The sequence below is a fragment of the Paraoerskovia marina DSM 21750 genome (genome assembly GCF_000701465.1).
In the GTDB taxonomy this organism is placed as follows: Bacteria; Actinomycetota; Actinomycetes; order Actinomycetales; family Cellulomonadaceae; genus Paraoerskovia; species Paraoerskovia marina.
This window is the reverse complement of record NZ_JNIY01000003.1, coordinates 920420-977372: the sequence shown is the minus strand read 5'-3', so window position 1 is coordinate 977372 and position 56953 is coordinate 920420. Positions and strand designations below refer to the sequence as shown.

Sequence of the window (56953 nt, the reverse complement as noted above, 5' to 3'; positions counted from 1 at the left end):
AGCGCGAGGCGCTCGGTGGTGTGCCCCATCGACCGGACGAGGGTCGTCTGCGACCGGTCGTCGAGGTCCTCGCGGCGGACGAGGTCGGCCATCTCGGAGATCGCGACGACGTCCTCGTCGGTGTAGCTCTGCTCAGCAGGGTCGGTGACCGGCAGGCCGAGCCAGCGCCAGTACGCCTCGACGTCCTCGGGCGTCGCGCCCGCCGCCTCGGCGAGCTCGTCCAGCGAGAGCGTGCGCGCTCCGCCGAGAAGGGCCTCGTCGAGCCGGGCGGCGGTGGTCCGCTCGGCCGGGCTGGTCGGGCTGGGGGGTGGGGTCAGGTCGTCGGTCGGCACGGGCCAAGTCTAGTGACCGTGCTCACGTTCACTGTCACGCAGGTGGTGCACGTCGCCCGCGTGGAACTCCTGCTCCCCGTCGACGGTCGAGACGACGAGGGACCCGGTCGCCCCAAGACGCTCGGCGACACCCTCGACGGCCGTACCGTCGGGCAGCTCGACGCGAACTCGGCGACCCAGCGTCACGCACAGCTCGGCGCACTCGGCCGCGAGCCCCGAGCCCTGGACGTCGCCCCCGTCGGCCACCCAGCGCCCGAGCACCTCGGAGAACCCCTCGATGAGGGCGGTCAGCACGATCGCCCGGTCCGTCGTGGCCGCGCCGGCGAGCAGGAGCGACGTCGCCGTCTCGACGGGCAGCTCGTCGCTCGACTGCGTGACGTTGACGCCGAAGCCGACGACGACGGACCCGTCGGTCAGCACGTCCGCCAGCAGGCCCGCGACCTTCCGGAGGACGACGGCGCCGTCGTCGGACTCGACCGGGACCAGGACGTCGTTGGGCCACTTCACGACGGCGTGCACGCCGGCCGTCGCCCGGAGCCCTCGCGCCACCGAGAGCCCGGCGAGCAGCGGCAGCCATGTGAGCGCCTCGCGCTCGAGCGGCGGGCGAAGAAGCAGCGAGGCGGTGATCGCCGCCCGCTCGGGCACGACCCACTCGCGCCCCTGCCGACCGCGGCCCGCCTGCTGATGGTCGGCCACGACCAGGGCCGGGTGCGGCCACGCCGAGGGATCTACCAGCGCCTCGCGCGCCAGCCACCCGCTCGTGGAGTCCACGGTCTCGAGGACCTCCAGACGGCGGACGGGTTGGCCGGGGCCCACGAGGAGCGAGTGCAGCAGGTCCGGCGCGAGCGCCGGGCGGTCGGGCTTCTCCATACCTCCATCATGCTCTACCGCCCTCGTTTGTGGAGACCCACCAACGGGGAGCCGGTCGACGCTGGTGCGCCCGCCATCGAGTTGGCGCGTTCCACCAACTACTCTCGATCAGGTGAACCACGCCACCGATGCCTCAGGCGAAGCACTCGCCGGGACTGCCGCCGCCCTGGCAGACCTCGACCGCCGTCGCGCCGCCGCGACGACGGCACCCGAGGAGAACGCCCAGTCGAAGCAGCACCCGCGCGGCAAGCAGACGGCTCGCGAGCGCGTCGCCGCGCTGCTCGACGAGGGCAGCTTCGTCGAGCTCGACCCCTTCGTGACGCACCGGTCCCGCAACTTCGGCTTGGACGCCAGGCGCCTGCCCGGCGACGGCGTCGTCACCGGGCACGGGACCATCGACGGCCGCCAGGTCTGCATCTACTCCCAGGACTTCTCCGTCTTCGGCGGCAGCCTGGGCGAGGTGCACGGCGAGAAGATCACCAAGGTCCAGGACCTCGCGCTGCGCACCGGTGTCCCGCTGATCGGGATCTCGGACGGCGGCGGGGCCCGGATCCAGGAGGGTGTCGCCGCGCTCACCCAGTTCGCCGAGATCTTCCGGCGCAACGTCGCCGCCTCGGGCGTGGTCCCGCAGATCTCGCTGATCCTCGGCCCGAGCGCCGGCGGCGCCGTGTACTCCCCCGCCCTGACCGACTTCATCGTGATGGCCGACCAGACCTCGAACATGTTCATCACCGGACCCGACGTCATCCGGTCCGTGACCGGTGAGGACGTCGGCTTCGAGGAGCTCGGCGGCGCGCGGACCCACAACGAGCGTTCCGGCGTCGCGCACTACATGGGTGCGGACGAGGACGACGCGATCGACTACGTGCGTCACCTGGTCGGGTACCTGCCGCAGAACAACCTCTCCGACCCGCCCCAGTTCGTGCCCGAGGACGTCGACCTGGAGGTCAACGACCTCGACCTGGAGCTCGACACCCTGGTTCCCGACTCCGACAACCAGCCGTACGACATGCGCACCGTGGTCGACCACGTGCTCGACGACGGCGAGTTCCTCGAGGTCCAGCCGCTGTTCGCCAAGAACGTGCTCGTCGGGTTCGGGCACGTCGAGGGCCAGTCGGTCGGGATCGTCGCCAACCAGCCGTTGGCGATGGCCGGGACGCTCGACATCGACGCCGCAGAGAAGGCGGCCCGGTTCGTCCGGACGTGCGACGCGTTCAACATCCCCGTCCTGACGTTCGTCGACGTCCCCGGGTTCCTGCCCGGCGTCGGCCAGGAGCACGAGGGCATCATCCGTCGCGGTGCGAAGCTCATCTACGCGTACGCCGAGGCGACGGTCCCGCTGGTCACGGTCATCACCCGCAAGGCCTATGGCGGGGCGTACATCGTGATGGGCTCGAAGCAGCTCGGGGCCGACGTCAACCTGGCGTGGCCGACGGCGCAGATCGCGGTGATGGGGGCGGCCGGCGCGGTCAACATCCTCCAGCGCGGCACGCTCAAGGCGGTCGCGGACGCGGGCGGAGACGTCGAGGCTGAGCGCGCGCGGCTGACGGCCGAGTACGAGGACGCGATCGTCAACCCGTGGGGCGCGGCCGAGCGGGGCTACGTCGACGACGTGATCCGCCCCTCCGAGACCCGGGTGCGGGTCGTCAAGGCGCTGCGCGCGCTGCGCACCAAGCGTGCGAGCCTGCCGCCCAAGAAGCACGGCAACATCCCCCTATGATCGTCGCGACCCAGCACGGGAGGCATCGATGACCCACGAGGACGGCCCCCACGGGCCGGCACCGCTGGACGCCGTCGACCCGGCGCCGCTGCACCACGCCGTCGACGAGCTCGCCGCGACCCTGCACTCGTACATCGAGACGGCCGCCGGGGTCCGCGGCGAGTTCGGCGCGTCGGAGTCGGACGACGACCCACGCGTCCTGGCCCTCGAGACGCGGGTCGGCGCGCTCAACGCGACGCTGTACGACCGGATTCACCAGACGCTCGGCATGCACCCCGATCTCACCGCCGCCGTGTGGGAGCCCGACGGCGAGGAGGGTGACCCAGACGAGAACGAGCTCAGCGCGGACGTCTTCTACCTCGGCTACGTCGTCGGCACCGCGCACGAGAACGCCGGAGGCTCGCTCGACGGCGTGATGGAGGTCGTCGACGCTGCGGGCTCGGACCTCGCGAACCGGCTCACCGACGCGGGCTATCGCGTGGGCGAGTGGGCGGTCTCCCGCGGCGAGGCACCGGACTTCTTCGACGAGGAGGACCCCTCATGACGGACCCGCTCCCCCACCTGCGCGTCGTCCGCGGCGCGCCGGACGAGATCGAGGTCGCCGCGCTCGTCGCCGGGCTCACCGCGGTCACGGGAGGCACGGAGCCCGACGACGTCGCACCCGTCGCCGAGTGGACCAACCACGTCCGAGTCCTGCGCGGCACCGGCGGGGGCGCGAGCGCACGCTCCTTCGGCGGACGCTCCGGACGGCACAACGCCGACGCGTGGCGCTGGAGCTACCGCTCGTAGGGCGACGCCGGTCGCCCGGACTGGGTAGCCTCACGGGGTGACGGATCAGGAACGGACACCCACACCGGTCGACACGATCGCCGAGCGCCACGTGCGTCGCGTCGCGGAGCTCGACCCGATCGCCGCGACCGCCATGGGCCTTCCGGGCCACGACGACCGGCTCACCGACCTCTCGCCCGACGGGCTGGCGCAGCGGGCGCAGGCGACCCGCACGACCCTGCGCGAGCTCGACGCGGTGGCCCCCGTGGACGACACCGACCGGGTGACCCTGGCGGCGATGCGGGAGCGCCTCGGCCTGGAGCTCGAGCTGCACGAGGCCGGCGAGGACCTGCGCGAGCTCAACAACATCGAGTCGCCGCTCCAGCGGGTCCGCGACATCTTCGACCTCCAGCCGACCGCCTCCGTCGAGGACTGGGAGGCGGTTCGTTCACGTCTCGAGGCGGTCCCCGAGGCCCTCGGCGGGTACGCCCGGTCGCTGCGCGAGGCCGCGGCGCGCGGGGACGTCGCGGCGCACCGTCAGGTGGTGGTCGCCGCCGGGCAGGCGCGCGAGCTGGCCGGCCCGGACTCGTTCTTCCGCTCCTTCGTCGCCGGGTCCGAGCGCGTTCTCGACGACTCGGGTGCGTGCCAGCTGCTGCGCGGGAACCTGGACCACGCGGCCCGGACCGCGGCGGAGGCGTACGGCGAGCTCGCCGAGGTCCTGGAGACCGAGCTCGCCCCGCAGTCACCGCTGCCCGACGCCGTCGGCCGCGAGCGCTACTCGCTCTGGTCCCGGTGGTTCCTGGGCGCCCGCGTCGACCTGGACGAGACGTACGCGTGGGGCGTGGCCGAGCTCGACCGGGTGATCACCGAGCAGGAGGCCACGGCCCGCGAGGTCGCAGGTCCGCAGGCCAGCATCGCCGACGCCGTCGCGCTGCTCGACGCCGATCCTGATCGACGTCTGGTGGGCACCGAGGCGCTGCGCCGGTGGATGCAGGAGACGTCGGACGCGGCGATCGACGCCCTCGACGGCGTCCACTTCGACATCCCCGAGGCCGTGCGCACGCTCGAGTGCCGCATCGCGCCGACGCAAACGGGCGGGATCTACTACACCCCGCCGAGCGACGACTTCTCGCGGCCTGGTCAGATGTGGTGGTCGGTGCCGCCGGACGTCACGGAGCACAGCACCTGGATGGAGCGCACGACCGTGTACCACGAGGGTGTGCCGGGGCACCACCTCCAGTGCGGCCAGGCCGTCCACGACCGCGGGTCGCTGAACTCGTGGCGTCGCCTCGCCTGCTGGGTCTCGGGTCACGGCGAGGGCTGGGCGCTGTACGCCGAGCGGCTGATGGCCGACCTCGGTCACCTCGACGACCCGGGCGACCGCCTCGGCATGCTCGACGCGCAGCGGCTGCGGGCGGCGCGCGTCGTCGTCGACCTCGGGGTGCATCTGGGTCTCGAGGTCCCGCGTCGGTGGGGCTCGGGCCGCTGGGACGCCGACACGGCCTGGACGTTCCTGCGCGAGAACGTCGCACTGCCCGAGGCGTCCCTGCGCTTCGAGCTGGACCGCTACCTCGGCTGGCCCGGCCAGGCGCCGTCGTACAAGATCGGGCAGCGCCTCTGGGAGCGCACCCGGGACGAGGCATGGGCCGCCGCGGCCGACCGCGGCGAGGACTTCAGCCTGAAGCGGTTCCACGCACGGGCCCTCGGCCTCGGATCGGTCGGTCTGGACGTGCTGCGGACGGAGCTCGGCCGATGAGGCTCGTGCTGGGCTCCCGCTCCCCCGCGCGGCTCGCGACGCTGCGTGCCGCCGGGATCGAACCCGTCGTCCTCGTCTCGTCGGTCGACGAGGACCGGGTTCTCCGCGAGGCCGGCGACGTGACGCCGACCGAGGCGGTGACGCTGCTCGCGGAGGCGAAGGCCGCCGTCGTGGCGCGTGCGCACCCGGCCATGGCGGGCGACGTCGTGATCGGCTGCGACTCGATGCTCGAGCTGGACGGGCGGGTGCTCGGCAAGCCGGCCGACGCCGACGAGGCCCGGGCCCGCTGGCGGGCCATGCGCGGACGGACGGGCCACCTGCACTCCGGCCACTGCGTGATCCTCGCGGACGGGACGACGTCGTCCGCGGTGTCGACGACGGCGGTGCACTTCGCGGACGTGAGCGACGAGGAGATCGACGCCTACGTCGCCACCGGCGAGCCGCTGCACGTGGCCGGCGCGTTCACGATCGACGGGCTCGGCGGCGCGTTCGTCCGTGGCATCGACGGCGACCATCACGGGGTGGTGGGCATCAGTCTGCCGCTCGTGCGCGAGATGCTGGTGGGCCTCGGGGTGCGCTGGACGGACCTCTGGACCGCGACCTGATTGTCGCCGAGGAACAATCCCGCGCCCCTATCGGGCGCGGGGACGCGGTTCGCCTGTGCGATACCTACAAATCACGCCGGAGCGCGTTGGGAAGATTCCCAATCTTGCGCCGCGACCCGGACGGAACGTGTCGAGCGGGCACCGTCCGCGTTACGGTGAGCCGTGCCTGCCAGAAGAAAGCTCACCTCGGTGCTCGTCGCCAACCGAGGCGAAATCGCCGTCCGGATCGTTCGCGCCTGTGCTGACGCAGGACTTCGATCGGTCGCCGTCTACGCCGACCCCGACCGCGAGGCGCAGCACGTGCGCCTCGCCGACGAGGCCTTTGCGCTCGGCGGCTCGCGCGCCGCCGAGACGTACCTCGACGCCGCCAAGATCATCGACATCGCCCGCCGCAGCGGCGCCGACGCCGTGCACCCGGGCTACGGGTTCCTCGCCGAGAACGCGGAGTTCGCGAGCGCCGTGATCGACGCCGGTCTGATCTGGGTCGGACCGTCGCCGGCGGCGATCGACGCGCTTGGCGACAAGGTCAGCGCGCGCCACATCGCCCACCGCGCCGGAGCACCGCTGGTGCCGGGGACGGCCGACCCGGTCGCGGACGCGGGCGAGGTGCGCGCGTTCGCCGCCGAGCACGGCCTGCCCATCGCCATCAAGGCGGCGTTCGGCGGCGGCGGTCGCGGGCTCAAGGTGGCCCGCCGCGAGGACGAGATCGACGAGCTCTTCGACTCCGCGGTCCGGGAGGCGACCGCAGCCTTCGGACGCGGCGAGTGCTTCGTCGAGCGCTACCTGGACAAGCCTCGCCACGTCGAGACCCAGTGCCTGGCGGACGAGCACGGCACCGTCGTCGTGGTCTCGACCCGCGACTGCTCCCTCCAGCGCCGGCACCAGAAGCTCGTCGAGGAGGCTCCCGCCCCGTTCCTCTCCTCCGAGCAGGTCGACGAGCTGACGCGAGCGTCGATCGCGATCCTGCGCGAGGCCGGGTACGTGGGTGCCGGGACCTGCGAGTTCCTCGTCGGCCTCGACGGGACCATCTCGTTCCTCGAGGTCAACACCCGTCTGCAGGTCGAGCACCCCGTCACCGAGGAGGTCACCGGGATCGACCTGGTCCGCGAGCAGTTCCGGATCGCCGCCGGAGAAGAGCTGGGCTACACCACGACGACGCCCCGCGGCCACTCGCTCGAGTTCCGTCTGAACGGCGAGGACCCGGCGGCCGGGTTCCTGCCCTCCCCCGGCACGATCTCCCGTCTCCGGTTCCCGAGCGGCCCCGGGGTCCGGGTCGACTCCGGCGTGGTCGAGGGGGACACGATCACCGGCGCGTTCGACTCGATGATCGCCAAGCTCGTCGTCACGGGCGCCACGCGCCGCCAGGCCGTCGAGCGCGCACGCCGTGCGCTGGCCGAGCTCGAGATCGAGGGCATCCCGACGGTCGTACCGTTCCACCGGGCCGTGCTCGACGCACCCGCCTTCGTGCCCGAGAGCGACGACGAGCCCTTCTCGATCCACACCCGGTGGATCGAGACCGAGTTCGCCGACACGGTGGCAGGCCTCTCGCCGGCACCGGCGGCTCCCGCTGCCGAGGAGGACTCCGCGCCCGCGACGGAGCGCGTGGTCGTCGAGGTCGGCGGCAAGCGCCTGGAGGTCGTCATCCCGGCCGGGCTGGGCGGGGTCGCGAACCGTGCGCGCACCGCGAACGCCGCACGCCGCCCCCGTCGTGCGGCGGCTCGTGCCGGCACCACGTCCTCGGCGACCACGCTCGCGTCGCCCATGCAGGGAACCATCGTCAAGGTCGCGGTCGGAGACGGCGACGCCGTCGCCGAGGGCGACCTGATCGTCGTGCTCGAGGCCATGAAGATGGAGCAGCCGATCCTCGCCCACCGGGCCGGGACGGTCGGCTCCCTCGCGGCGGCCGTCGGCGCCTCGGTGACCTCGGGGACCGCGCTCTGCGAGATCGTCGGCTGACGGCCGCCGGGTCCCCGTGACCGCCGGCGCGGATGGCAGAGTAGGACCGTGAGCAGACCCCCGGTCCCCGCACGAGCACCCCAGCCGGGCGACGGCTGGATCCAGTGCTCGTGCGGCCGCCGGCACTGGGGCCTTCACGGGGCCGCCGGAATTCTCGTGGCCCGCCGCGACGCGACGGGCGTGCCCCGCGACGTCGTCCTCCAGCACCGCGCGCTCTGGAGCGACCAGGGTGGCACGTGGGGAATCCCCGGCGGCGCCGTCGGGCCGGACGAGACCGCGGTCGAGGGTGCGCTGCGCGAGGCCGGCGAAGAGGCAGGGCTGTCGCCCGCCGACCTCCGTGTCCTGTCGACGTCGGTCCTCGACCACGGCGACTGGTCCTACACGACGGTGCTGTGCGACGTCCGGGCCGGGGCGGCCGTCGAGCCGCGCCCGACCGACGCCGAGAGCATCGCGGTCCGGTGGGTGCCGCTCGACTCTGTCGACACCTTCCCGCTGCACCCTGCATTCGCCGCCGCGTGGCCGTCGCTGCGCGCCGTTTTGACCACATAGGAGCGGTCTGCACCACGATCCGCACGGCCGATGCTCGCAAAGTCGTCGACTGGATGTACATTTCGTGAGTTAGGAAAGGCGAACCTTGGTTCAAGGCCCGGGAGTCGCCTCCCCCACGACCGTCAGGTGTGCTGACGACGGAGGCCCACGGTGCTAGCGAACTTCCTCATCGGACTGCGTGAGGGCCTCGAGGCCAGTCTCGTCGTCGGCATCCTCGTGGCGTTCCTCGTCAAGAGCGACCGCCGCGACCTGCTGCCCCAGCTCTGGGCGGGCATCGCCATCGCCGCGACCGTCTCCCTCGGTTTCGGCGCCGCACTGACGTTCGGCCCCCAGAACCTCACCTTCGAGGCACAGGAAGCCATCGGCGGGACCCTCTCGATCCTCGCCGTCGGGCTCATCACGTGGATGATCTTCTGGATGGGGCGGACTGCCCGGTACCTCAGGTCGAGCCTGGAGTCGAAGCTCGGGAGCGCCGTCGAGGCCGGCCGGTGGGCCGTCCTCGTGATGGCAATCCTCGCCGTCGGACGCGAGGGGCTCGAGACTGCGCTCTTCCTCTGGGCGGGCGCGCGGGCGACCGGCGCCAGCGCCGAACCGTTGCTGGGCGCGCTCCTCGGTCTCGCCGTCGCGGTCGCGCTCGGGTACGCCGTGTACCGGGGCGCCGTGCGGCTCAACCTGCGCGTCTTCTTCGCGTGGACGGGGCTCGCGCTGATCGTCATCGCGGCCGGCGTTCTCGCCTACGGGGTCCACGACCTCCAGGAGGCAGGCATCCTGCCCGGCCTGAACAACCTCGCCTTCGACGTCAGCGCCCAGGTGCCGCCGAGCAGCTGGTACGGAACGGTCCTCAAGGGCGTCTTCAACTTCTCCCCGGCCACCACGTGGCTCGAGCTCACAGCATGGCTCGTTTACCTGATCCCAACCCTCATCGTCTACGTCCGCACCGTCTGGTTCTCTGCGCCGCGTCCCGCGACCACGACCGTCGGTGCCACGACCGGAACCGGAGCAACCCGATGACCTCTCGTCCCCGCCTCGCAGCGCTGCCCGCCGTCGCCGCACTCACCCTCGGCGTCGCCGCCTGCACGCCGAACGAGCCCGCCGACGGGTCGACCGACGCCCAGAGCATCACCGTGAGCTCGACCGCGGAGACGTGCGACGTCTCCGCCGCCGAGGCACCATCCGGCCACCTCGTCTTCAACGTCACGAACGACGGCGACGAGGTCACGGAGTTCTACCTCCTCGCCGAGGACGGGCTCCGGATCATCTCCGAGGTCGAGAACGTCGGACCGGGCATCACGCGCGACCTCGTCCTGACGGCTGCGCCCGGCGAGTACATCACCGCCTGCAAGCCAGGGATGGTCGGCGAGGGCATCCGGGCGGGCTTCACCGTGACCGACTCCGGTGCGGACGTCGCACCGACCGGCGAGCTCGCCGACCAGGTCGACGCCGCCACCGTCAACTACGTCGCGTACGTCAAGGACCAGACCGAGCAGCTCCTGACCGGCACCGAGGAGTTCGTCGACGCCGTCTCGACCGGCGACGACGAGGCCGCGCGTGAGCTGTACGCGCCGGTACGCGTCCACTGGGAACGGATCGAGCCGGTCGCCGAGTCGTTCGGCGACCTCGACCCCCGCATGGACCTGCGCGAGGCCGACCTCGAGGAGGGGCAGGAGTGGACCGGCTGGCACCTGCTGGAGAAGGACCTGTGGGCTCCTGACGCCGGGGACAACGGCGGGGTCGAGTACGAGCCGCTGACGGACGCTGAGCGCACCGCGTACGCCGACCAGCTCCTGGCCGACACCCAGGACCTCTACGACCGCACCCACGACGCCGCCTTCGCCGAGCAGATCGACGCCGCGGCGATCGGCAACGGCGCCAAGAGTCTGCTCGACGAGGTCGCGACCGGGAAGATCACCGGCGAGGAGGAGATCTGGTCCCACACGGACCTCTGGGACTTCCAGGCGAACGTCGACGGCGCTCAGGTCGCGTACGACGGGCTCCGCGACGTCGTCGTCGGCAAGGACCCGGACCTCGCCGAGGACCTCGACACCCGGTTCGACACCCTGCAGGACCTTCTCGACGCACAGCGCGAGGGCGACGGCTTCGTCCTCTACACCGACCTGACCGAGGACGAGGTCCGCGAGCTCGCCGCCGCCGTGGACGCACTCGGCGAGCCCCTCTCGCACCTCACGGCGTCCGTCGTCCTCTGATGGCCGCCGATCCGGAGACCGACGCGCCGCCCGAGCAGCCCCGCGGACTCTCTCGTCGAGCCCTGCTCGGCGGGTTCGCCGGTGCGCTCGGTGTCGGTGCGGTCGGGTTCGCCGGGGGCCGGCTGACCGCAGACACGTCCGTGGCCGCCGCGTCCGCGACGTCGGACGCCTATGCCTTCACGGGCGTGCACCAGGCGGGCATCGTGACACCTGCGCAGGACCGTCTGCACTTCGCGACGTTCGACGTCACGACGGACTCGCGCGAGGACCTCGTCACGCTGCTCCGCGAGTGGACGCACGCAGCGGCCCGGATGACGCAGGGGCTCGACGCGGGCGAGCTCGGGGCGACGTCCGGACCGTACGACGCCCCGCCCGACGACACGGGTGAGGCGATCGGCCTGCCGGCCTCGGGCCTGACGATCACGTTCGGGTTCGGACCCTCGCTGTTCCACGACGCCGACGGCGTCGACCGGTTCGGGCTCGGCGACCACCGCCCGACGCTCCTGGAGGAGCTGCCGCACTTCCCGGCCGACATGCTCGAGGACGCGCGGTGCGGCGGCGACATCGCGATCCAGGCGTGCGCGAACGACCCTCAGGTCGCGGTCCACGCGATCCGCAACCTCTCGCGGATCGCCTTCGGCACCGCGAGCGTGCGGTGGAGCCAGCTCGGGTACGGGCGCACGTCCACCACGTCGACGAGCCAGGCGACCCCGCGCAACCTCTTCGGCTTCAAGGACGGCACCGCGAACGTCAAGGCCGAGGAGACCGACGCCGTCGACGAGTTCATCTGGGTGGACGACGACGGGTCGACGCCGGCATGGCTCGCGGGCGGGTCGTACATGATCGCGCGACGGATCCGCATGACGATCGAGACCTGGGACCGGGCCCCGCTCCGCGAGCAGGAGGCCATCGTGGGCCGGACCAAGGCCGAAGGTGCACCGTTGTCCGGCGGAGACGAGTTCACCGAGCCGGACTTCACCGCGACCGGACGAGACGACGTCCCCCTGATCGACCCGTCGTCGCACGTGGCGCTCGCGCACCCCGACGCCAACGACGGTGCCCGGATGCTGCGCCGGGGATACAACTACACCGACGGATCGGACGGTCTCGGCCGCCTGGACGCCGGACTCTTCTTCCTGGCCTACGTCAAGGATCCGTCGACGCAGTACGTCCCGATGCAGAACCGGCTCTCCCGGAACGACACGATGATGGAGTACCTCCGGCACACCGGGTCGGGCCTCTGGGCCGTCCCGCCCGGGGTCCCCGACGGCTCCGCCACCGGCGGCACGGAGGGCGCGTTCATCGGTCAGGGGTTGTTCGAGGCGTAGGTCCGACAGACGGAAGAAACGGACGAACCATCACGGGACACCGGTAAACTGGGTGCCATGGAACTCCGTCTGACCGTCAATGATCTCGCGACTCTCGGCCGCCAGGCCAAGATCCTTCCCCCCATCGTCAAGAACGTCCGCGGCACCGCGCCGACGGTCGAGGCCGACGTCGCCATCGCCGAGATCCAGAACCCGCCGACCGCGATCCGGTTCGCGGCCAAGGTCGCGCCCGTCGTCGCGGTCTCCGCGACCCTGCGCGGGTTCGACGCGGGGATCGCGCGGATCGGCATCGCCGTCAGCGCCCGCCGCCTGCCCCTGGAGAAGCTGGTCGGGATGGCGATGCCGATCCTCGAGCGCAAGCTCAGTGCGCGGGGCCTGCCCGCCGGAACGGTCCGTCGCGGCGACTCCTCCGACGAGTTCCTCGTCGACCTCGCCTCGGTCGTCCGGACCAAGGGCGTCGAGCTCCACGACCTGCGCACCGAGGACGGTCGCTTCGTCGTCGACTTCAGCTAGCCGGACGGCCCCGGGTCAGGGGTGGCGCGGATGGAGCATGCGCGCCACCTCGGCGATCGACCCGCTCAACGACGGGTAGATCGTGAAGGAGTCCGCGACGTCGTCGACCGTCAGACGGTGCGAGACGGCCAGGGTGATCGGGAAGATCAGCTCGCTCGCCCGAGGCGCGACGATGACGCCGCCGAGGACGATGCCGGCGTCCGGGTGGGCGAAGAGCTTGACGAAGCCGTCGTGCATCTCCTGCATCTTGGCACGCGGGTTCCGAGCGAGCGGGAGGGTCGCCGTGACGTACTTCGCGCCGTCCTCCTGGAGCTGCTTCTCGCTGTACCCGACCGTCGCGATCTCCGGCGCCGTGAAGATGTTCGCGGCGACGTTGCGCGTCTTGATGGGGCTGACGGCGTCACCCAGGGCATGGGACATCGCGACGCGGCCCTGCATCGCGGCGACCGAGGCGAGCGGGAGGACCCCCGTGCAGTCTCCGGCCGCGTAGACCCCGCGGGCGGTGGTCCGCGAGACACGGTCGACCCGGACGTGGCCGCTCTCGGTGAGCTCGACACCGGCCTCGGCGAGGCCGATCCCGTCGGTCGACGGGATCGAGCCGACCGCGAAGAGCACGTGAGAACCCTCGATCACGCGGCCGTCGGAGAGCGTGACCGCCACGCCGTCGGCCGTCCGCTCGGCCGCCTCCGCGCGCATGCGGGACTCGACCCGCATCCCGCGCGAGCGGAAGACCCCCTCGATGAGCTCGGCCGCGTCGGCGTCCTCCCCGGGCAGGACGCGGTCACGGCTCGAGACCAGCGTCACGTCGGCACCGAGCGCGTGGTACGCCCCGGCGAACTCGGCGCCCGTGACGCCCGAGCCGACGACGATCAGGTGCTTCGGGATCTCCTCGAGGTTGTACAGCTGCGTCCAGGTGAGGATGCGCTCGCCGTCCGGGAGCGCGGTCGACAGCACCCGCGGCGTCGTGCCGAGCGCGAGCAGGACGACGTGAGCGTCCAGCCGCTCGGTCCCGTCCTCGCCGTCGACGACCACGGTGCTCGGCCCGTCGAGGCGCCCCTCGCCGATCACGACCCGTACGCCCTCACGCTCGAGCCGGGACCGGATGTCGGCGGACTGCGCCGTCGCGAGGCTGCGGACCCGCGCGTTGACGACGGAGAGGTCGACGAAGTGCTCGCTCGCGACGTCGGCCGGCCGCGACTCGCCGCGCCGCACACCGAGCTCGGCGCCCTGCTCGGCGTTCGTCATCCACTCGGCCGTGGCGATCAGCGTCTTGGAGGGAACGACGTCGGTCAGCACCGCGGCACCACCCAGCCCGTTGCGCTCGACGACGGTCACGTCCGCTCCGAGACGGTGGGCGACGAGCGCCGCCTCGTATCCTCCGGGGCCACCGCCGAGGATGACGACGCGGCTCGACTTCTGGGGTGGGGTCTCGATACTCACGGCGCCTATTGTGTCAGCATCCGGACGGGCGATCCGCGCAGGAGCGACTAGCCTCTAACCATGACCACATCGCACGCACACGACACCCTGGACGACCCCGCGGTGAACCCTTTTGACGTCGCACAGGAAGCAGCGCGTTACATCGCCGAGGCTTCCGGCGTCGACCGCCACGACGTGGCCCTCGTCCTCGGCTCCGGCTGGGGCGCGGCGGCCGACCTCGTCGGCGAGACCGTGGCAGAGATCCCGAGCCACGAGATCCCCGGGTTCAGCAAGCCCGCGGTCGCCGGGCACGGCGCGACGACCCGCTCGATCCGGATCGAGCGGGCGGACGGCCAGGTCCGGTACGCCCTCGTCCTCGGGTCGCGGACGCACCTGTACGAGGGTCGCGGTGTCCGACGGGTCGTGCACGGCGTACGGACCGCCGCGGCCACGGGCGTCGAGTCGATCGTCCTGACCAACGGGTGCGGCGGGCTCCACCCGTCGTGGAAGCCGGGGTCCCCGGTCCTCCTGCGGGACCACCTCAACCTGACGGCCACCTCGCCGCTCGAGGGCGCGACGTTCGTCGACCTGAGCGAGGTGTACAGCGCCCGCCTGCGCGAGATCGCCCGCTCCGTCGACCCGGAACTGCCCGAGGGCGTCTACGCCCAGTTCCCCGGGCCCCACTACGAGACCCCGGCCGAGGTCCGCATGGCCGGTGTCCTCGGCGCCGACCTCGTCGGCATGTCGACGACGCTCGAGGCCATCGCCGCCCGGCACTGCGGCCTGGACGTGCTCGGGATCTCGCTCGTCACGAACCTCGCCGCGGGGATCAGTGCGACGCACCTCTCGCACGAGGAGGTCATCGAGGCAGGTCGCGAGGCCGGCCCCCGGATCAGCGCGCTGCTCGCAGCCATCGCGAAGCAGGTCTGACATGGAACCGACCACAGCCCTGCTCGAGCGGGTCCGTGCCTGGATCGCCGCCGACCCCGACCCGGACGACCGTGCGGAGCTCGAGGACCTGCTCGCGCGCGTCGAGTCCACGGACCCCCGCAACGACGAGGCACGCGCCGAGATCCTCGCCGACCTCGCCGACCGCTTCAGCGGCACCCTGCAGTTCGGCACCGCCGGCCTGCGCGGTCGGATGGGCGCCGGACCTCTCCGGATGAACCGCGCCGTCGTGATCCGCGCCGCAGCCGGGCTGGGCGCGTACCTGTCGAGCGTCGTGGACCGACCGAAGGTCGTCGTCGGATACGACGCCCGCCACCGGTCCCAACAGCTCGCCCTTGACACCGCTGCCGTCCTCACGGCCGCCGGCGCACACGTCGACCTCTACCCGCGCGCGCTGCCGACCCCTCTCCTGGCCTTCGGCGTGCGCCATCTCGACGCCGACGCCGGAGTCATGGTCACGGCGAGCCACAACCCCCCGGCCGACAACGGGTACAAGGTGTATCTCGGTGGTCGGGCCGTCGGCGGCTCGGGCGAGGGCGCCCAGATCGTCCCGCCCTACGACGCCGAGATCGCCGCCCGGATCGCGGCGGCACCCGACGCCGTGGACGTGCCCCGGGCCGAGACCGGGTGGTCGCTGATCGACGACAAGGTCGTCCGCGCCTACCTCGACCGGGTCGGCACGCTCACCGCCGACGAGGACCGGCGCCTCAAGATCGTCACGACCGCGCTCCACGGCGTCGGCGGACCGCTGCTCGCCACCGCGCTGGCCGAGGCGGGGTTCACGGAAGTCGTGCCCGTCCCCGAGCAGGAGAGCCCGGACCCCGACTTCCCGACGGTCGCGTTCCCGAACCCGGAGGAGCCCGGGGCGATCGACCTCGCGCTCGGTCTCGCCCAGGACACGAACGCCGACCTGGTGATCGCGAACGACCCCGACGCGGACCGCTGCGCGGTCGCGGTGCTCGACCCCCGAGCCGGAACGCACCGTGGGACCGAGACGGCAGCGAGCAGCGGCTGGCGGATGCTCCACGGCGACGAGGTCGGGATGCTGCTCGGCAGCGAGATCGCCGCGCGGTTCGACGGGACTCCGGGTGCCACGCTCGCCAGTTCCGTGGTGTCGTCGCGCATCCTCGGTCCGATCGCCCGGGCGCACGGACTCACGCACACGACGACGCTCACGGGCTTCAAGTGGATCTCCCGCGCCGACGGTCTGGTGTTCGGCTACGAGGAGGCTCTCGGCTACTGCGTCGACCCCGAGTCGGTCCGGGACAAGGACGGCATCAGTGCCGCCGTCGTCATCGCCCAGCTCGCCGACCGTCTCGCCCGCGAGGGACGGACGATCGTCGACGCGCTCGACGACCTGGCGCGTGCCCACGGGCTCCACGTCACCGACCAGGTCTCGGCCCGGTTCTCCGACCTCTCCCTCATTCCTGCCACCATGCAGCGGCTGCGCGACGAGCCTCCCGCCACGCTCGCCGGCTCCAGGGTCACGGAGATCGTCGATCTCTCGGCCGGGCACGGCGACCTGCCGCCCACGGACGGGATCGTCCTGCACTGCGAGGACGGGACACGGGTGATCGTGCGGCCGTCGGGGACCGAGCCGAAGGTCAAGTGCTATCTCGAGGTCGTCCGTCCCGTCGCGGCGGAGGCCGACCACGAGGTCATGTCCGCCGCCCGCCGCGAGGCGCGCGACCAGCTCGACCAGGTCGGCGCCGACATCCGGGCGAGCCTGGGACTCTAGGGAAACGAACGAGCGGGGCCGGGAACCTCACGGTTCCCGGCCCCGCTCGTTCGTCGACGGTCAGTAGCCGCCGGTCTCCTCGCTCACCGGTGCCGAGCCCGGCTCCTCGTCGAACCCGGCGAGCACCTTCGCCGTCCCGGAGAGCCCGAGCCGCGTGGCGCCGTGCTCGATCATCGCGAGCGCGTCGGCGAGCGTCCGGACCCCGCCCGACGCCTTCACGCCGAGCCGGCCACCGACGGTCTCTGCCATCAGCGAGACGGCGTGGGTCGACGCACCACCGGAGGGGTGGAAGCCCGTCGACGTCTTCACGAAGTCGGCCCCGGCAGCCTCCGCCGCACGGCAGGCGGCGACGATCTCGTCGTCGGTCAGCGCGGCCGACTCGATGATGACCTTGAGGATCCGGCCGCCGGTCACCGCGGCTCGCACCGCGGCGATGTCAGACCGCACGGCGTCGAACTCTCCGGCCTTCGCGGCGCCGACGTCGATCACCATGTCGACCTCGTCCGCCCCGTGCTTGACGGAGAGCTCTGCCTCGGCCGCCTTGATCGAGCTGTGGTGCTTGCCCGACGGGAAGCCGCAGACCGTCGCGACGGCGAGCCCGCGCTCTCGCGTGGTGGCGGGGTCGAACGGCAGCATCGTCGGCGAGACGCACACGGAGAAGACGCCGAGCTCGACCCCCTCCTCCACGAGTGCGGCCGCGTCGGCGTGGGTGGCCTGGGGGGTCAGGAGGGTGTGGTCGACGAACTTCGCCAGCGACGCCCGGTCCAGAGGGGTGGTGGTCACAGCTGTGCTCCTTCGATCTTCTGGAAACCGGGCAGGACGACGTCGTCGACGAGTGCCCGTCGCTCGTCGTGGTGGATGAACGCGCTCCACGCGGCGGTCAGCGTGACGTCCGCGAGGTCGTCGATGGTCCACCCGCACTCCTGCACGAGCAGCGTCATCTCCTGCGTCATCGAGGTCCGCGACATCAGCCGGTTGTCGGTACTGAGCGCCACCGCGAAGTCGAGCTCCTTGAGCCGGTTGATCGGGTGGTCCGCGATCGAGGTCGCGGCACCGGTCTGGACGTTCGAGGAAGGGCAGACCTCGAGGGTGATCTGGTGGTCACGGACCCAGTTCGCGAGCGGGCCGAGGGTCGCGGTCCGGGTGCTCTCGTCGAACGCGACGTCCTCGAGGATCCGGACGCCGTGCCCGATGCGGGTCGCCTGGCCGAGGTGCACGGCCTCCGCCACGGAGCCGACGCCGTCGGCCTCCCCCGCGTGGATCGTGACGGGGAAGTTCTGGTCGGCGAGGTAGCGCCAGGTCTCCGGGAAGCGTGAGGGAGGGAATCCGAGCTCGGCGCCGGCGATGTCGAAGCCGACGACGCCGTTCTCCCGGTTGGCGACGGCGAGCTCCGCGATCTCCGTCCAGCGGTCGGCATGGCGCATCGCCGTCACGAGCTGGCCGACCTGGATGCCCCTGCCCGCCTCGGCGGCGACGGCGATGCCCTCCTCGATGCCCACCTGGACGGCGTCGACGGTCTCCTGCAGGCTCAGACCGCGCTGCAGGTGCTGCTCGGGCGCCCAGCGCAGCTCGGCGTACACGACCCCGTCCGTCGCGAGGTCGACGACAGCCTCGCGGGCGACGCGACGCAGCGCGTCGGCGGTCTGCATGACCGCGATGGTGTGGTCGAACGTCTCGAGGTAGCGCGGGAGGGATCCCGAGTCGGCGGAGTTGGCGAACCACGTCGCCAGGGCCTCGGCGCCGTCCGCGGGCAGGTCGTGCCCGACGTCGGCGGCGAGCTCGATGACGGTCTGGGGCCGGAGCCCGCCGTCGAGGTGGTCGTGGAGCACGACCTTGGGCAAGGCTGCGATCTGCGCCTCAAGCTCGGTTGGTGTCATGGCCATTACGCTACCCGCCGCAGGGGCCCGTGCGCGTCCTGTCGTGGGTGTTCTGCGCCATCTCCGGCACGAGCATCCACGCGATCCGCCACCATCCTCCCCAGGCCCGCCGCCGCGCGGCGAGAGCCTCTCGCCCCGGCCCGAGGACGTGCTCCTCGCGAACCGAGGTCATCGCCCCGGACGAGGGCTCGTACAGGTGCCAGGTCGCGCGGCCGACCGGCCCCGTGACGTCGACGAGCAGGACGACGTGCCGCGGCACCGCGCGAGCCGCGCCCCCGCGCGTGTCCCCACCCACGTAGAGGGGCACGGGAACTCCCACGCGGGCCCAGTCCGCGAGTTCGAGCAGTGCCCGGCGACCGCGCGGGGTGTCGTCCGCGACGACCTGGTGCCGGTAGCGCACGGGCCCGTACCGCGCCTCGCGCGCCAGCCCCCACGGCGGGATCCCGAGCGCCCGTGGCCAGGCCTGCATGCCGCCGGCCCGTGGCCAGGGTGCGCCCACCACGAGCGACGTCGCCCGTCGTCGCAGGTCGTGCTGACGGCCGGTTGCCGTCGAGAGATCGCCACCCGCGACCGCGAGGACGGCGAGGACCGCCGCGCCGCAGGTCGTCGCGTCGACCTGTCGTACCGGGTCGACGGGCCGTCGATGTTCGGGCAGGTCGCTGCATGACGACGGGGGCAAAGGTACCGGCCGTCGCCCGCCGCCGCACCGGACGAGCACGTCCGAGAGGGACCGAGGCACGTCACGCGGTCATGTCGATCAATGACACGACCGTCACGGCTACACCGAGAACCGCGAGCGCCATCACGAGCCCGGCGAGCCGGACCAGAAAGGACCAGGACCGGAGCCGGCCGTGGCTCGGCATCCCGCCGTCGGGGCTCCGGAAGATCGCCGGGACCAGCACCATGACGCCGACGAGGGCGGCGAGGACGGTGAGGACCGGCTGGTCGAGCCGGACCGCGGTCGCGGACAGGACCATCGCCCCGACGGCCATCGCAAGAATGGTGCGCTGCCACGAGAGTGCCGTGCGCTCGGGCTGCAGACCCGGATCCCACGGCTCCCCGGGGAACCGCGGGTCTCGACGTCGCCGGGGCAACGACATCCTCATTGCAGGGCTGCCATCACCGCATACACGGCAAGTCCGATGCCCAGACCGACGACGCCGGTCACGAGGACCGGCAGGACGGTCGGCTGGGGCAACGGTTGCCCGAGACGGAGCGCACGCTCGTTGCGTCGCCAGGCGACCAGAGACCAGAACGCGACGGCGCCGCCGGACAGGCACGCGATCCCGGCGACGACGTCCAGCACGCTCGACAGGTCCGCGAAGGTCGCGAACGACGTCAGCGCGATGCCACCCGCGACGAGGCTCAGGCCCGTGCGGACCCAGGCGAGCGCGGTGCGTTCGTTGGCGAGGCTGAACCGTGCGTCCGGGTCGGTGCCCACCCCGTAGACGGAGGTCGGCTTCCGGCCCTCGGGATCGCTCATCCCTCGCTCCGTACCTCGTCGATGACGACCGGCCCGCGGCCCGGGGCACCGTCGCCGACACCCCATGCCCCCGCGAGCGACTCGTGCGCGCGGGCGAACCGCTCCGGCGTGTCGGTGTGCAGCGTCATCAGGGGGTCACCGGCACGGACGGTGTCGCCCGGCTTCGCGTGCAGCTCGACCCCGGCCCCGGCCTGGACCGGGTCCTCGCGGCGAGCGCGCCCGGCGCCGAGGCGCCAGGCCGCCACCCCGACGCCGTAGGCGTCCAGGTGCGAGACGACGCCGTCGCGGTCGGCGCGGACGACGTCCTGGTGCCGGGCGACCGGCAGCGGGGCGTCGGGGTCTCCATCTTGCGCCCGAACCATCGCCTTCCACGCGTCCATGGCACGCCCGTCGGCGAGCGCCGCCCGCACGTCGTCCTCGGACTGCGGCCGACCCGCGCCCGCGAGCATCTCGACGGCCAGAGCCACGGTCAGGTCGACCACGTCGGACGGCCCGCCGCCGGCCAGGACCTCGACCGACTCCCTGACCTCCAGGGCGTTGCCGGCCGTCAGCCCGAGCGGTGTCGACATGTCGGTCAGCAGCGCCACGGTCCGCACGCCCGCGTCGGTGCCGAGGTCCACCATGGTCCGTGCCAGCTGACGCGCGTTCTCCAGGTCCTTCATGAACGCGCCGGACCCAACCTTCACGTCGAGGACGAGTGCCTCCGTGCCCTCGGCGATCTTCTTGCTCATGATCGAGCTGGCGATGAGCGGGATGGCCTCGACCGTGCCCGTCACGTCCCGGAGCGCGTAGAGCTTGCGGTCCGCGGGGGCGAGCCCGGACCCGGCCTGGCAGATCACGGCACCGACGCCGTCGAGCTGCGCGAGCATCTCCTCGTTCGACAGCGCCGCCCGCCACCCGGGGATCGACTCGAGCTTGTCGAGGGTGCCGCCCGTGTGCCCGAGGCCACGCCCGCTGAGCTGCGGGACCGCGACGTCGAAGACGGCGACCAGCGGCGCGAGGGGCAGCGTGATCTTGTCACCGACGCCGCCCGTGGAGTGCTTGTCCGCCGTCGGGCGCGAGAGGCTCGAGAAGTCCATCCGCTCGCCGGAGGCGATCATCGCGCCCGTCCACCGGGAGATCTCGTCGCGGTTCATCCCGTTGATCAGGATCGCCATGGCCAGGGCCGACATCTGCTCCTCGGCGACGATCCCGCGGGTGTAGGCGTCGATCACCCAGTCGATCTGCCCGGGGCTCAGCTCTCCCCCGTCACGCTTGGTACGGATGACGTCGACGGCGTCGTGGCTCTCGGTGCTCATGTTCGCTCCAGGTCCTCGGCCCCGAAGGCGTCCGGCAGGATCTCTGCCATGCCTCGCAGCCCGCGGGGGGTTTCTACGGTCAGTTCGGCGCCACCGTGCTCCCAGAGGAGCTGGCGGCAGCGCCCGCACGGCATGGTGACGGATCCGTCGCCGCCGACGCACGTGAACGCGACGAGACGCCCGCCGCCGCCGACCACGAGGTCGCCGACGAGCGCGCACTCCGCGCACAGCGTCACGCCGTACGAGGCGTTCTCGACGTTGCAGCCGACGACCGTCCTGCCGTCGTCGACCAGCGCCGCCGCCCCGACCCGGAATCCCGAGTATGGGGCGTAGGCGCGGTCCATCACGTCACGCGCGGCGGCGCGCAGGGCGTCCCAGTCGGGCTCCGTGCTCGTCGCGCTCACGGCCTCACCCCTTGATGTACGGCTCGCCGGCGGCTGCCGGACCGCGGACGCGGCCCACCAGCCCTGCCACGGCGAAGATCGTCACGATGTACGGCAGCATCAGCATGAACTGGTTCGGGATCGGCGTCTCGAGGACACCGAGCACCTGCTGGAGCTTGTCGGCGAAGCCGAACAGGAGAGCGGCCAGCAGCGCGCCGACCGGGTTCCAGCGCCCCAGGATCAGGGCCGCCAGGGCGATGTACCCCTTGCCGGCGGTCATCTCCTCGCCGAAGGCCCCCACGGAGCCGACCGTGAAGAACGCCCCGCCGAGGCCGGCGACCATCGACCCGAGGAGGACGTTGTGCCACCGGGTCTTCTCGACGTCGATGCCCACCGTGTCCGCGGCCTTCGGATACTCGCCGACCGCACGCATGCGCAGCCCCCACCGGGTCCGGAAGAGACCGATCGTCAGGAGGATCACCGCGACGTAGAGGATGTACACGAGGATCGACTGGCGGAAGAGCACCGGCCCGATGATCGGGATGTCCGAGAGGATCGGGATGTCGATGACGCCCAGACGCGGCGGCGAGTTGAGCGTGCTCGCGTTGTCCTTCAGCAGCGACCCGAAGAAGAACGTCGTCAGACCGACCGCGAAGACGTTCAGCACGACACCGACGATGATCTGGTTCACGTGGTACTTGACCGTGAACAGCGCGAGCATCGACCCGATGATCAGCCCGAAGAACGGCGCCGCGACCAGGCCCACGTAGGCGTTGTCGGCGATCGAGGCGAAGACCGCGGCACCGAACGCGCCGGTCAGGAGCTGCCCCTCGATCGCGATGTTCACGACTCCGGCGCGTTCGTTCAGCAGACCGCCCAGTGCGCCGAAGGCCAACGGGACGGCGAGGAGCAGAGAGCCCTGCAGAAGGCTCACGATCGACGTCGACTTGTCGGCGACCGCCCACGTGAGGAACGTCAGCACCCACAGCACACCGAAGACGGCGAGCAGCCAGGTCGGCGTCTTTCGGCCGGCGCGCACCAGGATGAACGAGTACACCGCGAGAGCGAGGATGACGATCGACAGCGCGATCCCGGTCGCCCGGGTCGGGAGCTCCAGCGCGGGGATCTGGATGGCGTCCGCGCCGGTGGAGATGCGGAACGTCGTGACGGCGCCCGCCGGGCCGAGCAGTCCGAAGAGGACGAGGGCGACGACGCCCAGCACCCCGAGGACGATCGGCACCCGCAGCGACGGCTCGGTCTTGACTGCCGCGGAGTTCTGGACATCCATGGTGGTGGTCATGCCGCCACTCCCTTCGAGAGACCGCGCGGTGCAGGCAGGTGGAAGATCGCCCGGACGAGCGGCGGTGCCGCGATGAACAGCACGACGAGCGACTGGATCACGAGCACGATGTCGATCGGTGTCCCCGTCGAGACCTCCATGACGCGCCCGCCGACGTTCAGCCCGCCGTAGAGCAGGCCGGCGAAGAAGATCCCCATCGGCTTGGACCGACCGAGCAGGGCGACGGTGATGGCGTCGAACCCGAGCGAACCCGCGATGCCGTCGGTCAGGAACTTCTCCGTCCCGAGCACCTGCGTCGCACCGGCGAGGCCGGCGAGGGCACCCGAGACCACCATGACGAGGATGAACGTGGTCGTCACGTTCATGCCGGCGGTCCGTGCGGCGTGCGCGTTCGAGCCGACGGCCCGGAACTGGAAGCCGATCGTCGACCGGGTCATGAGCCACCAGACGAACACCGCGGCGGCGATCGCGAGCAGGAAGCCGGCATTGAGCCGGAAGCCGTCGCCCAGGAGGAGCGGAAGCTGGGCGCTCGACGCCACGCTCGGCGACTTGGGCTGGTTGCCCGTCGCGAACGCGCTCGTGGTCAGCAGGTACTGCAGGAGGTACAGCGCGATGTAGTTGAGCATGATCGTCACGATCACCTCGTGCGCACCCGTACGCGCCTTGAGGAACCCGGCGATCCCGGCCCAGATCCCACCGGCGATGATGCCGCCGAGCAGGCAGAACAGGAGGTGGATGCCGGCCGGCAGGTTCCAGGTGAAGCCCAGGAACCCGGCGAGGGTCGCACCCATGATCACCTGGCCCTGGGCACCGATGTTGAACAGACCCGCGCGGAACGCCACGGCGACACCGAGGGCCGCGATGATCAGCGGCGTCGCGAGCGTCATCGTCTCCGTGATCGGCCGGAAGAAGCCCGCGGCGTCGGTCGCCTGGTAGTTCACGACCGCGCCGCGGAACATCGCGGAGTACGCGTCCGAGACGGCCGACCAGGCCGCGCCGAAGAAGTCCGAGGGCCGGGCGAAGATGTAGCCCGCAGCCTCCTGGACGTCCGGGTCCACGAGCAGGATCAGGATCGCCCCGACCACGAGCGCGAGGACGAACGCGAGCACCGTCACGCCGAAGCCGCCGGTCGCGACCTCGCGCAGCACCTGCGACGCCCGGCTGCCCGTCCCGGCGGTGTGCTCCGGAAGGTTCTTGTCCGGCACCGGCGCCTGGGACTCAGGGGGCGGTGCTGTCGTCTCGCTCACTGGTCGTCTCCCTCGTGCTGCGTGGCCCGTTCACGGGCGGTTTCCAACGGGACGCCGGCCATCATGAGGCCGAGGACCTCCCGAGGCGTGTCCGCGTCGACGATTCCGACGATCGTCCCCTCGTACATCACGGCGATCCGGTCGGCCAGCTCGGCGACCTCGTCGAGCTCCGTGGAGATGATCATCACGGGGGTGCCGGCGTCGCGTTCCGCGACGATCCGCTTGTGCAGGAACTCGATCGAGCCGACGTCCACGCCGCGCGTCGGCTGGCTCGCGACGAACAGCTTCAGCGAGCGCGACAGCTCGCGCGCCATGACGACCTTCTGCTGGTTTCCACCCGAGAGCCGTCCGACCTCCTCGGCCGGTCCCTGCGTGCGGATGTCGAACTCGTCGATCCGCTCATCCGCGTTGCTGCGGATCGCGGCCAGGTTCATCGCGACGCCCTTGGAGTACGGCGACCGTGAGACGAGGTCGAGGACGAGGTTCTCGGCGACGGTGAAGTCGAGGACCAGTCCGTCGACGGTCCGGTCCTCGGGGACGAACCCGACGCCCGCGGTCAGCACCTGGTCGGGGCGCAGGCCGCGCAGCTCGCGGCCGTCGAGGGTGATGGACCCGCCGGCCGACTCCTGCACGCCGAGGATCGCCTCGGTCAGCTCGGTCTGCCCGTTGCCCTGGACTCCGGCGACCGCGAGGATCTCGCCCTGGGCGATCGAGAACGAGACGCCGTCGACCACGCGGTTGCCGACCCCGTCGATCACCGTCAGGTCGGAGACGTGGAACGTCTCCTCGCCGCGCTGCGGCGGTGCCTTGTCGACACCGAGCGACACGGCGCGGCCGACCATCATGTCGGCGAGCTCGCCCACGGGCGCGGTCGGCTCCGCCGTCCCGACGACGGCGCCACGACGGATCACGGTGATCCGGTCGGCGACCTCCTGCACCTCGCGCAGCTTGTGCGTGATGAAGACGATCGAGGTACCGGACGCCGCCAGCTGACGCATGATCTCCATGAGATCGTCCGTCTCCTGCGGGGTCAGCACCGCGGTCGGCTCGTCGAGGATGAGCACCTTGGCGTCGCGGGCGAGCGCCTTGACGATCTCGACGCGCTGCTGGACGCCCACGGGGAGGTTCTCGACGACGGCGTCGGGGTCGAGCCCGAACCCGAAGCGCTTGGAGAGCGCGACGACGTGCTCGCGGGCGGCGTCGAGGTCGAGCAGCCCGGCCCCGCGGGTCTCCTCGTGGCCGAGCATGACGTTCTCGGCGACCGTGAAGACGGGCACGAGCATGAAGTGCTGGTGGACCATGCCGATGCCGGCACGGAGCGCGTCGCCCGGGCCGTCGAACTCACGGACCTCGTCGTCCAGGAGGATCGTGCCCTCGTCCGCCGTGTAGAGGCCGAACAGGACGTTCATCAGCGTGCTCTTGCCGGCTCCGTTCTCACCGAGCAGGGCGTGGATCTCGCCCTCCTCGACGACGAGATCGATGTGGTCGTTCGCGACCAGCGGGCCAAACCTCTTGGTGATGCCACGCAGTTCGAGCTTCACGGAGCCCTCCTTCCGGGCGTCGCGGCTTTGCGACCTGAATCAAAGACTAGTGGGACACGGGCGAGCCGACCCGGTGGCCCGGGCCGGCTCGCTCGTGATCGTGCGGCGCTGTGTCAGGGAGCGCTGGGCGACTCGACGACGATGCTGCCGTCGATGATCTCCTGCTTGATCGCGTCGACCTGGTCCTTGAGCTCCTGCGGGACGGTCTCCTCGAAGTCGTGGAACGGCGCGAGGCCGACGCCCTCGTTCTCCAGCGTTCCGACGTAGGCCTCGTTCGAGAACTCGTCGTTCACACCGGTCGTGATGACGTCCTGGACACCGGCGTCGATGCCCTTCATGACCGAGGTCAGGATGATGTCGGAGTAGTCCGGGTTGGTCTCGACGCCGTCGGAGTCGACCCAGATGACCGAGACACCGTCGGCGTCACGAGCAGCGGCGAGCGTACCGAGGCCGACCGGCCCGGCGACGGGCAGGACGACGTCCGCACCCTGCTCGATGAAGGTCTGCGTGAGCTGCTGGCCCTGCGCCTGGTCCTCGAAGTTGCCGACGAAGGAGCCGTTCTGGGCCTCCTTGTCCCAGCCGAGCGTCTTGACGTCGGTGCCGTTGTCCTCGTTGTACTTGGCGACGCCGTCGACGAACCCGTCCATGAAGATGGTGACGGTCGGGATCTGCAGCCCGCCGTAGGTGGCGACGGTCCCGGTCTCGCTCATCCCGGCGGCGACGTAGCCGGCGAGGTAGGAGGCCTGGGCGGTGTCGAAGCTGAGCGGCTTCACGTTGTCGAGCTCGATCGGGTTGCCGTCGGCGTCCTGAGCGGTCGAGTCGACGATCGCGAACTCGGTGTCAGGGTTGTCCGTGGCGGCGTCACCGGTGGCGGTCGCGAGGAGGAACCCGACGGTCACGATCATGTCGCAGCCCTCGGAGACGAGGTTCGTGATGTTCGGCGCGTAGTCCGCGTTCGCCTGCGACTCGGCGGTCTGCGTCTCGATGCCGAGCTCGTCCGACGCGGCGTCCAGGCCCCGCTTGCCCGACTCGTTGAACGACTTGTCGTCGAAGCCGCCGGCGTCCGAGACCATGCAGGCCTTGAAGTCCGAGTTGTCGGCGCCGTCGGCGCTGCTGCTGTCGTCCTCAGGGGCTGCGCCGCAGGCGGCGAGGGCGAGGGCGGAGAGGGTGGCCACGGCAGTGACCTTCGCTGCTCTCTTCACGGGTGAACTCCTTGCGTGGGGTGAATGGACGTCGGCTGCTGGGGTTCGCCCTCTTCCGGGAAACATCCCCGGGTCACACCGGTCCGTTGTCTAAACACTGTATCCACCCGCACACGCTCTGCACGTTACTTCCAGGTAACGCCAGAGTTTGTTACACAAGCGTCACCGGTCGTCTCGTGCCGGACGGCGACGTGTCCACGAAGTGGGACTACTCACCCGTCGCGATGCGCGCCAGGAGCGCGACACCGACGTCGATCGCCTGCTCGTCCACCCGAAGGTCACCCTGGTGGATGTCGTAGGAACGACCGCCGGGGGCACGGGTGCCGAGGCGCGCGAGCGCTCCCGGCACCTGCGTCAGGTACCAGGCGAAGTCTTCCCCGCCGAGCGACTGTTCCGTCAGGATCACGGACCGCGGGCCGAGCACCGCACGGGCGGCGGACTCGACCCGACCCGTCGCGGCCTCGTCGTTCTCCACCGGCGGAACGCCTCGCGTGTGATGCACCTCGGCTGTGACGTTGTACGGCGCGACGACCTGGCCGACGGCGGACTCGAGCACGCTGGCCGCGTGCTCCCAGGCCCGCCCGTCGAGGCATCGCAGCGTGCCACGCGCCACTCCCGTCGTCGGGATCGCGTTGTGGGCGTCGCCGGCGTGCACGGCGCCCCAGGTCAGGTTGGTGCCGGACCGCGGGTCGAGCCGGCGGCCGAGCACGGCCGGGACCTGCGTGACGACCTGGGCGAGCGCGAAGACGACGTCACCGGTCAGATGGGGCCGGGACGTGTGCCCCCCGGTCGACCCGAGCGTGACGGAGATCTGGTCGGCCGCCGCCGTGATGGGTCCGATCCGGGTACCGACGGTGCCGACGTCCACCTTGGGGTCGCAGTGCAGTGCGTAGATCTCGTCGACCCCGTCAAGCGCACCCGCGGCGATGACGTCCGGCGCGCCACCGGTCATGATCTCCTCGGCGGGCTGGAAGATGCAGCGCACGCCGCGTGCGAGCTGTCCCTCGGCGTCGAGCTCGGCGAGTACCAGCGCCGCCCCGAGCACGACGGTCGCGTGGACGTCGTGGCCGCACGCGTGCGCGACGCCGTCGACGGTCGAGGCGAACTCCTGCTCGCACGTGTCCGTGAGCGGGAGCGCGTCGATGTCGGCGCGGAGCGCGATCCTGCCCTGCCCGGGCGCCACCTCGCCGACGTCGACCACCAGCCCGGTCCCGGGCAGCAGCCGGGGCTCGAGGCCGGCCAGCCGCAGCCGCTCGGCCAGGACGCGCGTCGTGCGAACCTCGGTAAACGCCACCTCCGGGTGCGCGTGCAGGTCTCGCCGCACCGCGACCAGCTCGTCGTGGAGCGTGGCTACCAGGGTGCGGATCCGGTCGGTCACGACGTTATGAGGGCTCACCCCGCCAGGGTAGACGCCGGTCTGCCGACCGTTCCCCGGTGTCCACCTAGAGCAGCTCGTCGAGCCCCTGCTCGTGGAGCAGACCCACCATGTCCTTGACCTGCTGCGCGCGAGCGCGCGTCGTCACGAGGACGACGTCGGGGGTGTCGACCACGACGACGTCGTCGAGCCCGAGCACGGCGACGGTGCGATCCCCCGGGACGACGACCGAGCCCGCACTCTCCAGCCGCACCACGGACGAGGTGTCGCCGAGCACCTTGGAGCCGGCACCGTCGTCGGACGGCAGCAGTGCGGCCAGGGAGTTGAAGTCCCCGACGTCGTCCCACCCGAAGGTGCCCGGGACGACGCCGACCCCGCCGAGCGCCGCGACCGGCTCCGCCACGGCGTGGTCGATGGCGATGCGCTCGAGACCGGGCCACACGGCGTCGAGCACCGCGTCACGCTCGGGCGTGTCCCAGGCGGCGGCGATCGTGCGCAGCCCGTCGTGGAGCGCGGGCCGCTGCTCCGCCAGGTGGCCGAGGAGCACGCTCGTCCGCGCGACGAAGATCCCGGCGTTCCACCGGTACTCCCCCGAGGAGAGGTACTCGCGTGCCGTCGCGGCATCGGGCTTTTCAGTAAAGCCCCGGACATTCCGGGCGGACGGCGCCGCAGCCACGCCGAGCGGTGTCCCCGACCGGATGTACCCGAACGCCGTCGACGGGCGCGACGCGGCGATGCCGATCGTGGCCACGTACCCGTCACGGGCCGCGGCGACCGCCTCGTGCACCGCGTCGTCGAACGCCTCACGCCCTGAGATCACCTGGTCGGCCGCGAAGGACCCGAGCACGACGTCGCCGTGCCGCTCGGCGAGGACGGCGGCCGCGAGGCCGATCGCCGCCATCGAGTCCCGGGGCGACGGCTCGGCGAGGATCTGGTCGGAGGCGAGCCCCGGCAGCTGCTCGCGAGCCGCCGGGACGTGGGCGGTACCGGTGACCAGGACGATCCCCTCGTCACCGGCGAGCGGAGCCAACCGGTCGACCGTCGCCTGCAGGAGCGTGCGACCGCTCCCGGTCAGGTCGAGGAGGAACTTGGGCGTCTGCCGACGGGAGAGCGGCCAGAGCCGCGTCCCTGCGCCGCCCGCAGGTACCACGGCGTAGAAGTCCTCGATCGGCCCCGCTGCTTGTCCCATGCGTCGATCATAGTGACGACGCGGACGTGGCGTCCGTCACATATTGAGACGAACGCCCGTCAGAATCGGGGGCCGCGGCTCTACGTCCACAACTTATTCACTACAGTGGTCCGGAGAACGGACAACTCCTGACGCGTCCGCGCGCTCCGACGTCGGACCGCGACCCGCCAGGACGCGTCGCCATCGGATCCGTCACAGGAGGCCAGACCGTGCCAAGTGCACCCGCTGGCACGCTGTACCGCGGCCACGAAGGAATGTGGTCCTGGGTCGCGCATCGCGTGACTGGCGTGCTGATCTTCTTTTTCCTACTCGTGCACGTGCTCGACACGGCACTGGTCCGCGTCTCGCCCGAGGCGTACAACGCCGTGATCGGCACGTACCAGACACCCATCATGGGGCTCGGCGAGGCCGGTCTCGTCGCCGCGATCGTCTACCACGCCTTCAACGGCATCCGCATCATCCTGGTCGACTTCTGGACCAAGGGCCCGAAGTACCAGCGGGTCATGCTGTGGGTCGTCGTCGGCGGGACCGTCGTCACCATGGCCGGGTTCCTGCCCCGCCACCTGATGAACGTCTTCGGAGGTGGGCACTGATGGCCACGACCGCTCTCGCCGCACCGCGTTCGCCCTACGCCCGCCAGAAGATCACGCGGTCGAACTTCGAGCTCTACAGCTGGATGTTCATGCGCGTCTCTGGCGTCATCCTCATCGCTCTCATCTTCGCCCACCTCTTCGTCAACCTCATGGTCGGAGAGGGCGTGAAGGCCATCGACTTCGGCTTCGTCGCCGGCAAGTGGGCGAGCCCCTTCTGGCAGATCTGGGACCTGCTGATGCTGTGGCTCGCGATGATCCACGGGACCAACGGTGTGCGCACGATCATCAACGACTACGCGGAGCGCGACGGCACCCGCCTGGTGCTCAAGCTCCTCCTCTACGTGGCGTTCACGATCGTCGTCGTCCTCGGCACCCTCGTGATCTTCACCTTCGACCCCTGCCCCGCCGACGCTCCAGCCGAGTTGCTCGCGTCGTTCTGCACGGCCTGACGCCGCGACAGTTCCCACTCACCCGGAGGAGGCATCGTCCCCGATGCAGACCCACCAGTACGACGTCGTCATCGTCGGTGCCGGAGGTGCCGGCATGCGCGCGGCGCTCGAGGCGTCCGGCGAGGTCCGGACAGCCGTCATCACCAAGCTCTACCCCACGCGTTCGCACACCGGCGCCGCCCAGGGCGGCATGTGCGCCGCCCTCGCGAACGTCGAGGAGGACAACTGGGAGTGGCACACGTTTGACACCGTCAAGGGCGGCGACTACCTCGTCGACCAGGACGCGGCCGAGATCATGGCCAAGGAGGCGATCGACGCGATCATCGACCTCGAGCACATGGGCCTGCCGTTCAACCGCACCCCCGAGGGTCGCATCGACCAGCGCCGGTTCGGCGGGCACACCCGCAACCACGGCGAGGCGGCCGTGCGTCGCTCGTGCTACGCGGCGGACCGCACCGGGCACATGATCCTGCAGACGCTCTACCAGAACTGCGTCAAGCAGGACGTCGAGTTCTTCAACGAGTTCTACGTGCTCGACCTGATCACAGACCACGACCTGTCGACCGAGGACATGGCCGACGGGGCCGAGGTCAACGCGACCGGCGTCGTCGCCTACGACCTCGCCACCGGCGAGATCCACGTGTTCCAGGCCAAGGCGATCATCTTCGCCACGGGCGGCGCGGGCAAGATCTTCAAGACCACCTCGAACGCCCACACGCTGACCGGTGACGGCATGGCGCTCGCGCTGCGTCGCGGGTTCCCGCTCGAGGACATGGAGTTCTTCCAGTTCCACCCGACAGGCCTTGCCGGTCTCGGCATCCTGCTCTCCGAGGCCGCACGAGGCGAGGGCGGGATCCTCCGCAACTCGGACGGCGAACGCTTCATGGAGCGGTACGCACCGACGATCAAGGACCTGGCACCGCGCGACATCGTCGCCCGGTCGATGGCGAACGAGGTCCGCGAGGGACGCGGCTGCGGTCCGAACAAGGACTACGTGCTGCTCGACCTCACGCACCTCGAGCCGTCGCACATCGACGCCAAGCTCCCGGACATCACCGAGTTCGCACGGACCTACCTCGGCATCGAGCCCTACACGGACCCGATCCCGGTGTACCCGACGGCGCACTACGCCATGGGCGGCATCCCGACGAACGTCGAGGGCGAGGTCCTGCGCGACTCGCACAACGTCGTCAAGGGCCTCTTCGCGGCCGGCGAGGTCGCCTGTGTGTCGGTCCACGGCTCCAACCGCCTGGGCACCAACTCGCTGCTCGACATCAACGTCTTCGGCAAGCGCGCCGGCCGGAGCGCCGCCGCCTACTCGAAGACGGCGTCGTTCCACGACCTGCCGGCCGACGCCGCGGACCGGACGATCGCCCAGCTCGACGAGATGCGCGACCGCCCCGAGGGCGAACGCGTGGCCGAGGTGCGCAAGGCCCTCCAGGAGACGATGGACGCGAACGCCCAGGTGTTCCGCACCAAGGAGTCGCTCGACCAGGCGCTGGCCGACATCCGTGAGCTCCAGGCCCGGTACAAGAACGTCTCGGTCCAGGACAAGGGCCAGATGTTCAACACCGACCTCCTCGAGGCCCTCGAGCTCGGGTTCCTCCTGGACCTCGCCGAGATCACCGTCGTCGCCGCGATCAACCGCAAGGAGTCGCGCGGTGGGCACTACCGCGAGGACTTCCCCGATCGCGACGACACGAACTACATGTTGCACACCATGACGTACCGCCGTCCGGCGACGGCGGGCGACACCGTGGACGGGACGGTCGAGAACTACTTCGACCACGTCGAGGAGTTCGGGGACTACAAGATCGTCCTCGGATCCAAGTCGGTCACCCAGACGCGGTACGAGCCGATGGAGCGGAAGTACTGATGACTGCGACCCTGGACACCACCGCAGAGGCCGAGAACAAGCCGGCCGCCGGCGAGATCCCGTCCTTCGACGTCACGCTGAAGATCCAGCGCTTCTCCCCCGAGGTCGGGCCCGACCCCTGGTGGGACGAGTTCACCATCACGGTCCACGGGACCGACCGGGTGCTCGACGCGCTCCACAAGATCAAGTGGGAGGACGACGGGACGCTCTCGTTCCGGCGCTCCTGCGCGCACGGCGTGTGCGGATCCGACGCGATGCGCATCAACGGTCGCAACCGCCTGGCGTGCAAGACGCTCCTCAAGGACGTCAACCCCGACAAGCCGATCATCGTGGAGCCGATCAAGGGCCTGCCGGTCCTCAAGGACCTGATCGTGGACATGGAGCCGTTCTTCGCCTCCTACCGCGAGATCATGCCGTTCTTCATCAACAAGGGGAACGAGCCGTCCAAGGAGCACCTGCAGTCGTCCGAGGAGCGCGAACGCTTCGACGACACGACCAAGTGCATCCTCTGCGCGGCGTGCACGAGCTCGTGCCCCGTGTTCTGGACCGACGGGCAGTACTTCGGCCCCGCGGCGATCGTCAACGCCCACCGGTTCATCTTCGACAGCCGGGACGACGGCGCCACGCAGCGTCTGGAGATCCTCAACGACAAGGAGGGCGTGTGGCGCTGCCGCACGACCTTCAACTGCACCGAGGCCTGCCCGCGCGGCATCGAGGTCACCAAGGCCATCCAGGAGGTCAAGCGGGCGATGATCACCCGCGCCTTCTGATCCACGCACGGTCCGACGGCGCCGCTCACCTCCGGGTGGGCGGCGCCGTCGTTCGTCCTCGGGGTGACTAGTGGTACTCGCCCGGCCGGGTCTCCGGCCGTAGCGCCTCGCCGCGGCGCACGAGCCGACGCGGGCGGGGGCGCAGACCGCGCCGGACACCCCGGACCAGCGGGCTCCAGGGATAGCCGTAGCCCTGACCGGCCCGGATCTCGCGCTCGCGGTCGACACGCTCGCGCAGCGTCTCGACAGGCTCGGGGTGCGGCTCCACGTACGCCGGGTCGGCCATCCAGGCCGCCACGAGCAGCAGCACGCGCGAGACGAAGTTGACCAGCAGGAGCAGCGTCACCACGACGGCCACCGATGCCAGCAGCGCGTTCTTGTCGGCACCACCCGCGACGACGCTTGTCCCGAGTGCCCGCAGCGCACCGAAGGCGACCCCGGCGACGACCGCCCCGATCCAGAGGTCACGGCCCCGGGGACGCGCCCCGGCCACCACGACGACGACCCCGACGACGACGACCGTGTCGATCACCAGCGATGCGAGCAGACCCCCGGCGGTCACGAGGAACGACCCGGCGTCACCGAGGGACAGAAGGTCCTGGGTGAGCCACTCCCCCAGCTGGACCGCCACGACGCTGACGGCCGTCGACAGCCCGACGCCGATGCCCAGGCCGACGAACCCGACCAGGGACCAGACCTTCGACATGACGAAGGACTGCCCGACCTCGGACAGCCCGAACTGGGCCCGCACCCCGCGGCGCAGCGCCGTCATGAACGAGATCGCCGTCCACAGCAGCACTCCGGCGGAGAGGAGGGTCGGCCAGAGCGAGCCGGAGAGGATCAGGTCGTCGATGCTGACGATCCCCGACGTCGTGTCGGTCGTGATCAGACCGGGGATGAACTCGTTGATCTGCGCGACGACGTCGTCCTCGAGCTCGCTGTTGCTGCCGAGAACCCGCGAGAAGACCGTGAAGACGATCGCCAGGGCGGCGAAGATGGAGAACAGGGCGGAGTAGGCGATCCCACCGCAGAGCAGCGCCCCGCGGGTGGCTCCGTACCGCTGGAAGGTCCGTCCCGGCCGACTGTGGGCCCAGAGGTCTGCGAGCTGCTTTCCCTTGGTCGCCACGGCACCGACGGTTCCGGAGGGGGGCGACGTCGACGAGTGGGCCATGCTCAGACCCTAGTCAGCCGGTCCGTACCTCGCCCGTGAGGGAGAACCTGCGTGTCGGACGCCACACGGAGTCGTCACCGTGGAGGTAGAGCACGATCTCGGCGACGTCGAACGTCGCGTCGAAGCCCGCCATCTCGTCGAAGGCCTGGTCGAGCGCCGCGTCGTCCAGGTCGTGCGCGACCGTCACGTGCGGGTGGTAGTTGAACCGTAGCTCCTGGTGCAGCAGCCCGGACCGCACGTGGGACTCCAGCGCCTCGCACTCCACGATCCCCTCGACCACCTGGACGAAGACGACGGGCGAGACCGGGCGAAAAGTCGCAGAGCCGCGCAGGTGGAGCCGGAAGGGTGTGTGCTGGGCGGCGACGTCGGCCAGGTGCGTGTGGACGTGGTCGACGTCGATCTCGTCGACCACCGTCGGGCCGAGCAGCGTCACGTGGGGCGGGATCGCGTCGGCGTACGCGTCCCCGAACCGGGCACGGGCCTCCTGCAGCTGGGCGCCGTACGGAGCGGGTACCTCGACAGCGACGCCGATGCGGCGCTGCCCCGGACCACGCTCCGGGATGTTCACCGCACGGACCCCGCGGCCGGCACCAGACCGATGCGGTCGTAGACGCGGTCGACGGTGTCCTGGGCGATGCCACGGGCCTTCTCGGCACCCCGGGCGAGCACGGCGTCGAGCTCGGCCGGGTCGTCCAGGTACTCGGCGGCCAGTGCCTGGAACGGGGTCAGCACGTCGACCACCACGTCCGCGAGGTCGACCTTGAGGTGTCCGTAGCCCTTGCCCTCGTAGTCCGCGACGATCGAGTCGACGTCCCGGCCCGTGAGCACCGAGTAGATCGACAGGAGGTTCGAGATGCCGGGCTTCTCGTCGCGGTCGAACCGGATCTCGCTGCCGGAGTCCGTGGCCGCGCCGCGGATCCGCTTCGCGATCTGCTTGGGATCGTCGAGCAGGCCGATCAGGCCCTTGGGACTCGCCGCCGACTTGCTCATCTTGGACGTCGGGTCCTGCAGGTCGTAGACCTTGGCCGACGACCTGACGATGTGAGGCTCGGGCACCACGACCGTGTCCTCGCCGAACCGCGCGTTCAGCCGTTCGGCCAGGTTCCGCGTGAGCTCGAGGTGCTGACGCTGGTCCTCGCCGACCGGCACGAGGGCGGTGTCGTAGAGCAGGATGTCGGCCGCCATCAGCATGGGGTAGGTCAGCAGCCCCACCGACGTGCTGTCCGACCCGCGCTTGGCGCTCTTGTCCTTGAACTGCGTCATCCGCATCGCCTCGCCGATGCCGGTCTGGCACTCCAGGACCCAGGCGAGCTGGGTGTGCTGCGGGACGTGCGACTGGACGAAGAGCGCAGAACGCTCGGGGTCGACGCCGCCGGCGAGGTACTGGGCGGCCGTGCGCCGTGTCCGCTCACGCAGCCTGGCGGGCTCGGGAGTCACCGTCAGCGCGTGGAGGTCCACGACGCAGTAGAGGGCGTCGTAGGAGTCCTGTAGGGCCACCCACTGCCGGAGCGCGCCGATGTAGTTGCCGAGGTGCAGCGAGTCGTCGGTCGGTTGCATTCCCGACAAGATTCGCGGACTGGCGCTGTCCAAGCGTGACACGGGCATGTTTCTCATTCTGTCAGAAAGTCGGTGGGCAACGGTAGACGACTCAGGTCGCCTCGTCGTCGTACGGCGCGGGGCCCTGCAGCTCCGCGGACGGCCCGCCGCCCAGTGCCGTGGCCCCGGCGACGGCGGCCGCACCGGCCGCTCCCGGCCCCGCACCTGGCCGCGGCGACCGGGGTACCTCGACGTCGTCGGAGAGCGCCTCGCGCACGATCCGACGCGGGTCGTACTGACGGGGGTCGAGCTTGGACCAGTCGACGTCGCCGAACTCGTCGCCGAGCTCCGAGTCGACGCGCTCCCGGGCCGTCGAGAGATAGCTCCGTCCGCGACGGGCGAGCGAACCCAGCTGTTCGGCATACCGAGGCAGCCGCTCCGGCCCGATGACGACGACCGCGAGCAGCGCCAGGAGCAGGAACTCGCTTCCGTTGATGCCGAAGAACACCCGACGAGCCTACTCGCTCACGGCCTCGTCGAGGACGACGACGACGTCGCTCTCCTCGTCGCCGGACCTGACCTGCAGGGTCACCTCGTCGCCCGGGGCCTTGGCCCTGATGGCGACGACGAGCTCGTCGGTCCGTGTCACGGGCCGGCCGTCGATCGCGAGAATGACGTCTCCGGGCTCGATGCCGGCGTCGTCGGCGGGCCCGTCGGGGACCACGGCGTCCTGGTCCTCGAGCGGGTCGCTGACGACCTGGACGCCCTCGCCCGAGTACCGCTCGTCCAGGAGCACGCCGATGACGGGGTAGGTGGCGGAGCCGGTCTCGATCAGCTCCTCGGCGGTCCGCCGCGCCTGGTTCGACGGGATCGCGAATCCCAGGCCGATGCTGCCGGTCGCCTGGAGCGCTCCCGGGGGCTGTGCGATCGCCGAGTTGATCCCGACGACCTCCCCTGCACCGTTGACGAGCGGCCCCCCCGAGTTCCCCGGGTTGATGGCCGCGTCGGTCTGGATGGCGTCGATGAACGCCGTGTCCGTCTGCCCGGCGGCCACGGGCCGGTGGAGGGCGCTCACGATCCCCGTCGTCACGGTTCCTTCGAGCCCGAGCGGCGCGCCGACCGCGACCACCGGGTCACCGACCACGACCTCGTCGGAGTCACCGAGGACGAGCGGGGTCAGGTCCGTCGCGTTGATCTTCACGACCGCGAGGTCGTAGTCCGACGTCCGACCCACGACCTGGGCGGGAAGCTCGCTGCCGTCGGTCATCAGGACCGTGACCGCGTCGTCACCGCTCGCGTCCGCGACGACATGGTTGTTCGTCAGGATGTACCCGTCGGCCCGGATGACGACACCCGACCCGGTCGACACTCCGTCGTCCCCGACGACCTCGAGCGAGACCACGGAGTCGATCGCCTCGGCCGCGATCGTCGCGATCGCGCCCGCCGGCTGCGTCGCGGCGGACGACTCCGGGAGAGCGGCGTCGACCGGACGGTACATCCCGACCTCGGCCGCGATGCGGTTCGCCGCCACCCCTCCGACGGCACCGGCGACCAGGGCGAGCACCGCGATGCCGGCGGTCATGCCCGCCGAGACGCGCCGCGCACGCGGACGCGGCCAGTCCGAGGACGGCCGTGACGCGGGCGCGGGCGCGGCGAGAGCGTACGGGCCCGGCCCGTACGCACCACCGGCAGTACTGCCCGCGCCGACGGTCGCCGGCCCCGAATCCTCTGCGGCGCCGTACGGTGCCGCAGGGACGGGCAAGAGGGGTTCAGGGGACGGGCCGGGCTCGTTCACGGGCATGGCGGCGGGCTCCGCCGTCGGCGGGGCGAAGGCGCCGGCGGGACGGGCCGGGGTCGGCGGGACCTCCGGGGCTCCGGGGTCCTGCGAGCCGTCGGTGGCGTCGGGGTCCTGTCCGGTCATGGGCTGGGGCGCTTCTCCTGTCGGGTTCGGCGTGGGCGACGAGGGTCGGGCGTCACGTCCCCCGCATCGTAGTCGTCGGAGCCGGAGCGCCGCACGGGGATGTCCCCGGCTCCCCGGTACGATCGCGGCAGAGCCACGCCGGCTCACCGTCTGCTTCGTGCCGGAGCGGGTGCCCCCAGCAGGACTGAGAACGGGAGAACGCGATGAGCGACATCGGCCGCCCGACCGTCAAGGCCTCGAGCTGGATGTACTGCGAGGACTTCGTCGCCGAGGACGAGGTGCTGCTGCGCGCACGCGAGCAGGCCGCGGAGCTCGGCTGCACGGCGGTCAGCCCCGGAACGGGCGCCGCGCTCGCCGCGCTCGTGGCCGCGCTGCGTGCCAAGGCAGTCGTCGAGGTCGGCACCGGCACCGGCGTCGCCGCGCTCTGGATGCTCCGCGCCATGCCCGAGGACGGCGTGCTGACCACCATCGACGTCGAGGTCGAGCACCAGCGCGTCGCGAAGCAGGCGTTCGCCGAGGCGGGCCTGCGCCCCACGCGCGCCCGGACGATCCCGGGCCGAGCACGCGACGTCCTGCCTCGCCTGACCGACGGCGCGTACGACCTGGTGCTCGTCGGCGCCGACAAGCCGAGCTACCCCGACTACGTCGAGCAGGGCATCCGCCTCCTGCGCCCGGGCGGGACGCTGGCGATCGCGAGCGCGCTGGCCGGGGACCGCGTCGCCGATCCCGCACGACGCGACGAGGTGACCACGATCGTGCGGGAGGTCGGTCGTCGACTGCGCGAGGACGACCGGGTGGTGCCGGCGATGCTCCCCACCGGAGACGGACTGCTCCTCGCCGTCCGGCGCTGACCGACGGCTGACCACCCCACGGACAGGTCGAGCTACGGCCTCGGGAGCGACTCGAGCGAGCGCAGCAGCAGCCGGGCTCCGAACCCGGTCGGTCCCTCGGGGATCTCGTGCCGCGCCTTGCTCGACCGCGCAGGTCCGGCGATGTCGAGATGCACCCACGGTCGACCGTCGGTGAACTGCTGCAGGAAGAGCGCTGCCGTGATGGCACCGCCGCCGGGCGGGTCCTGCGGGACGTGGCGCAGGTCTGCCACGGTCGACCGGATCGCCGGGGCGTACTCGGCGACGAGCGGCATCCGCCAGACGGGCTCCCCGACCTGCTCCCCGGAGCTCTCGAACGACGCGGCCAGAGCGTCCTCGGTCGTGAAGAGCGCCCCGTGGTGCGCGCCCAGCCCCATCGAGGCGGCGCCGGTGAGGGTGGCCACGTCGACAAGGACGTCCGGGTCCAGGGTCGCCGACGCCCACGCGAGCGCGTCCGCGAGGACCAGCCGCCCCTCGGCGTCGGTGTTGGCGATCTCGACCGTGGTCCCGTTCCACATCCGCAGGACGTCGCCGGGCCGGTAGGACGAGGCGCCGAAGTGGTTCTCCGCGAGAGGCAGGACCGCCGTGACCTTCTCGGAGAGTCCGCTCCGCGCGGCCGCCAGGACCGTCGCGAGCGCCACGGCGGCACCGGCCATGTCGGTCTTCATCGGGATCATCGACATCCGCGGCTTGATCGACAGGCCGCCGGTGTCGAAGGTGATGCCCTTGCCGACCACGACCACGTGCCGGGACCAGCTGTCCGGCTCCCACGAGACTCGGACGAGCCGCGGCGCGGACTGGCTCCCGTGCCCGACGGCGAGGATCCCGCCGAACCCCTGGGCCTCGAGCTGGTCCTCCTCGAGGACCTCGACGTCGAGCCCGGCCTCGACGGCCAGCGTCTCGGCACGGGCGGCAAGCCAGGCGGGGGTCTTGACGGAGGAGGGGGTCGCGGCGAGGTCGCGCACGAGCCAGGTGGCGGCGACCTCGTCCCGCACTGCGGCGATGACGGGTTCGACGTCCTCCCCGAGCAGCACGAGCTGCTGAGCACCTCCGAGGGTGCGCTCACCCTCGGGGTGAGCGCCGCCGAAGCGGGGGCTCCGATACGCCGCGAGGAGGTATCCCTCGACGTAGGCACGGGTCGCGTCGGCACCGGCTCCCTGGGTGGCGGCGGACACGACACGGTCGAGCCCGTCGATCTCGCGAGCCAGCGCGGCTCCTGCACGGCGCATCGCGGTCGGCGAGCTGTCACCGATACCGACCAGCACGATGCGGGAGGGCAGCCCTGCCCACGGCAGCGTCGTGGTCGAGCCGGCGTGGACGCGGGGGAGCTCGCAGGTCACCACCTCGCCGGCGCGGCCGACGAACCGGCTACCGCCGGAGCGGTCCGCGAGGTCCGCGAGGTCGACGCCGTACCGCGTCGTGGCGTCGACGGCGCCGGCGCGCGGCTGCGGGCCGTCCTCGACCTCTGGCGCGGGGGCGACGGCGACGACGAGAGCGTCGGCCTCCTCATCGGTGAGGAAGGTGCAGCTCAGCACGGTCCCCTCGGCCGCGACGACGTCGGGCAGGACGCCGTCCGCGACCGAGGTGGAGCGGTCCAGCGGGATGTCAGGCACGCAAGCGCCTCAGCTCACGACGCCCTGGAGGGCCTCGGCGAGCTCGCTCGCCTCCGTGGCGTTCAGCTCCACCACAAGGCGGCCGCCACCCTCGAGCGGGACGCGCATGACAATGCCACGCCCTTCCTTGGTGGCCTCGAGCGGTCCATCACCCGTCCGCGGCTTCATCGCAGCCATGTGGGGGCTCTCCATTTCTGTTGTGCCTCGGGTCGATCACCACGCCAGCCCAGGAACTCCCGAGCATCGGAGGTGCGCACCCAAGTCTAGTTCACCGGACCCCCGCCTCGTCACGTCCAAACCGTCACGAATCCCTCAGGGCGGCCAGCCGGACGGCGGCACGAGTTGCCAGAGGCTGGAGATCCACCAGAACTGCCCCAGGATCCCCGCGAGGACGACGACCGCGAGCCAGACCCGCGAGCGCGTCCATGCGACGACGAGGACGAAGAGCGGAAAGGCCAGGAGCAGGAACCGGACCAGGCTGGTCCCCGGTTCGAGGACGAGGACGAGATAGGCGAGGTAGGCGCCGAGCCACGACTGCAGCTCGGGACCCAGTCGCGCGGCGGGCCACAGGACGACGGCTGCGACGACGGCGAGCAGCACGACGAGGAGCCACGGCCCCGGACCGCCGAAGAGCCAGTCGGCGACCAGGAACCAGGGCCGCAGGGGGACGACCTCACCCGTCCCCCGCCAGGCCTCCTGGGTCAGGAAGTAGGCGTCCGGCTCTCCCGTCGCCGCGGCGCACACCCACTGCCAGGCGAAGCCCGCGACCACCGTGGCCACGAGCAGCGCGGCCCACCGGGCGACGGCGGCAACGTCGCCGCGACGCGAGCCACGGCGTGCGGCCCACCACCGGTACCCGTGCACCGCGCCGTGCCAGAGAACGACGCACGCGAGCGGGAGGGCGACGGGCCGCGCGAACCCGAGCGCGAGGACGACGGGGACCGCCGTCAGGTACCGGCCGCGCACCAGCAGCAGGAGCGCCGTCGTGACGAGCAGGAGTGCGAGGGACTCGCTGTACCCCACCTGCATGACGGGAGCGGAGACGAAGGTCGAGGTCACCGCGACGGCGGCCAGCGGCAACCCCGGTCGGCCGCGCACGAGGCCGGGGCAGGCTGCGAGGACGAGCCGGTACAGCACGAGCATCGCCCCGGCACCGAGCAGCAACGAGACCGTCGGGGCGGCGACGACCCAGTCGAGGCCTGTGACCGTCATGACGGCGCGAACGAGGGCCGGGTACAACGGGTAGAACGCCCACGCGTTCTGCTGGACGGCGCCGTCCTCGCCGCGCGGCAGGGTCGAGGGGTACCCGCTCTCGGCGATCTGGTGGTACCAGTTCGCGTCCCACATTCCGCCGGTGAACTCGGCGTACGACGGCGCGGCGTCCGTCCAGAGCGTGGCCGCCTGCTGCTGGGCGACGACGAGGAGAAGTACCGCGCTCAGGGCACGTGCGCCGCCGTAGACGACGAGCACCCGCGCCCACCACGGCAGCCTCACGTCAGCCCGCGCAGCACCCGCGCCGGCGCGCTGTCCTCCCGGACGACGGCGACCATGTCCAGGACGCGGCGGGTCGCGGGAACGTCGTGCGCACGGAAGACCCGGGCACCCATCCAGGCGGCGACCGCGGTGGCGGCGAGGGTCCCCTCCAGCCGGTCCTCGGCGTCGAGACCCAGGCTCTCCCCGATGAAGTCCTTGCGCGAGAGTGCCATCAGGAGCGGGTACCCGAGGTCGGCGAGCGCGTCCGTGCGGCGCAGCAGGTGCAGCGAGTGCCAGGTGTTCTTCCCGAAGTCGTGCGTCGGGTCCACGAGCACCGAGGCGGCCGGGACCCCGCACTCGACCGCTCGTGCAGCGGCCCGTCCCAGGTGCCGTACCACGTCGACGAGGACGCCGTCCCGTAGCTCGCTGCCCGCGGGCGCGTCGTCGGGCAGCGGGTAGGCGACACGGTGCGGGTCCGTGCGCGGGGTGGCGCCTCCGGTGTGCGAGCACACGACACCCACGCCGTGCCGGCCGGCAACCTCGACCAGCCGCGGGTCGTGACCCGCCCAGGTGTCGTTGACGAGGTCCGCACCGGCGACAGCCGCGGCGTGGGCGACCTCGGACCTCCACGTGTCGACGCTCACCAGCACGTCGGGGATCTCGCGGCGGAGGAGCTCGACGAACGGCACGACCCGGTCGATCTCCTCGTCAGTGCTGATCTCGCGTCCGACCCCCGCGCGCACCCCGCCGACGTCGACGATCGCGGCACCGTCCTCGGCCGCCCGCTCGGCCGCCGCGAGCGCCACCGTGTCGTCGAGGTGGCGCGCCGCCGCGTAGAACGAGTCGTCGGTCCGGTTGACGATCGCCATCACGACCGGGGCGGCGCCGAGGTCCCGCCCGCGCAGCGCGAGCCGGGCGGAGGGCGGCGGGACGCTCACGCGGACGCGTCGTCCGCGCTGGCCGCCGCCTCGTGGGCGGCCTCCGCGGCCTCCTCGACGGCCGCGATCTCCTCGGCGCGCAGCTCGGCGCCGCGGTCGCAGACGTAGCGGACAGCCTCCTCCGCGGTGTCGACGAGGTGGAGCAGCTCGAGGTCGTGCTCGTTGATCATGCCGCGCGGCAGGACGACGTCGCGGGCCCAGTCGAGCAGCCCGCCCCAGTAGTCGCGTCCGACCAGGGCGATCGGGAACTCGGTGACTTTGTGGGTCTGGACGAGCGTGAGCGACTCGAAGAGCTCGTCGAACGTGCCGAACCCGCCGGGGAGGACGATGAAGCCCTGGGCGTACTTGACGAACATCGTCTTGCGGGCGAAGAAGTACCGGAAGTTGACGCCGAGGTTGACGTGCTCGTTCATCCCCTGCTCGAACGGCAGCTCGATGCCGAGCCCGACCGAGAGCCCCCCGGCCTCGGAGGCACCCTTGTTGGCGGCCTCCATGATCCCGGGGCCGCCACCGGTCAGGACGGCGTACCCCTCCTCGGCGAGGCGCGCCCCGACGTCGTGCGCGAGGGCGTAGTCGGGGTGGTCGGCGCGTGTGCGCGCGGACCCGAAGACGGAGACGGCCGGCCCGACCTCCGCGAGCGCCCCGAACCCTTCGACGAACTCGCTCTGGATCCGCATCACCCGCCACGGGTCGGAGTGGACCCAGTCGGCGCTCCCGGCGGTGTCGAGGAGCCGTGCGTCGGTCGTCAGGTGGGGGATCTGCGGGCCGCGCAGGAGAACGGGCCCCTTGCGGTAGCCGGAACCTGTCTGGGGCAGTCCTTCGTCGCTCATGGCACGAGCCTAGGCGTCGGCGGGGGCACCGGTCAGCCAGGCGCGCAGGGCGGCGTGGCACGTGCGGACGTCGGAAACGGGGCAGTGCTCGTCGTCCTTGTGCGCGAGCAGCGGATCGCCAGGACCAAAGTTCACGGCGGGGACGCCCAGTGTTGAGAAGCGAGCCACGTCCGTCCACCCCTGCTTCGCCGCGGGTTCGACCCCCGTCAACCTCTCCACGGCGGCTGCGAAGTCCTGCGCCAGGGGCGCGTCGAGCCCGGGGCGGGCGCCTGGCGCGGCGTCCGTGACGACGACGTCGAAGCCGTCGAAGAGCTCACGGGTGTGGCTGATCGCCTCGTCGAGGGTCTTGTCCGGGGCGAACCGGTAGTTCACGGTGACCGTGCACCGGTCCGGGACGACGTTGCCGGCGATGCCGCCCGAGATGCGGACGGCGCTCATCCCCTCGCGGTACACGAGGCCCTCGACGTCGACCTCACGGGCCTCGTAGGCGTCCAGGCGCGCGAGGACCTCGGCGGCGGCGTGGATGGCGTTCGTGCCCATCCACGGGCGGCCCGAGTGGGCCGCCACGCCGGTGGTCGTCACCTCGACCCGCAGCGTGCCCTTGCAGCCGCCCTCGATGCCGGCGTTCGTCGCCTCGCCGAGGATGGCGAAGTCCCCGTGGAGGAGCTCCGGGTGGTGGCGCACGAGCCGTCCGAGACCGTTGAGCTCCGCCTCGACCTCCTCGTGGTCGTAGAACACCCAGGTGACGTCGACGGCGGGGTCGGTCAGCTCGACGGCGAGCGCCAGCTGGACCGTCAGACCGCCCTTCATGTCGACGGTGCCACGCCCCCACAGCACCGCGTCCTCCCCCTCGCCCTCCATACGCGTCGGAAGGTTCGGCGGGTCGGTCAGCGGGACGGTGTCCAGGTGCCCGGCGACGACGACGCGGTGCGGCCTGCCGAGGTGCGTCCGGGCAACGATCGCGTCGCCGTCGCGCAGGACCTCCAGGTGCGCGCAACCACGCAGCACGCGCTCGACCGCGTCGGCGAGCGCCGTCTCGTCACCGCTGACGGACGGCGCGTCGCAGACCGCCCGCCACAGGTCGATCAGGTCGCCGGTCGCGTCGAGCTCCACGGTGTCGGGGTGCGATGAGTCCATGCCCCGGACCCTACCCGGCGGCCTCTCGCACACGACTACGCTGTCCGGCATGACCTCTCCCGCCACGCAGACCTCTGCCACCGACCGCACCGCCTGGGCGGACGGCATCGCCACCGTGACCGACGACGGCACCGTCCTCGACGTCTGGTACCCGTCCCCCGCCCTCGGCCAGGCCCCGGAGGGTTCGCCCACGGGCGCCGTCGCCGAGCTCGCCGGGTCCGACCCCGCTCGAGGGGTCACCCTCACGCCCGTCCGGACCGTCGTCGACCTGGACGCCGCGCCGTCCGACGCCGCCGACGCCTACCTGCGCCTGCACCTGCTCTCGCACCGGCTCGTCCAGCCGCACGGTGTGAACCTCGACGGTGTCTTCGGCACGCTCACCAACGTCGTTTGGACGGACCGCGGCCCGTGCGCCGTCGAGGGGTTCGAGGAGACCCGGATGCGCCTGCGTGCGGCGACGGGAGCCCCCGTGACGGTCTACGGCATCGACAAGTTCCCCCGGATGGTCGACTACGTCGTCCCGTCGGGCGTCCGGATCGGTGACGCCGACCGGGTCCGGCTCGGCGCCCACCTGGCCGCCGGCACGACGGTGATGCACGAGGGCTTCGTCAACTTCAACGCGGGCACGCTCGGGACGTCGATGGTCGAGGGGCGGATCTCGGCCGGCGTCGTCGTGGGCGACGGGTCCGACATCGGCGGCGGGGCCTCGATCATGGGGACGCTCTCCGGGGGTGGCAAGGAGGTCGTCTCGATCGGCCGCCGCTCGCTCCTCGGCGCCAACGCCGGTATCGCGATCCCTCTCGGTGACCACTGCGTCGTGGAGGCCGGGCTGTACGTGACGGCCGGCACCAAGGTGACGGTCCTGACCGGCGGCGAGCCCCAGGTCGTCAAGGCCCGCGAGCTCAAGGGCATGGACAACCTGCTGTTCCGCCGCAACTCGATCTCCGGGCGCGTCGAGGTCGTCCCGCGCGCCGGAACCGGCGTCGAGCTCAACGCGGCGCTGCACGCGAACTGATGCCCGGGTTCGGCCGTGTCGCGGCGACGGCGGTCGCCGTGGGGGCGCTCGCCACGGTGGCCGTCGTCGCCGCGCTGAACCGCCTCGACGCCGGCGACCCGGTCGCCGACCGCTGCTCGGCGACGGCCGAGGGGACGAGCTGGAACCTCTCCCCCGTCCAGACGGACAACGCCGCGCTCATCGGCATCACCGCCGTCGAGCGCGGCCTGCCGGCACGGGCCGCGACGATCGGGATCGCGACCGGTCTGCAGGAGTCCAAGCTCGTCAACATCGACTACGGCGACCGCGACTCCCTGGGCCTCTTCCAGCAACGCCCCTCCCAGGGCTGGGGCAGCGAGGCGGAGATCCTCGACCCCGTCTACTCGACGAACGCGTTCTACGACGTCCTCGAGACGATCGACGGCTACGAGACCCTCGACGTGACCGACGCCGCGCAACGCGTGCAGCGGTCGGCGTTCCCGCTCGCGTACGCCCAGCACGAGACACGTTCCCGCGCATGGGCGTCCGCGCTCAGCGGATACTCCGAGGCTGCGCTGACGTGCGAGCTGGCGGCGGTGGAGAACCCGACGGGCGAGACCACGGCGCTCGTCGAGCGGATCGACCGGGATCTCGGCGACGTGCCGCGCGAGGTCGACGGCGACACCGTGACCGTCGACACCGAGGGGTTCGGCGGGACGACGGCACGGGACCGCGTCAGGACGTCCTGGGCGGTCGCCCAGTGGGCGGTCGCGACGGCGCAGGACACCGACGCCGACGCGGTGACCGTCGACGGGCACCGCTGGACGAGGTCGTCGCCGACGTGGGAGGAGATCGACGGCGGCCCCGCCCCCGGTCAGGTCGAGATCCGGGTCGCACCCGCACCGGACGAGTAGGAGCGACCGAGCCGCACGGAGACCGAAGCGCCCGCCACCACCCCTCGCAGGGGTGGTGGCGGGCGCTTCGTGGTTCGCCGCGTCAGCGGCGCGCGGAGAGGTCCACGTAGTCGCGCTCGGTCGCGCCGGTGTACACCTGGCGCGGGCGGCCGATCTTGGTGGCGGGGTCGAGCATCATCTCGCGCCACTGCGCGATCCACCCGGGCATGCGGCCCAGCGCGAACAGCGGCGTGAACATCGCCGGCTTGAAGCCCATGGCCTTGTAGATCAGGCCGGTGTAGAAGTCGACGTTCGGGTACAGCTTGCGCTCGATGAAGTACTCGTCGTTGAGCGCGATCTCCTCGAGACGCCGGGCGATCGAGAGCAGCTCGTCGTTCTTGCCGAGGCTCTCGAGCACGGCGTCCGCGCTCTTCTTGACGATCGCCGCACGCGGGTCGTAGCTCTTGTAGACCCGGTGGCCGAAGCCCATGAGGCGGACGCCGTCCTCCTTGTTCTTGACCTTCGTCATGAACGTGTCGACGTCGAAGTCGCTGCCCTGGATGTCGGTGAGCATCGCGAGCACGGCCTCGTTCGCGCCGCCGTGCAGCGGCCCGGAGAGGGCGTTGACGCCGGCGGCGACGGACGCGTAGAGGTTCGCGTTCGACGAGCCGACGACCCGCACGGTCGACGTCGAGCAGTTCTGCTCGTGGTCGGCGTGCAGGATCAGGAGCTTGTCGAGGGCGTCGACGACGACCGGGTCGGCCTCGTACTCCTGGTACGGGCGGGCGAAGGTCATCCGCAGGAAGTCGTCCACGTAGCCGCGCGAGTAGTCGGGGTAGAGCAGGGGCTCGCCCGCCGCCCGACGGTGCAGGTAGGACGTGATCGTGCGCGTCTTCGCGAGGAGCAGGACCGTCGCCAGCTCGACCGTCTCGGGGTCGTGCGGGTCGAGGGACTCCGGGTAGAAGGTCGGCAGCGCGTTGATCGCGGACGACAGCACGGCCATCGGGTGCCCGTCGCGCGGGAACGTCCCCATGAACGTGCGGAAGTCCTCGTGCACGAACGTGTGGCGGTTGACCCGCTCGACGAACGCCTCGAGGGTCGCCGGGTCGGGGAGCTCGCCGTGGATCAGGAGGTAGGCGACCTCGAGGAACGTGGACTTCTCGGCCAGCTGGTCGATCGGGTAACCGCGGTAGCGCAGGATGCCCTGGTCGCCGTCGATGTAGGTGACCGCGGACTCGCACGAGGCCGTGTTCGTGAACCCGGGGTCGAGCGTGACCATGCCGGTGTTCTTCATGAGGCTCGAGACGACGATGCCGTCGTTCCCCTCCGTGGCCGGCACGACGGGGAGGTCGTGCGACTCTCCTCCGGCGACCAGCTGGACGCTCGCGTTTGACGTAGCCATGGTGTCCTTCCTCCAGCCCCCGCGGGGCACATCGTCGTTCCGCGGCTCGGAGTGCGCGTGTCACATTCCGTGCGGTCCCGAGCGGGCGCAGGTCCGCGTGGACCGCACTGCCCGGGTCGAAGGTATCCCGTGCAGTGTGCACGTGACCAATCCGGTACCTTCACCTCGCCTCCACGCGGACCCGCCCCGGGGCCCGCCGAAGGCTAGCGCGGGGCCGTGCGCAGCCGGTCGCAGGCGGCGTCGACCCGCTCGTCGCTCGCGGTCAGGGAGACGCGGACGTGACGCGCACCGGCCGCCCCGTAGAACTCCCCCGGGCCGACGAGGATCCCCCGGTCGGCCCACTCTCCGACCAGGTCCCAGCAGTCCTTCTGCACCCCGTCGGCGGCCCGGACCCACAGGTACAGGCCCGCCTCGGAGTGCTCGACGACGTACCCGGCACCGAGAACCGCGTCGAGCAGTCGCTCCCGCCGTCGGCCGTAGGTCCGACGCTGCGCCGCGACGTGCTCGTCGTCCGCGAGTGCCGCCGTCATCGCCGCCTGGACGGGGCCGGGGACGATCATCCCGAGGTGCTTGCGGGTCGCGAGGAGGTCGCGGACGAGATCTTGGTCACCGGCGACGAACGCGGCACGGTACCCCGCGACGCTCGACTGCTTGGAGAGGGAGTAGGCCACCAGGAGCCCCGCGTGGGATCCTCCGCAGACCCGCGGGTCGAGAAGGCTCGGGACCCCTTCCGCGACCCAGCGCTCGGCCCACGGAAGCTCCGCATAGCACTCGTCGCTCACGACGACGGCACCGATCTCCCGGGCCGCCTCGACGGTCCGGCGCAGCGTCTCGACGTCGGCCACGGCCCCCGTCGGGTTGCTCGGTGAGTTGACCCACACGAGCCGGACGTCCGCGCGTCCGGCCCAGTCCTCCACCCCCGCCACCGGCAGAGGCGTCGCTCCCGCCAGACGCGCTCCGACGTCGTACGTCGGGTAGGCGACGTCGGGGTGGACCACGACGTCCCCCGCGCCGAGCCGAAGCAGGGACGGCAGGAGGCCGACGAGCTCCTTGGAGCCGACCGTCGGGAGCACGGCGTCGGCGTCGATCGCGACGCCCCGTCGGCGGGCGAACCAGGCGGCGATCGCGTCCCGGAGGGCGGGTGTGCCGTGCGTCGTCGGGTACCCGTGCGCGTCCCCCGCACCCGCGAGCGCGTCACGGACCACGTCCGGCGTGGGGTCCACGGGCGTGCCGATCGACAGGTCGACGATGCCGTCCGGGTGGGATCTCGCCCGATCCACGTAGGGGCCGATCGTGTCCCAGGGGTACGGCAGTCCGCTCAGGTCAGCAAAGCCCACCGTGTCACGCCTGGGGCGGGAGCGCTGCGATCATCGGGTCGTCCTTGTCGATCTCGCCGAGCTTGGCCGCGCCCCCGGGCGAGCCGAGCGCGTCGAAGAACTCCACGTTCGCCCGGTAGTAGTCGCTCCACTCCTCGGGGACGTCGTCCTCGTAGTAGATCGCCTCGACGGGGCACACGGGCTCGCACGCACCACAGTCGACACACTCGTCGGGGTGGATGTAGAGCGAGCGCTTGCCCTCGTAGATGCAGTCCACGGGACACTCGTCGACGCATGCCTTGTCCTTGACGTCGACGCACGGCTGAGCGATCACGTAGGTCACGGCGCTGTCCTCCACATTCTGATGTTGCGCTTGGGCCTGCCTAGTATCTCCCAGATGAGCACGTTCGGAGAATCCGGGTCCGCGCCGTGGACGGCGTGGCCGGTCGGCGCGCGCGTCATGGTCCGGCAACGCCTGCGTTCCGCGGCTGACGGTGGGCACGCCCCTCGTTACACAGACATTCTGGGCGACGTCGTCGCGGTGGGCCCCGAGGGAGTCCGTCTCAGCCGGGACGCGCCACGTCGTGGTCACCCCGACCCGTGGGAACCCGGGTGCGAGGTGTTCGTCCCGGCGGACGAGATCGCCGTCGGGAAGCGTGTCCCGCCGCGCCCGGCCCGCCGCGCCCGTCGGGCGCCGACCTCAGAGGACTGACGCTCCCCGGACCTGGACCACGCCGTCGCCGACCGAGACGACGACGGCCCCTTCCGCTCCCGCGACCGCCAGCGAGCGGAGGTCTTCGCGGCTGGTCAGGCGCGTCGCGACGGTGTCCGACGTGGTGGGCTCGCCGCGCAGGGCACGGACGGGAGCCGGCTCGTCGAAGAACGCCGCGACGTCGACGTCCTGGCCGGCCCCCGCCGCCTCCAGGGCGGACGCGAGCGACTCCAGGTCTTCGGCGACGTCGCGCAGCACGGGAGCGACGGCCGCGGCGTTCGCGGTGACCATCGCCTCCGTCTTGCGCGGGTCCGTGAGCCCGACACGTGTCCCGTCCCGAAAGCTCCCGGCGGCGAGGCCGAGCGCGACGTCCCGCACCCCGGACCGGGTGACGAGGGACAGCAGCTGTGTCGCCAGCACGTGCGGCACGTGACTGACGAGCGCCACGGCGGCGTCGTGGTCTCCGTCGGTCAGGACGGAGACCTCCCCGCCGAGCGCGCCACACACCAGCCCCAGGACGGCCGTGAACGCCGCGACGTCGGTCGCGGCGTCGACGGTGACCGCCCACCGCGCCCCGGGAAGGAGATCCGCCCGCGAGGCGGCGAACCCCGACTCCTCGGTGCCCGCCATCGGGTGCGCCCCGACGAAGCGCGTGATGCCCGCCTCGACCATCGCCGCCCGCACGGGACCCTTGACGCTGCCGACGTCCGTCACCACGGCGTCCGGGCCCAGGAGCGGAGCGACGGTCCGTGCCGTCGCCGACATCGCGCGGAGCGGGACCGCGAGGACCACGAGGTCGGCACCGGCGACGGCTTCACCCACGGTCTCGGCGACGTCCAGGCCCGCCTCGCGCGCGTCGGCCCGTGTGGCGGCGTCGAGGTCCCACCCCCGAGCCGTCGCACCCGCGCCGGCTGCGGTGCGCAGCACCGAGCCACCGAGCAGCCCGAGCCCGATCACCGCGATCATTCGCCGTCCCCCCACACGAGTGCGGCACCGAGCACGTCCTCGGGGTCGCTGTGCACGGCCGAGCCGCGCGGCAGGTGCTGGTGCGACGGCGAGTGCTCGATCTCGGCACGCGTCGGCAGGACCCCGAGCGTCTTGACGCCGTCGCGGGCCGCGAGCAACGCCGTCAGGACGGCCCGCAGGCCGGGCTCCCAGGGGGCTGCGTCGACCGTCAGGACGAACACGTACCAGCCGTCGCGCGCCTTGATCGGCCGCGTGATGACGCTCGACATGTTGACTCCGCACTGCGCGAAGGCCGCGGTGATGCGGGCGAGGACCCCCGGGCCGGTGACGGTCGGGGTGATCGCGAGCACGGTCCGCCAGCCCTCCGGGGCCGGACCCTGCGACCGGGCGATCTCGAGCGCCCGGTCCCGGTGCGCGAGCGTGAAGAACCGCGTCCGCGCGCCCTGATAGTCCTGCACGGCCGACTCGTGCACCTCGAGCCCGTACAGGTCGGCGCAGATCGAGGGACCGAGCGCTACCTGGTGCGGCGCGGCGTCCCTGCAGGCGGCGGCGTTCGACGTCGCGGGCACCGCCTGCAGCCCCGTGCGGCTCACGAACTCCTGACACTGCGCGAGTCCGTGCGGGTGCGCGGAGACCTCTGTGAGCGTGCCGTGGTCCGGGCGGACGAGTGCGTCGAACGAGATGTCCAGCACGGTCTCGTCGATCGCGACGACGTCGCGAGCCTCGACGATCGCGTCGAGCGAGGGCACGACGTAGCCCTCGACCGTGCTCTCGATCGCCACGATCCCGAAGTCGTGGGTGCCCGCGGCCACCGCCTCGTAGACGGCCCCGACGGACGCCAGCGGTCGCGGCTCGTCGGCGACGACTCCGCGATGCGCCGCCCACCTCCGTGCCGCCTCGTGCGTGAAGGTTCCTTCGGGTCCGAGGTAGGCGACGGAGGTCATGCGTCGGCGCGCCCCCACTGCGGCCCGATCGCCCCCGGAGCTCCCGCGTCTGCCACGCCGCTCAGCACGGCGAGAAGTCGTTGCCGGACGCCCCGGGCCGCGAGCTCGGAGCGCAGCGCCTCGAAGGCGCCGGACTCCGGGCTCGTGAACGCGGAGAAGAAGACGTGCTGCCCGCTGGTCGAGGGCATGCTGCGCAGGTGGTCCAGGTCCACGCCGTGGTCGGCGAGGATCTCGAGCGACTGCTGCAGCGACCCGCGGTGGTCGTCGCGCGGGCCGAAAGCCAACCAGACGGGGGTGCCCGCGGGGACCGTCGGGGCTGCCGGGAGCGCCTCGACAAGTCCGTACCAGACGTCGTTGCCGCCGGAGAGCGCCTCCGAGCCCGGCAGCTCGGCCCATCCCGCCGGGATGCGGTCACGCTCGACCACGAGCGTGCCCGTCGGTCCGGCCAGGTCGACGCGCTCGTCGGTGCTGGTTCGTCCGGGCACGAGGCGCGGTGCGGCACCCATCGTGCGCAGGGCGTCCCGGCAGTCACGCAGGCCGGGCTCGTCCACGACCACGGGTCCCGACGCCTGCCCGTCCCGGCCCACCCAGCACCAGGTCGGCGTGATCGCGACGGCGGCCGTCACGATCAACGACGAGTCCGCGGCGAGCAGCGCCTGCTCGACGCCCGGGGCCGGCTGCAGGGGATGTCCGAGGTGGACGACCGCACGGAGACCGGAGATCCCGGCCGTCGTCGACAGCGTCGACCCCGTCGACCCCAGATCCAGCATCTCGACGGTGCCGGCGTCGAGCGCGTCGTCCGCCCGCACCCACCCGCCGGCGTCGACCGCCAGGCTCGCGTGCGTCCCCGACTCTTGTTCGCTGCGTCCGAGCATCGTCCTGTTCCTGCCATCACCGTCTGCACGGTGTACGAGTGAGTGTCCGAGCAGTCTAGCGATCCGTCATTCGCACTCGACCGCGTTCTGAGGCTTGTACGTCCAGCTCTTCGCCTCGTCCTTGTCGACGCTGCCGTCGTGCGAGACCTTGCGGTACACGGTGACGGAGAACCCGTCCCCGCCCGCGGGCGACGCAACGCAGTCGGGGCTGTCGACCGTCTGCGTCGTCGGCTCGACGACGTTGCTGCGGTCGCTCGTGCTCGTCGTCACGTCCCAGTACGGCGTCGACCACGCCACGGTGTTGACCTTGCCGTCGCCGACCCAGGCCTGGATCAGCACGCCGTAGGGCGTGTCGTTGGTCCAGACCATGTCGATCGAGCCGACGAACATCGTCGACTCACGACCCTCCGGGTACCGGCTGTAGTAGTACGAGTGCGGCTTGTGCGTGACGTCCTCGTACCCGGCGAAGAACCCGATGTTGTACATGTTGGTCGACATCTGGGACAGGCCGCCGCCGATCCCGTCGATGATCTCGCCGTCGCTGATGATGTGCGCCGCGCCGTACCCGTTCGCCTCGGTGATCGGCGCCAGGGCGTCCGTCACGGAGAAGCTCTCCCCCGGCTTGACGAGCGTCCCGTTCACCTTCGAGGCTCCGACGACGAGGTTCTGCGTCCGCACCGGCTCGTCCGTCAGTGGCGTCGAGAACTCGACGATCTTCTCCTCGACGCCCAGCTCCTCGAGCGACTCCGCGGAGTCCTCCGGGTCGGTCGTCACGAGCTCGATCTCCGCGGTGCGGTCGTCCGTGGAGACGGCGGCGGCACCCACGGACTCCACGACCTGCTCGTCGTCGAGGCGCGTGCCGGTCTCGCCCCCGACGACCTTCGGACGGCCGTCGACGAACTCGAAGTGGGCGTCCTCGGCCGTCGTCAGGAGGTCGTTGGTCCGGGAGACGATGGCCTCGTCGAGCGCCTCGGCGTCCCAGGTCAGCACCAGCGCGCCGTCCTTGGCAGGGAAGGACGCCGCGTCTCCCAGCGCCTCCGGCGGCAGCTCCGGCGACTGGTCGTCGACCGACGCCACGACCGGGGCCGAGACCACGACCTCCGCCTCGGCCAGTGCCGCGTCGGTCTCGTCCTGGGTCACGTCCGGCTCCACCGAGTCCGTGGGGAGCTCGAGCGGTGTCTCCTCGACGAGCCATCCCTCGGACACCACCGAGGTCGCCTCGTCCACGACGACCGCGGTCCCCGCCATGGCGTCGGTCGACTCGACCTTCGCTCCGGAGAAACGGACCGTCCCGTCGACCGGTGCGACGTCGATCCCCGTGGCCGCCGCCTCGAGCGCCGTCGTCAGAGCGGCGTCGTCGACGTCGACGACGAGATCTGCCTCGGACCCGCCGAAAAGCTGGTCCCAGAGCCGCGACGGGCTCCAGGAGAACGACGTCAGGTCCTCGGCCGTCGCCTCCGTGTCGATCGTGAGACCGGCCGCGACCGGGTCGACGGACGTGGTCGCCTCGCCCGCCGCGACCTCGAGCGGCTCGGCGGCCCGGGGGCCGAGCTCCTCGTCCAGACGGGCGGCCGCGTCGGCCGTGTCGAGGCCACCGACGTCCACGCCGGCCACCGTGGTCCCGCGCGGGACCGTGTCGGCCAGCATCCACTGCGCCCCGACGTACAGACCGCCGAGCACCACAAGACCGGCCGCGGTCCACATCCCGGCCCGGGGCCAACGGCTCGGAGCGCCCTCACCGTCCAGCTCGCCGAGCGGATGTTCCGTCCTCGGGGGTTCGTCATCCGCGGCCAGGGCGGACTGCTGCTCGGCCCAGACCTGCTCCGCAGGCGTCCGGTACGCCGCCGGGGAGGAGGACGGACGCGGAGCGGCTGCCGCGGGGGGCACGGCGACCGGACCGTCGGTCGGCTCGGGCGAGGCAGCGTCGTCGACACGCACGGCCGGGATGATCGCGGTGCCGTCCGGGTCGGCGGCGGGAACCGGCTCCTCCGCGGCCGGTGCCGCGTCCTGCTCCACGTCGGCATCGGCATCCGCGTCGGCGGCCGCGTCGGCGTCGGCGTCGGGCGTGGTCGACGGGTCGGGCTCGGTGATGTCCTCGGAGTCGGAGCCCGAGACGCCCTCGCGTGTGGCCGCAGTGGCGGCGGAGTGCGCCTCGGGACCGGACGGCGTGTCAGACGCCGCAGACTCGCTCGCCCCGGGCTCCGGGGTGTCCACGACAGACTCGTCCGGCTCCGCGGTCGTGCTCTCCGCGTCTGCCGTCGGCCCCGCGGTCTCGACGGACGGCTCCGCGGTCTCGACGGATGCCTCCGTGCTCTCGTCGCCGGAGGTCGGTTCGGCCCGGTCGTCAGACAGCTCACCCTGGTCGCCGGACGGGTCGTCCTCGTCGGGCGAGGACTCGGTGGTGTCCTGCGGCTCGTACGCGCGCACCAGCGGCTCGTACGGGCTGTCGGACTGTTCCTCGAACGGGAGTCTTCCCTCAGCCGTGGGCGCAGCGTCGTCGCTGCTCCCCTCAGGTGCTGCCTGCTCGTCGTCGCGCTGGTTCATACCCCTACCCATGCTCTTTGGCCGTGCGTCACCCGCTGCACGTCACGGCCATCCCGGAAGTCCGGATTCTACGCGTCCACCCGCGGGCTTCGCGCAGTATCGTCGAACCACCGGCGGGGGGCGAACGCCGTCGCGGCGACCACGAGGGCTCCCCCGAGGATCCAGACGTAGCCCACCGCCTCGGCCCCGGGGATCAGCACGTCCCCTCCGGGCGCGACGTACGCGAGCGCGAGGACGGCGGCGAACCACCCGATCCCGTAGCCCCCGAGCCCGAGGTAGCCCATCCAGGCTCGCGCGACGACGCCTCCGGACCCGCTCACGGCGAGCGCGATGACGATCCCGACCGGTACGGCGGCGAGGTCGAAGCGATGAACGACCGTCCCCATCATGGCGACGAGCGCACCGAGGGCGACACAGACGATCGGGCCCCAGAGGGGCGGTCGTGGGGCGGTGACGTGCCGCTGGTCAGGATCCATCGCGCACACGGTACCGCGAGCGGCGAGCGGGACGAGGGAGATACACCTCGACGGGCAGGACCGGTGCCAGGACGTCATTGCTGAGCGCGTACCGGCCGATCACCGCGGCACCCGAGATCGGCGCGACGCACTGGACCTGGGTCGCGTGCGCACGGAGCGCCGCGAGCAGGGCGGGCAGCACGGGGCGGACGTCGACCACCAGGGCGTCGCCCAGCATCTCGTCCGGCACCACGGCCGAGGGCAGGGCTGCGTCCGCGGCGGGGACAGACAGGCCGTCCGGGACAGACCCGGCCGCAAGCTCCGACCGCGCGGTGCGGACGACGCTCTCCGGCTGCACGCTCCACCAGAGCTCCGGGCACGCGTCCCCGAGCAGCTCCCCCGCACGCGCGACCACCTCGTGGGCGCGCACGTGGTCCGGGTGACCGTACCCACCGCCCGGCTCGTACGTGACGACGACGGCCGGGTCGCTGCGCTCGATCAACGCGACGAGGCGGGCCGCCGCCTCGTCGAGCGGGACGTCCACGAACGCACCGTCGGGCACCGCCGCTCCGCGGTCCGCGACGCCGGGCTCGACCCAGGCCATCCCCGAGTCCTGGTACCGCGTCCCGGGCGACGCCACGCCGTCGGACGCCGTACGAGGATCCAGGACGCCGGGGCCTCCGTCGAGGAAGTCGTGACCCTGCACGCCGAGAGCCGCGAGAGCCTGCGCGAGCTCGCCCTCGCGGTGCGCGGCGAGCGCAGGGCCGTCCCCCTCGAGGTGCGCGAGCTCCTCACCGATGACCTCGCCACGCTCGCCACGGGTGCAGGTGACCACGGTGACAGGCTCTCCGGCGGCAGCCCAGGTCGCGAGGAGCGCGCCGTTCGTCAGGGTCTCGTCGTCCGGGTGCGCGTGGACGACGAGCAGCCCGCCGCGAGGTGCGACGGGCTGCTCGGTCCGGCTTGCGCCGTCGTTCATGTCAGGCGCGCTTGGCCCGGGACGCCGCGCGGGCACGCTCGGTGTTGTCGAGGATGACCTTGCGGATGCGGACGAACTCCGGCGTCACCTCGACGCACTCGTCCTCACGGGCGAACTCGA

58 protein-coding genes (2 of these 58 cut by a window edge) are annotated in these 56953 nt (G+C 71.7%); 21 read left to right on the top strand and 37 right to left on the bottom strand.

Annotation, left to right across the window (positions count from 1 at the left end):
• A protein-coding gene (locus Q343_RS0104615) for an adenylate/guanylate cyclase domain-containing protein (protein WP_029252416.1) crosses the window boundary here: on the bottom strand, window positions 1-332 show its 5' portion. The gene continues 724 nt to the left of window position 1, outside the view; 332 of the gene's 1056 nt are visible here — the first part of the coding sequence; its start codon is at window positions 330-332; its stop codon lies beyond the left edge, outside the window.
• A gap of 9 nt (window positions 333-341) precedes the next feature.
• Window positions 342-1202 carry a biotin--[acetyl-CoA-carboxylase] ligase gene (locus tag Q343_RS0104610; protein ID WP_043109247.1) on the bottom strand — a complete coding sequence of 287 codons (861 nt, stop codon included), beginning with the start codon at window positions 1200-1202 and terminating at the stop codon, window positions 342-344.
• Window positions 1203-1314: 112 nt separating this feature from the next.
• On the opposite strand from Q343_RS0104610, the gene Q343_RS0104605 reads away from it, so the two are divergent.
• The 11 genes from Q343_RS0104605 to Q343_RS0104555 all read left to right on the top strand — a co-directional run bounded on the left by Q343_RS0104605 (window position 1315) and on the right by Q343_RS0104555 (window position 12601).
• Window positions 1315-2922, top strand: a complete 1608-nt coding sequence (locus Q343_RS0104605; protein WP_029252414.1) for an acyl-CoA carboxylase subunit beta — start codon at window positions 1315-1317, stop codon at window positions 2920-2922.
• A gap of 28 nt (window positions 2923-2950) precedes the next feature.
• On the top strand, window positions 2951-3466 hold the full coding sequence (locus Q343_RS0104600; protein WP_029252413.1) for a hypothetical protein: 516 nt from the start codon (window positions 2951-2953) through the stop codon (window positions 3464-3466).
• The gene (locus Q343_RS0104595) at window positions 3463-3711 is read left to right on the top strand and encodes an acyl-CoA carboxylase subunit epsilon (RefSeq protein ID WP_029252412.1); all 249 of its coding nucleotides are present in this window, start codon (window positions 3463-3465) and stop codon (window positions 3709-3711) included. Before Q343_RS0104600 ends, Q343_RS0104595 begins: the two co-directional genes overlap by 4 nt.
• Before the next feature lie 37 nt (window positions 3712-3748).
• Window positions 3749-5446 carry a DUF885 domain-containing protein gene (locus tag Q343_RS0104590; protein ID WP_029252411.1) on the top strand — a complete coding sequence of 566 codons (1698 nt, stop codon included), beginning with the start codon at window positions 3749-3751 and terminating at the stop codon, window positions 5444-5446.
• Window positions 5443-6051: a Maf family protein gene (locus Q343_RS0104585; RefSeq protein WP_029252410.1), complete on the top strand. Its 609-nt coding sequence runs from the start codon at window positions 5443-5445 to the stop codon at window positions 6049-6051. Before Q343_RS0104590 ends, Q343_RS0104585 begins: the two co-directional genes overlap by 4 nt.
• A gap of 162 nt (window positions 6052-6213) precedes the next feature.
• On the top strand, window positions 6214-8007 hold the full coding sequence (locus tag Q343_RS0104580) for an acetyl/propionyl/methylcrotonyl-CoA carboxylase subunit alpha (protein ID WP_248616733.1): 1794 nt from the start codon (window positions 6214-6216) through the stop codon (window positions 8005-8007).
• Window positions 8008-8055: 48 nt separating this feature from the next.
• Window positions 8056-8556: an NUDIX hydrolase gene (locus tag Q343_RS0104575; RefSeq protein WP_052366852.1), complete on the top strand. Its 501-nt coding sequence runs from the start codon at window positions 8056-8058 to the stop codon at window positions 8554-8556.
• Between the two features lie 150 nt (window positions 8557-8706).
• Window positions 8707-9567 (top strand): iron uptake transporter permease EfeU, encoded by an 861-nt coding sequence (efeU, locus tag Q343_RS0104570; RefSeq protein ID WP_029252407.1) that lies wholly within the window; start codon window positions 8707-8709, stop codon window positions 9565-9567.
• The gene (gene efeO / locus Q343_RS0104565; protein ID WP_029252406.1) at window positions 9564-10760 is read left to right on the top strand and encodes an iron uptake system protein EfeO; all 1197 of its coding nucleotides are present in this window, start codon (window positions 9564-9566) and stop codon (window positions 10758-10760) included. The genes efeU and efeO overlap by 4 nt, the downstream gene beginning before the upstream one ends.
• Entirely contained in the window at window positions 10760-12088 is a 1329-nt protein-coding gene (gene efeB, locus Q343_RS0104560) for an iron uptake transporter deferrochelatase/peroxidase subunit (protein ID WP_029252405.1), read from the top strand. Before efeO ends, efeB begins: the two co-directional genes overlap by 1 nt.
• Before the next feature lie 57 nt (window positions 12089-12145).
• Window positions 12146-12601: a hypothetical protein gene (locus Q343_RS0104555; RefSeq protein ID WP_029252404.1), complete on the top strand. Its 456-nt coding sequence runs from the start codon at window positions 12146-12148 to the stop codon at window positions 12599-12601.
• Window positions 12602-12616: 15 nt separating this feature from the next.
• On the opposite strand, the gene Q343_RS0104550 is transcribed toward Q343_RS0104555, so the two are convergent.
• Entirely contained in the window at window positions 12617-14041 is a 1425-nt protein-coding gene (locus Q343_RS0104550; protein WP_043109244.1) for an NAD(P)H-quinone dehydrogenase, read from the bottom strand.
• A 60-nt stretch (window positions 14042-14101) separates the two neighbouring features.
• Between Q343_RS0104550 and Q343_RS0104545 the strand changes: the two genes are divergently transcribed.
• A complete protein-coding gene (locus Q343_RS0104545; RefSeq protein ID WP_029252402.1) occupies window positions 14102-14950 on the top strand; it encodes a purine-nucleoside phosphorylase in 849 nt (282 codons plus the stop codon).
• A 1-nt stretch (window position 14951) separates the two neighbouring features.
• On the top strand, window positions 14952-16706 hold the full coding sequence (locus Q343_RS0104540; protein WP_029252401.1) for a phospho-sugar mutase: 1755 nt from the start codon (window positions 14952-14954) through the stop codon (window positions 16704-16706).
• Between the two features lie 60 nt (window positions 16707-16766).
• Here the strand turns inward: Q343_RS0104540 and deoC are convergent, their stop codons facing one another.
• The 13 genes from deoC to Q343_RS0104470 all read right to left on the bottom strand — a co-directional run bounded on the left by deoC (window position 16767) and on the right by Q343_RS0104470 (window position 29601).
• On the bottom strand, window positions 16767-17489 hold the full coding sequence (gene deoC / locus Q343_RS0104535) for a deoxyribose-phosphate aldolase (protein ID WP_043109242.1): 723 nt from the start codon (window positions 17487-17489) through the stop codon (window positions 16767-16769).
• On the bottom strand, window positions 17486-18583 hold the full coding sequence (locus Q343_RS0104530) for an adenosine deaminase (protein ID WP_029252399.1): 1098 nt from the start codon (window positions 18581-18583) through the stop codon (window positions 17486-17488). The genes deoC and Q343_RS0104530 overlap by 4 nt, the downstream gene beginning before the upstream one ends.
• 10 nt (window positions 18584-18593) lie before the next feature.
• Complete coding sequence (locus Q343_RS0104525; RefSeq protein ID WP_155990626.1) at window positions 18594-19262, bottom strand: hypothetical protein; 669 nt, start codon at window positions 19260-19262, stop codon at window positions 18594-18596.
• Between the two features lie 61 nt (window positions 19263-19323).
• Window positions 19324-19677 (bottom strand): DUF202 domain-containing protein, encoded by a 354-nt coding sequence (locus Q343_RS13845; protein ID WP_211248962.1) that lies wholly within the window; start codon window positions 19675-19677, stop codon window positions 19324-19326.
• A gap of 8 nt (window positions 19678-19685) precedes the next feature.
• On the bottom strand, window positions 19686-20066 hold the full coding sequence (locus tag Q343_RS0104510) for a YidH family protein (RefSeq protein ID WP_029252396.1): 381 nt from the start codon (window positions 20064-20066) through the stop codon (window positions 19686-19688).
• The gene (locus Q343_RS0104505) at window positions 20063-21364 is read right to left on the bottom strand and encodes a thymidine phosphorylase (protein WP_029252395.1); all 1302 of its coding nucleotides are present in this window, start codon (window positions 21362-21364) and stop codon (window positions 20063-20065) included. Before Q343_RS0104505 ends, Q343_RS0104510 begins: the two co-directional genes overlap by 4 nt.
• On the bottom strand, window positions 21361-21768 hold the full coding sequence (locus Q343_RS0104500; RefSeq protein ID WP_029252394.1) for a cytidine deaminase: 408 nt from the start codon (window positions 21766-21768) through the stop codon (window positions 21361-21363). The genes Q343_RS0104505 and Q343_RS0104500 overlap by 4 nt, the downstream gene beginning before the upstream one ends.
• Before the next feature lie 4 nt (window positions 21769-21772).
• A complete protein-coding gene (locus Q343_RS0104495; RefSeq protein WP_029252393.1) occupies window positions 21773-23047 on the bottom strand; it encodes an ABC transporter permease in 1275 nt (424 codons plus the stop codon).
• Window positions 23044-24294 carry an ABC transporter permease gene (locus Q343_RS0104490; RefSeq protein WP_029252392.1) on the bottom strand — a complete coding sequence of 417 codons (1251 nt, stop codon included), beginning with the start codon at window positions 24292-24294 and terminating at the stop codon, window positions 23044-23046. Before Q343_RS0104490 ends, Q343_RS0104495 begins: the two co-directional genes overlap by 4 nt.
• A complete protein-coding gene (locus tag Q343_RS0104485) occupies window positions 24291-25835 on the bottom strand; it encodes an ABC transporter ATP-binding protein (RefSeq protein ID WP_043109237.1) in 1545 nt (514 codons plus the stop codon). The genes Q343_RS0104490 and Q343_RS0104485 overlap by 4 nt, the downstream gene beginning before the upstream one ends.
• 113 nt (window positions 25836-25948) lie before the next feature.
• Window positions 25949-27037: a BMP family lipoprotein gene (locus Q343_RS0104480; protein ID WP_029252390.1), complete on the bottom strand. Its 1089-nt coding sequence runs from the start codon at window positions 27035-27037 to the stop codon at window positions 25949-25951.
• Between the two features lie 208 nt (window positions 27038-27245).
• Complete coding sequence (locus tag Q343_RS0104475) at window positions 27246-28433, bottom strand: amidohydrolase (RefSeq protein WP_052366851.1); 1188 nt, start codon at window positions 28431-28433, stop codon at window positions 27246-27248.
• Between the two features lie 46 nt (window positions 28434-28479).
• A complete protein-coding gene (locus Q343_RS0104470) occupies window positions 28480-29601 on the bottom strand; it encodes a mannose-1-phosphate guanylyltransferase (RefSeq protein ID WP_029252388.1) in 1122 nt (373 codons plus the stop codon).
• A 209-nt stretch (window positions 29602-29810) separates the two neighbouring features.
• Here Q343_RS0104470 and sdhC point away from each other — a divergent pair, with 209 nt between their 5' ends.
• From sdhC to Q343_RS0104450, 4 genes are read left to right on the top strand one after another with little or no spacing between them, the layout of a single operon-like run.
• A complete protein-coding gene (gene sdhC / locus Q343_RS0104465; protein ID WP_081829603.1) occupies window positions 29811-30194 on the top strand; it encodes a succinate dehydrogenase, cytochrome b556 subunit in 384 nt (127 codons plus the stop codon).
• On the top strand, window positions 30194-30643 hold the full coding sequence (gene sdhD, locus Q343_RS0104460; protein WP_029252386.1) for a succinate dehydrogenase, hydrophobic membrane anchor protein: 450 nt from the start codon (window positions 30194-30196) through the stop codon (window positions 30641-30643). The genes sdhC and sdhD overlap by 1 nt, the downstream gene beginning before the upstream one ends.
• A gap of 43 nt (window positions 30644-30686) precedes the next feature.
• Window positions 30687-32519: a succinate dehydrogenase flavoprotein subunit gene (gene sdhA, locus Q343_RS0104455; protein WP_029252385.1), complete on the top strand. Its 1833-nt coding sequence runs from the start codon at window positions 30687-30689 to the stop codon at window positions 32517-32519.
• Window positions 32519-33289 (top strand): succinate dehydrogenase iron-sulfur subunit, encoded by a 771-nt coding sequence (locus Q343_RS0104450; RefSeq protein ID WP_029252384.1) that lies wholly within the window; start codon window positions 32519-32521, stop codon window positions 33287-33289. The genes sdhA and Q343_RS0104450 overlap by 1 nt, the downstream gene beginning before the upstream one ends.
• Before the next feature lie 67 nt (window positions 33290-33356).
• Here the strand turns inward: Q343_RS0104450 and Q343_RS0104445 are convergent, their stop codons facing one another.
• The 5 genes from Q343_RS0104445 to Q343_RS0104425 are packed head-to-tail and all read right to left on the bottom strand — an operon-like array spanning window position 33357 to window position 37917.
• Entirely contained in the window at window positions 33357-34460 is a 1104-nt protein-coding gene (locus Q343_RS0104445) for a YihY/virulence factor BrkB family protein (RefSeq protein WP_052366850.1), read from the bottom strand.
• Window positions 34461-34473: 13 nt separating this feature from the next.
• Window positions 34474-35028, bottom strand: coding sequence for a 2'-5' RNA ligase family protein (locus Q343_RS0104440; RefSeq protein WP_081829602.1), 555 nt, complete (start codon window positions 35026-35028; stop codon window positions 34474-34476).
• The gene (trpS, locus tag Q343_RS0104435; protein WP_029252381.1) at window positions 35025-36065 is read right to left on the bottom strand and encodes a tryptophan--tRNA ligase; all 1041 of its coding nucleotides are present in this window, start codon (window positions 36063-36065) and stop codon (window positions 35025-35027) included. Before trpS ends, Q343_RS0104440 begins: the two co-directional genes overlap by 4 nt.
• Before the next feature lie 43 nt (window positions 36066-36108).
• Window positions 36109-36504, bottom strand: coding sequence for a twin-arginine translocase TatA/TatE family subunit (locus Q343_RS0104430; protein ID WP_029252380.1), 396 nt, complete (start codon window positions 36502-36504; stop codon window positions 36109-36111).
• Between the two features lie 9 nt (window positions 36505-36513).
• The gene (locus Q343_RS0104425) at window positions 36514-37917 is read right to left on the bottom strand and encodes a S1C family serine protease (RefSeq protein ID WP_043109235.1); all 1404 of its coding nucleotides are present in this window, start codon (window positions 37915-37917) and stop codon (window positions 36514-36516) included.
• 203 nt (window positions 37918-38120) lie between these two features.
• On the opposite strand from Q343_RS0104425, the gene Q343_RS0104420 reads away from it, so the two are divergent.
• Entirely contained in the window at window positions 38121-38768 is a 648-nt protein-coding gene (locus tag Q343_RS0104420) for an O-methyltransferase (RefSeq protein ID WP_081829601.1), read from the top strand.
• Window positions 38769-38800: 32 nt separating this feature from the next.
• On the opposite strand, the gene Q343_RS0104415 is transcribed toward Q343_RS0104420, so the two are convergent.
• The 6 genes from Q343_RS0104415 to dapE all read right to left on the bottom strand — a co-directional run bounded on the left by Q343_RS0104415 (window position 38801) and on the right by dapE (window position 44777).
• Entirely contained in the window at window positions 38801-40399 is a 1599-nt protein-coding gene (locus Q343_RS0104415) for a leucyl aminopeptidase family protein (protein ID WP_248616732.1), read from the bottom strand.
• 9 nt (window positions 40400-40408) lie between these two features.
• Window positions 40409-40576, bottom strand: coding sequence for a DUF3117 domain-containing protein (locus Q343_RS13840; RefSeq protein WP_081829658.1), 168 nt, complete (start codon window positions 40574-40576; stop codon window positions 40409-40411).
• Window positions 40577-40711: 135 nt separating this feature from the next.
• Entirely contained in the window at window positions 40712-41893 is a 1182-nt protein-coding gene (locus Q343_RS0104405; RefSeq protein WP_043109231.1) for a hypothetical protein, read from the bottom strand.
• Window positions 41890-42810 carry a dihydropteroate synthase gene (gene folP, locus Q343_RS0104400; protein ID WP_029252375.1) on the bottom strand — a complete coding sequence of 307 codons (921 nt, stop codon included), beginning with the start codon at window positions 42808-42810 and terminating at the stop codon, window positions 41890-41892. The genes Q343_RS0104405 and folP overlap by 4 nt, the downstream gene beginning before the upstream one ends.
• Window positions 42807-43640, bottom strand: a complete 834-nt coding sequence (locus Q343_RS0104395) for an LOG family protein (RefSeq protein WP_029252374.1) — start codon at window positions 43638-43640, stop codon at window positions 42807-42809. Before Q343_RS0104395 ends, folP begins: the two co-directional genes overlap by 4 nt.
• Window positions 43641-43649: 9 nt before the next feature.
• Window positions 43650-44777, bottom strand: coding sequence for a succinyl-diaminopimelate desuccinylase (gene dapE / locus Q343_RS0104390; protein WP_029252373.1), 1128 nt, complete (start codon window positions 44775-44777; stop codon window positions 43650-43652).
• Window positions 44778-44826: 49 nt separating this feature from the next.
• On the opposite strand from dapE, the gene dapD reads away from it, so the two are divergent.
• Together dapD and Q343_RS0104380 are read left to right on the top strand one after the other, a co-directional pair.
• On the top strand, window positions 44827-45792 hold the full coding sequence (gene dapD / locus Q343_RS0104385) for a 2,3,4,5-tetrahydropyridine-2,6-dicarboxylate N-succinyltransferase (protein ID WP_029252372.1): 966 nt from the start codon (window positions 44827-44829) through the stop codon (window positions 45790-45792).
• Window positions 45792-46664, top strand: coding sequence for a hypothetical protein (locus tag Q343_RS0104380; protein WP_043109229.1), 873 nt, complete (start codon window positions 45792-45794; stop codon window positions 46662-46664). The genes dapD and Q343_RS0104380 overlap by 1 nt, the downstream gene beginning before the upstream one ends.
• 82 nt (window positions 46665-46746) lie before the next feature.
• On the opposite strand, the gene Q343_RS0104375 is transcribed toward Q343_RS0104380, so the two are convergent.
• The 3 genes from Q343_RS0104375 to fdxA form a co-directional block, all read right to left on the bottom strand.
• On the bottom strand, window positions 46747-48045 hold the full coding sequence (locus Q343_RS0104375) for a citrate synthase (protein WP_029252370.1): 1299 nt from the start codon (window positions 48043-48045) through the stop codon (window positions 46747-46749).
• A gap of 203 nt (window positions 48046-48248) precedes the next feature.
• Window positions 48249-49382 (bottom strand): succinyldiaminopimelate transaminase, encoded by a 1134-nt coding sequence (gene dapC / locus Q343_RS0104370; RefSeq protein WP_029252369.1) that lies wholly within the window; start codon window positions 49380-49382, stop codon window positions 48249-48251.
• A 4-nt stretch (window positions 49383-49386) separates the two neighbouring features.
• Window positions 49387-49704: a ferredoxin gene (gene fdxA, locus Q343_RS0104365; RefSeq protein ID WP_029252368.1), complete on the bottom strand. Its 318-nt coding sequence runs from the start codon at window positions 49702-49704 to the stop codon at window positions 49387-49389.
• A 54-nt stretch (window positions 49705-49758) separates the two neighbouring features.
• Here fdxA and Q343_RS15100 point away from each other — a divergent pair, with 54 nt between their 5' ends.
• A complete protein-coding gene (locus Q343_RS15100; RefSeq protein WP_083372547.1) occupies window positions 49759-50073 on the top strand; it encodes a DUF6725 family protein in 315 nt (104 codons plus the stop codon).
• On the opposite strand, the gene Q343_RS0104360 is transcribed toward Q343_RS15100, so the two are convergent.
• The 7 genes from Q343_RS0104360 to typA all read right to left on the bottom strand — a co-directional run.
• Complete coding sequence (locus tag Q343_RS0104360) at window positions 50062-51039, bottom strand: prephenate dehydrogenase (RefSeq protein WP_052366849.1); 978 nt, start codon at window positions 51037-51039, stop codon at window positions 50062-50064. The two genes, Q343_RS15100 and Q343_RS0104360, sit on opposite strands and share 12 nt — an antisense overlap.
• Complete coding sequence (locus tag Q343_RS0104355; RefSeq protein WP_052366848.1) at window positions 51036-51983, bottom strand: prephenate dehydratase; 948 nt, start codon at window positions 51981-51983, stop codon at window positions 51036-51038. Before Q343_RS0104355 ends, Q343_RS0104360 begins: the two co-directional genes overlap by 4 nt.
• Window positions 51980-52858 carry a hypothetical protein gene (locus Q343_RS0104350; protein WP_029252365.1) on the bottom strand — a complete coding sequence of 293 codons (879 nt, stop codon included), beginning with the start codon at window positions 52856-52858 and terminating at the stop codon, window positions 51980-51982. Before Q343_RS0104350 ends, Q343_RS0104355 begins: the two co-directional genes overlap by 4 nt.
• A gap of 66 nt (window positions 52859-52924) precedes the next feature.
• Window positions 52925-55402 (bottom strand): VanW family protein, encoded by a 2478-nt coding sequence (locus tag Q343_RS13835; RefSeq protein ID WP_052366847.1) that lies wholly within the window; start codon window positions 55400-55402, stop codon window positions 52925-52927.
• A 68-nt stretch (window positions 55403-55470) separates the two neighbouring features.
• Window positions 55471-55878 carry a hypothetical protein gene (locus tag Q343_RS0104335; RefSeq protein ID WP_029252364.1) on the bottom strand — a complete coding sequence of 136 codons (408 nt, stop codon included), beginning with the start codon at window positions 55876-55878 and terminating at the stop codon, window positions 55471-55473.
• Window positions 55868-56833, bottom strand: coding sequence for a PIG-L family deacetylase (locus tag Q343_RS0104330; RefSeq protein WP_052366846.1), 966 nt, complete (start codon window positions 56831-56833; stop codon window positions 55868-55870). Before Q343_RS0104330 ends, Q343_RS0104335 begins: the two co-directional genes overlap by 11 nt.
• Before the next feature lies 1 nt (window position 56834).
• Window positions 56835-56953: the end of a translational GTPase TypA gene (gene typA / locus Q343_RS0104325; protein ID WP_029252362.1), read on the bottom strand. The gene runs 1813 nt beyond the window's last position; 119 of the gene's 1932 nt are visible here — the last part of the coding sequence; its start codon lies off the right edge, out of view; its stop codon occupies window positions 56835-56837.

Coding starts and splice junctions, on each gene's coding strand:
- Q343_RS0104610 (WP_043109247.1), bottom strand. CDS start 1,202: ATGGAGAAGCCCGACCGCCCGGCGCTCGCGCCGGACCTGCTGCACTCG.
- Q343_RS0104600 (WP_029252413.1), top strand. CDS start 2,951: ATGACCCACGAGGACGGCCCCCACGGGCCGGCACCGCTGGACGCCGTC.
- Q343_RS0104595 (WP_029252412.1), top strand. CDS start 3,463: ATGACGGACCCGCTCCCCCACCTGCGCGTCGTCCGCGGCGCGCCGGAC.
- Q343_RS0104585 (WP_029252410.1), top strand. CDS start 5,443: ATGAGGCTCGTGCTGGGCTCCCGCTCCCCCGCGCGGCTCGCGACGCTG.
- efeO (WP_029252406.1), top strand. CDS start 9,564: ATGACCTCTCGTCCCCGCCTCGCAGCGCTGCCCGCCGTCGCCGCACTC.
- efeB (WP_029252405.1), top strand. CDS start 10,760: ATGGCCGCCGATCCGGAGACCGACGCGCCGCCCGAGCAGCCCCGCGGA.
- Q343_RS0104555 (WP_029252404.1), top strand. CDS start 12,146: ATGGAACTCCGTCTGACCGTCAATGATCTCGCGACTCTCGGCCGCCAG.
- Q343_RS0104545 (WP_029252402.1), top strand. CDS start 14,102: ATGACCACATCGCACGCACACGACACCCTGGACGACCCCGCGGTGAAC.
- Q343_RS0104540 (WP_029252401.1), top strand. CDS start 14,952: ATGGAACCGACCACAGCCCTGCTCGAGCGGGTCCGTGCCTGGATCGCC.
- Q343_RS0104530 (WP_029252399.1), bottom strand. CDS start 18,583: ATGACACCAACCGAGCTTGAGGCGCAGATCGCAGCCTTGCCCAAGGTC.
- Q343_RS0104510 (WP_029252396.1), bottom strand. CDS start 20,066: ATGAGCGATCCCGAGGGCCGGAAGCCGACCTCCGTCTACGGGGTGGGC.
- Q343_RS0104505 (WP_029252395.1), bottom strand. CDS start 21,364: ATGAGCACCGAGAGCCACGACGCCGTCGACGTCATCCGTACCAAGCGT.
- Q343_RS0104495 (WP_029252393.1), bottom strand. CDS start 23,047: ATGACCACCACCATGGATGTCCAGAACTCCGCGGCAGTCAAGACCGAG.
- Q343_RS0104470 (WP_029252388.1), bottom strand. CDS start 29,601: ATGGGACAAGCAGCGGGGCCGATCGAGGACTTCTACGCCGTGGTACCT.
- sdhD (WP_029252386.1), top strand. CDS start 30,194: ATGGCCACGACCGCTCTCGCCGCACCGCGTTCGCCCTACGCCCGCCAG.
- sdhA (WP_029252385.1), top strand. CDS start 30,687: ATGCAGACCCACCAGTACGACGTCGTCATCGTCGGTGCCGGAGGTGCC.
- Q343_RS0104450 (WP_029252384.1), top strand. CDS start 32,519: ATGACTGCGACCCTGGACACCACCGCAGAGGCCGAGAACAAGCCGGCC.
- Q343_RS0104445 (WP_052366850.1), bottom strand. CDS start 34,460: ATGGCCCACTCGTCGACGTCGCCCCCCTCCGGAACCGTCGGTGCCGTG.
- trpS (WP_029252381.1), bottom strand. CDS start 36,065: ATGCCCGTGTCACGCTTGGACAGCGCCAGTCCGCGAATCTTGTCGGGA.
- Q343_RS0104425 (WP_043109235.1), bottom strand. CDS start 37,917: ATGACCGGACAGGACCCCGACGCCACCGACGGCTCGCAGGACCCCGGA.
- Q343_RS0104420 (WP_081829601.1), top strand. CDS start 38,121: ATGAGCGACATCGGCCGCCCGACCGTCAAGGCCTCGAGCTGGATGTAC.
- Q343_RS13840 (WP_081829658.1), bottom strand. CDS start 40,576: ATGGCTGCGATGAAGCCGCGGACGGGTGATGGACCGCTCGAGGCCACC.
- Q343_RS0104395 (WP_029252374.1), bottom strand. CDS start 43,640: ATGAGCGACGAAGGACTGCCCCAGACAGGTTCCGGCTACCGCAAGGGG.
- dapE (WP_029252373.1), bottom strand. CDS start 44,777: ATGGACTCATCGCACCCCGACACCGTGGAGCTCGACGCGACCGGCGAC.
- dapD (WP_029252372.1), top strand. CDS start 44,827: ATGACCTCTCCCGCCACGCAGACCTCTGCCACCGACCGCACCGCCTGG.
- Q343_RS0104380 (WP_043109229.1), top strand. CDS start 45,792: ATGCCCGGGTTCGGCCGTGTCGCGGCGACGGCGGTCGCCGTGGGGGCG.
- Q343_RS0104375 (WP_029252370.1), bottom strand. CDS start 48,045: ATGGCTACGTCAAACGCGAGCGTCCAGCTGGTCGCCGGAGGAGAGTCG.
- Q343_RS15100 (WP_083372547.1), top strand. CDS start 49,759: ATGAGCACGTTCGGAGAATCCGGGTCCGCGCCGTGGACGGCGTGGCCG.
- Q343_RS0104360 (WP_052366849.1), bottom strand. CDS start 51,039: ATGATCGCGGTGATCGGGCTCGGGCTGCTCGGTGGCTCGGTGCTGCGC.
- Q343_RS0104355 (WP_052366848.1), bottom strand. CDS start 51,983: ATGACCTCCGTCGCCTACCTCGGACCCGAAGGAACCTTCACGCACGAG.
- Q343_RS0104350 (WP_029252365.1), bottom strand. CDS start 52,858: ATGCTCGGACGCAGCGAACAAGAGTCGGGGACGCACGCGAGCCTGGCG.
- Q343_RS13835 (WP_052366847.1), bottom strand. CDS start 55,402: ATGAACCAGCGCGACGACGAGCAGGCAGCACCTGAGGGGAGCAGCGAC.
- Q343_RS0104335 (WP_029252364.1), bottom strand. CDS start 55,878: ATGGATCCTGACCAGCGGCACGTCACCGCCCCACGACCGCCCCTCTGG.
- Q343_RS0104330 (WP_052366846.1), bottom strand. CDS start 56,833: ATGAACGACGGCGCAAGCCGGACCGAGCAGCCCGTCGCACCTCGCGGC.